The following is a 55680-nucleotide window of genomic DNA, read 5'->3' on the forward strand; positions in this document are numbered from 1 at the left end:
TCGCGTTGAATTTGTCCATCGACCACGAGCGGGAGAGGCAGAGTGATTCTCGAATGTCCTTCGTCCTTTTCAGTCACCGACAGCTCTCCTGACGGCTCAAGGATGGCTAATTCAACGTCAGCAAACGTAGCAATATTTTTCTGTCTTAGCTGCGCAAGCAAATCGTCAACGCTGTAACGGCACTTTTTTAGCTCGTGTTTATTCACTTTCCCTTTTTCGATCAGTGTCGAAGGCTTGTCGTCGATGAGCTGTCGTCGATTCTCCCTTTTTAATGTTATGTAAGCAAAACCAATTTGGATTCCACATAGAACCATAATCGGCAAAAGTGTTGGTAGCATCGCGTTTTGATGGTTCTCAATTGTCACCACTGCTAATTCAGCAACCATAATGGTGACAACGAAATCCAGAACAGACAGCAGACCCACCTTTCGCTTTCCCATCAAGCGCAAAAGAACAAGAACCACACCATATACAATGATTGTTCGAAAAATAATCGTTTCAAGTCCCATAGCGACGCTCCCCTTTACACCTACTTTGCCCCAAGAGTTCAGGTTCATGATCTGAAGCTTTTCCCAGTTCATACGTCTTTTTCTGCGTAAGGCGAATAGACATGTACAAACAAGCTCTAATCCATTAAGGAGGGATTTTGTCATGACAAACGGAAAATTTATGCCTGCTGTGGCGCTTGGACTCGCTGTCACCGTCGGCATCGCCATTGGTAGTAGCGTTTTAGTCGCCACCGTTCTCTCACTTAGTTCACTTACCGAACATTCAGTTGGTTGGGTAATGACCTTCTTCGCTTTCCTTGCGCTTTTTATCGGTGGCTTTTTTTCAGGGGCCAAGGCGAAAACGAAGGGCTGGCTCGCTGGCGGATTGACTGCGCTTCTTTTTTCACTTCTCGTCCTCATGGTCTCTTATTTAGGATTCAATGAAGCGTTTACGCTAAGCCAGGGGCTCACCCACCTCGGCTACCTCGTCTGTGCGTCGATTGGCGGTATGATTGGCGTCAACTTACTTAGTGCTTCTAAATCAACTTTCTGAGTTTAAAAACATAGTTGACCTTCTCGTCTGGTCTGGATTATCACTGCTCTCATCCGGATTAACACCCTTGTGTGGGTTCCTCCGACAGGGTCAGCGACCTTCACTCCTTTGTATCAGGGAATGAGTTGTTTTTTACGTGTTCGAAAATTGAGTTCTAATTGGAGTTGAAAAATATAGCGGAATTCCTATTGCTTGTTGGCAGGAGAGAACCCTGGGGATTGGTGTGTCTCCTGTCGGTATGAACGCTCCTCTTGTCCGATTGAGGCTCGCTTCTGTCGGTATGAACGCTCCTGTCGAGAGTAGCTGCACCTAATTCCCTTATACCAGTGGGTGAGGTGCGCTTTTCGTGTCCGAAAGTTGAATAATTAAAAAAGAAAAGCGCAGGCGGGTGGCTAGAAGCGCGGATTTTGGAAGGCCTGCACTCGAAACCCTGATCTTGAGTTTCAGGGCAGGACTGAAAAATCCCGAGCTTCTACCCGCCGGAGCTAGACAATACCGAAAAGCTCCGGCGAGTTGCCTAGACCCACCGGAGCTAGACAAAGAAAAGGACCCGAGCTTAGCATCGGGTCCTTTTGCATTCCACCTATTAGTCAGACTGCACAACTTCGCGCACTGCCGAACGATCAAACGTTAGCTTGCGGTTATCGTTAACGAGTAAGACAACAGCACTTTCATCGATCGAATCAATCACACCATGCATGCCACCGATCGTGATGATCTTATCTCCACGCTGAAGCGCCGCATGCATTTCACGAACGCGCTTTTGCTGCTTCTGCTGCGGACGAATAAGAAAGAAATAGAACACCACAATTAACAAAACCAGTGGTAAAAACGTAACCAAACCTTCCATTGACTAGGTCCCTCCCTTCACACGTACAGAAAATCATCCCTTGCTTCTTTTTAGAGGATGTTCAAAAAGTCCGGGAAAATTAGCTGTCGAATTTCTGCGTCAGCTTGCTTTTCCGCTTCACGTATTAGAAACATACGCTCTGATGCTCAAAGCGGCGCTTCCTTGAACTTCTCGGCTCTTTATGCCCTCGTTTTTGAACATACATTTTTTAGAAATTCCGGGCATTCTCCTGATTAAAACCATACTCTTCGAAGAACTGTTCGCGAAAATCAAGCAGTCGATCATCTGTAATTGCCTGTCGCACATCTTTCATTAAGTTCAGCAAGAAGTAAAGATTATGATACGTCGTTAGACGAAAACCAAATGTTTCTTCGCACTTAATAAGATGACGGATGTATGCTCGTGAGTACGTGCGGCACACATGGCAATCACAGTTCTCATCAAGGGGCCTGAAGTCTCTCGCAAACTTGGCGTTGCGAACAACAAGTCTGCCGACGCTTGTCATGCATGTCCCGTTACGGGCAATACGTGTTGGCAATACACAGTCAAACATGTCAATGCCACGAATCGCACCGTCAATGAGAGAATCCGGAGAACCCACGCCCATCAAATAACGCGGCTTGTTCGCCGGCAGGAGCGGGGTTGTAAACTCAAGCACCTGATTCATGACATCTTTTGGCTCGCCTACAGACAATCCACCTATAGCGTACCCGGGGAAATCAAGGGATGTCAAGTCTTTCGCGCTCTGCTTGCGCAAATCTTCATATTCTCCCCCTTGAACAATCCCAAACAGACCTTGAAGCTCCTCTTTCTCCGCCTGATGATGTTCCGTTAGGCAACGCTCTGCCCATCGGCTTGTGCGCTCTACAGAGTTTTTCATGTAGTGCTTCTCTGCTGGATAAGGCGGGCATTCATCGAAAGCCATCATGATGTCTGAGCCAAGCGCATGTTGAATCTGCATCGCTCTCTCCGGGGAAAGAAAGAGCTTCTCTCCACTTAAGTGGTTGCGGAAATTCACGCCTTCTTCTGTAATCTTACGCAAGTCACTTAAACTAAATACCTGAAATCCTCCAGAATCGGTTAAAATCGGCTTATTCCAATTCATGAAGGAGTGCAAACCCCCGGCTTCTCTCACAATGCCTTCTCCAGGCCGAAGCCACAGATGATAGGTGTTGCTCAAAATGATTTGCGCGCCCATGCTCTCTAAGTCTTCAGGGCTCATCGTTTTAACCGTTGCAAGCGTCCCAACCGGCATAAACATCGGCGTCTCAATCGTTCCGTGTGGGGTGTGAACACGTCCGAGCCTCGCCCCTGACTGCTTGCATGTTTTGATATGTTCGTACGTAATTGCCGCCATTCTCTTTTCTCCCTTCATCCGCTTAAGGACGGACCAGCATCGCATCTCCAAAACTAAAGAAGCGATACTCTTCTTCGATCGCGTGTGCGTACGCCCCGAGGAGCTTTTCTCTTCCTACCAGAGCGCTCACGAGCATCACAAGCGTTGATTTTGGCAGGTGGAAGTTTGTGAGCAACCCGTCAATCGCCTGGTAGGTATAGCCTGGGTAGATAAAGATTGATGTCCACCCCGACGCCTGCACATAATCGCCATGATCGGCATAAATGGTCTCAAGCGTGCGCGCAGAGGTCGTGCCAACCGCTACCACACGGCCTCCTCTTTCACGCGTTTTTCTAAGTGTTGCCGCTGTCTCTTCGCTCATTTCATAAAACTCGGCATGCATGTCGTGCTCCTCCACGGTCTCAACGCTGACAGGACGAAACGTCCCGAGACCGACATGCAAGGTGATATAGGCGATCTGCACACCTTTTTTTTCCAGTTTATCGAGCAGCTCGCTTGTAAAGTGTAGACCAGCCGTTGGGGCAGCTGCAGACCCTTGGTGCTTGGCATAGACGGTTTGATAGCGCTCTGCATCATCGAGTCTTTCCTTTATATAAGGAGGTAACGGCATGGAGCCGAGCGCTTCTAGCACTTCATAAAATACGCCCTCATAGCTGAATTCCAGGCTTCTTCCACCATGGGCTGAAACACCGCAACAGGTAGCACGAAGCTTGCCATCTCCAAAAGAGAGGACGGTCCCTTCCCTCACTCTTTTCGCCGGTTTCACAAGCGTTTCCCAAACGTCGCCCTCCCGTTGCTTTAACAGCAGTACTTCTATATGGCCACCGGTTTCTTCCTTACGGCCAAATAAGCGTGCCGGTAGCACGCGAGTGTCATTTAAGACAAGGCAATCTCCACTATGGAGCTCAGAGACAATGTCCTCGAACTGCTTATCGGAGCACCGGCCGCTCTGCTTGTCAAGCACAAGCAGGCGCGAAGAAGCGCGATCAGTCAGCGGCGTCTGCGCAATCAGCTGCTCCGGTAACGTAAAATCAAAATCTTCTACTCTCATCGTTTCACCTTATTTATCAAATTCTACAAACTTCCCCTAGCATACAGAACAATCAACGAGGAAGCAAGCACTACCTTCGAAAGAGCCCAAAGAGAAGCGAAAGCACAATGCTTAGAATGATGCAAGTGACAATAGGAAAATAAAAAGTGGTATTCTCGCCTCGAAAAAAGATGTCGCCAGGGAGTTTTCCTAGCGGCAAAAAGCGACCGACCACCTGCCACAGCAGCCCGATCACAACTAAGACAACGCCAGCAATAATGAGAAACTTTGGAACCTCATTCATTTCAACGGCTCCATTCCAAAATGCTCATAGCAAAGCGGCGTTACCACTCGCCCTCTCGGTGTTCGTTGCAGAAAGCCGATTTGCAAAAGGTACGGCTCATAGACATCCTCAATCGTATCTGCCTCTTCCCCAATCGTTGCCGCAATCGTCTCTACTCCGACAGGACCACCGCGAAACTTCTCCACCATCCCTCGCAGAAGCTTGCTATCAATATGGTCGAGACCAAGAGGGTCAACATGCAGTTTCTCCAAAGCATCGGCAGCGAGATCCTCTGTGATCACTCCATCAGCTTGAACCTGCGCAAAATCGCGCACCCGGCGCAACAGGCGATTGGCAATCCGCGGGGTCCCTCTCGAACGCCTGGCCAGTTCAAGAGCCGCCTGCTCCTCAAGCGCCGCCTCAAACACATCGGCCGAACGCTTGACAATAAGTGTGAGTTCCTCGGGCGTATAATACTCAAGCCGTGAGAGGACGCCAAAACGGTCACGTAGCGGCGCAGAAACCATCCCCGCTCGCGTCGTCGCCCCAACAAGGGTAAATGGAGGCAAATCGACGCGCACCGAGCGCGCGGTTGGCCCTTTGCCGATGACGATGTCGAGGCAAAAGTCCTCCATTGCTGGGTAAAGCACCTCTTCAACGACACGATTGAGGCGATGAATCTCATCAATAAAAAGCACATCCCCTGGCTCCAGTGCTGTTAAAACAGCAGCCAGATCTCCCGCACGCTCAATCGCCGGCCCCGACGTCGTTCGAAGCTCGCCGCCCATTTCCTCGGCAATAATTGCTGCAAGCGTTGTTTTCCCGAGCCCAGGAGGCCCGTAAAGCAACACATGGTCAAGCGCTTCCTCGCGCATTTTTGCTGCTTTTATAAAGACCGCTAAGTTCTTTTTGACGCTCTCTTGCCCAATATAATCACCAAGCGTTCTTGGGCGTATGCTTTGCTCAAACGTCTCCTCCACACCTTGCGTTTCCGCTGACACAATTCGCTCTTCCATTCACTATCCCTTCTTTCTCCACTAGCGCTTCAACAGAAGCTGGAGTGCTCGCTTAACATACGCATCCGTGTCCATCGTTTCCAACTCAAGTGTGGGCTTTACTTTCTTCAGTTCTTTCTCAACATAGCCTAGGGCACGAAGCGCTTCTAGGGCGTCTTCTAGAGAGTGATTGCTCTTCTTGACTTCGCTTGACGCCGTACCACTTGATTCGCCTTCGACGTTCGGCGCGAGCTCCAATTTGCCTTTAAGATCAAGAATAATCTGCCTCGCCGTCTTCTTTCCAACACCGGGGAAGCGCACAAGGAGCGCTTCATCTTCCTCTTCAATCGCTTGGATCACATCTTCCGGTTGCCCGGAAGCCAGAATCGCAAGTGCGCCCTTTGGCCCGATCCCCGAAACGCCCAATAACTTCTCAAAAAGCGTTCGTTCAGCAAAACTGGCAAACCCATACAGTCGTTGGGTATCTTCCCGCACATAATGATGGGTTTGGATCTGCACATCCTTCTCTTGCTCTGCTGTAAAGCGGTAAGGATTGGCACAATAGACTTGATAGCCAACGCCACCCACGTCAATGACGATAAAATCAGACTCAATTCTCTTCAGGGTTCCCCTCACGTAATCAATCAATACGACCTTCTCCTCTTTAACAGACCTCACCTAAAGGCGAACATTTATTTCTATGTTACCATACGAAGAAAAAACCGTCATCCTGAAAACAAATCACACGATTTTTAAAAACGCAACCATCTTTCATGTATAAAATTCTTTTAAATGGAGAGAACGACGACTAAGGAGTGTGATAAGATGAAGAAACTATTGACTGCATTAATGCCTTTACTGGTTCTAGCCCTTGTGGCCTGTGGTGGCGAGAATGATGTTGAGGAGGAGTCGGCCCCTGTTTCTGCAGAAACAAACGGAGAGACTGTTAACATTAAGGCGATGAATTGGGGATTCGATCAGGAAGAGTACAGTGTTCCTGCCGGTGATGTTACGATTACCCTTGAAAGCATCGAAGGAAACCATGGCATTACCATTGAAAACACCGACGTAGCGATCAACGGCGATGGCTCCTTTGACGCAACCCTCGAACCAGGGGAATACCAAATTCTCTGTAACGTCCATGGCAACGGTCACAACGAGATGAGCGCAACCCTTGTCGTGACTTAGTTTTTCAGAAAGTAGGCTGGAACTCAATCCGGCCTTTTTCTGATGAAAAAACCCCCTATTCCCTTGTGCTCTTCCACAAAAGAATGCATCCCCCACTACATCCCTTTAGTTTTCGTAGTGCTCTTCCATTAGCTCAAAGTTGTGGTAGACGTTTTGAACGTCATCGTTGTCCTCTAGCATGTCGATGAGCTTAATCATGTTTTCCGCATCTGCGCGAGCGAGTTCAGCATACGTTTGCGGCATCTGCGTCACTTCTGCATTCAAGAATGTGAACCCTTGCTCCTCAAGAGCGCTTTTTACGGATTCAAACTCATCCGGCGCTGTCATGACCTCAAATTCATTCTCGCTTGATTCAAGTTCGTCGGCTCCCGCTTCAATGACCGCAAGCATCAGTTCATCCTCGCTAATTCCTGCTTTTTCCCTGTCGAGGATCAAGAACCCTTTCCGCTCAAACAAAAAGGAAACGCAGCCATTCTCCCCTAAGTTGCCACCGTTTTTGTTAAACGCGAGCCTTACTTCCGCTGCCGAACGATTTTTATTATCGGTTAAGACTTCAACCATTACAGCAGCCCCGCCCGGTCCATATCCTTCATAGGTTAGTTCTTCGTAGGAAACGCCTTCCGTGTCTCCGCTTGCTTTTTTTATGGTACGATCTATATTATCATTTGGCATATTGGCGTCTTTCGCTTTGGCTATTGCTAACCGAAGCCTTGTGTTGGTGGTTGGATCATCGCCAGCGCTTCTCACTGCAGCAAAAATCTCTTTTGACAGTTTCGTGAAGATTTTTCCTTTTGCTGCGTCCTGACGTCCTTTTCGATGTTGAATGTTTTTCCACTTGGAATGTCCTGCCATACTTTTTCAGCCTCCTTATTTCCCACTATAGCATAGGAAGCGCTGTCCAGTTAATCGAAAACACAGTGGCTTACAACTAACACCAAAAGAACCCACCTGGGCAGGTGGGTTCCTAAAGAGCTTAGCGCGAACGCTCAAACGGACGCGAAGCGGCATCTCCTAAATCTTGCATCATTTCGGTGTAACTGGATTCTACTTCATCAAAATCCGCGCCAGAACGAAGGCTGTCGTCCATTTCCCTCATATAAGAGAACGTATCTTCATCTCCAGAGACTCTTACATGCTTGTCGTCGCCAGCAATCTCTTTCGCTTTCGCCTCAACTTTTTCCTGTACATCGTTGTTGTCGTTCTCCGACTGATACCCGACAGAGATGTCTTCATCGTGAATCAGGACACGCGCCTCTTCAACACCGTCTATTTTTTCAATTTCTTGTGTCATTTGTTGCACGCGCTCCCCGTCATAATTACGGTTATAATTCATGCCAGCACGGCCTGCAACATCCGAACGCTCGGCACCGTGGTTCCCGTCACGATCTGAACGGTTGACATTATTGCTGTTAAAGTTCATACCACCACGGTTGTCACGATTTTCGGAACGATTGGCAATTCCGTTCTTGTCGACCATCCCTGGACGGTTGTTTCCTGTTACTCCCCGTTCAGTCATCCCCCGGTTTTCTTGTTGCGCCCCAAATTTTTGACGACCTTTATAATCTTGGGCTCGGTTGCCATTCATCATGTTATCGTTGTTTGTATGGCCGCTGTTTTGATGATTCATCCCGTTGAAACGATTTGAATGACGATCCCCGTACATGTTGTTGCCATCCGGTGTCATCATGTCAGTGGCTGCACCTTGGCCATTTCTATACGATTGGTTCACATTTTCACCACGTGAATTGGCGTTCATATCCGTTGCGTCGTTGTTTCCGCAACCAGTCAAACCACCAAGCATAACTGTTGCACAAATGAGTGATAAAGCTGTTTTTTTCATTTGAATCCCCCTTTCGGTCATAGTTTGCACCGCAAAAAGGGGTTTAACCTGTTAGTTCTTGGCTCGCAGCCCAGTAGCAAAAAGCGAAAAGCGCAGGCGCCCTGCTTACGAGCGACAAGTTCTGGAGCGACGTCAGCATCAAACCCGGTTTTGGCTTGATCTGGCGGCGTGAAGAAACCTCGAGCGAGTGGGCGCCGCAGCTAGACAATCCGAAAAGTGCAGGCGGTTTGGTGAGAAGCGCGAATTTTGGAAGGCCTGGACTAGAAATCCCGGGTTTGAATGTCGTTGTCAGGTCGAAAAATCTCGACGCTTCTTCCCGCCGGAACAGAAATGCGGATAGACCGCTGTGTCTATCCGCCAATTAACGTGCTAATCGTTGTAGTCGTCGTCTTCTTTGTACGCATTTAAGTGCTCCAAGCCTTCATATTCCTGGGGAGCCTCCCTGAACATGCCATCTAAGTGTGGCACGGCAACAGAAGGGCGCTGTGTATTGCCCGGATTCACTCTGTTCGGTTCAATTTGCTGATTTCGTTGCCAGTTCTCAGGGTAGAACTGCGGATTGTATTGACCAGACTGCGTTTGCGTATAATAATTTGGCTGTGACATCTGGGTTGGCTCTGGTTGTGCGTAATGGTTTTGATGGGACATCTGCGTTGGCATCGGTTCTGCATAATGGTTTTGATGGGGCATCTGCGTTGGCATCGGTTGCGCATAGTGGTTTTGATGAGACATCTGCGTTGGCATAGGTTGTGCATAGTGGTTTTGATGGGACATCTGTGTTGGCATCGGTTGGCTATGAAGATTTTGCTGGGGCATGTTCATTGATCCTGGTTGCCCATAGAGGTTTTGCTGGTTCAGTTGTGTTTGCCCCGGTTGATCGTATAAATGTTGCTGGGGCATTTGTGTGTAAGAGTTTTCATACGGCTGCTGCATGGGGCTTGAATGCCCATAAACATTTTTTTTGGTTTCCTGCATGGACGGATTCGGAGGTGGCTGCGTCCATCCCTTTTGAGCATTCGTGTTGTTTGGCGGCTGTGTATACATTGAATGATAGCCAAAGGATTCCTGTTCATTGGTTTGAGGCCATGTGTGCGCTGCTTGAGACATCTGCTTCATCTGTTCTTCATACATTCCATAAAAGTCTTGATTGTCACCGTGAGAATCGTTTTTCTTTGGTTGAGACGTATGCTGCCACAGCTGCGTATATTGCTGATTTGGTTGATTGTACATAGGATTTGACTGATTCATATACGACGGAGCCGGAGAACTTGCGTGCAACGGTGCTGAAGACATTTGGTGTTTGCTTTGCTGATTGGTTTGCCCGCAGGGAGCGCACGGTGGTTTAGGTGGCAACGGCATCTTTGGTGGCGGCTCCGGCGCCATTTTCCCACTTTTTTGTTTTCCGCTATAGGGTTGATTAAGGTCTTTGCTTGGTTCGTGTTTTATAAAAGGCTTTGCTGGAGGTTTTGGTTCTGCTTTCTTTTTAGGTTCTGGTTTCTTTAGTTCTGGCTTTTTAGGCTCTGGCTTTTTGATTTCCTTTTTCTTTTCTTGTTTCGGCTTGTGCTCCTCCTTCTTTTTCTTCATTTCTGCTCGCACAGGGACGCCACCAGTTGGGACCTTCACCTTCATTCCCGGCATGAGCATCTCAGGACTGGACACCGCTGGATTTGAGGATTGAAGCTGGTCATAATCCACCTCGTATTTCTTAGCCAGCTTCCAAAGAGTATCTCCTTTTTGCACAATATGAATTTTCACGGGCATAACCCCTCCTTTATTGACACTTCTATTCGTATGCAACTCCTGGGCGTATTGACACCAAGTCGCAGAAATCGCTCCTTGTTTCACATTATGAGGTCAGGACTTGGCCTATACCGGTCGAACGCAAAAAAGGCCGTCCCTCATTATCGACATACGGAACAGCCCCTTTGTATTTAGACGTGTGTTAGCATACGCTCGAGTGCCAAACGAGCCTCAACTGCCACCTCTTCTTTTACTTTAATTTCGTACTGGTACTCTCCCTCGCGCAAAAGGTCCAGTGTCCAAGTCAAATGTTCCAGATCGATTCGGTTCATCGTTAAGCATGGACACATATTTTCATTTAATGAAACTATTCGTTTATCGCTATGCGTAAGTGCTAAGCGCTTGACCAGATTCATCTCCGTCCCAACCGCCCAGGAAGTTCCCGGAGGAGCTGCCTTGATGGTTTCAATGATGTGATGCGTGCTTCCCGCTTCATCCGCTGCTTGCACCACGTCATACGGACATTCAGGGTGAACAATCACCTGCGTCTGCGGTTCTTTCTCACGCAGCTCTTGGATTTGTCCTACCGTAAACTTCTCATGCACTGAGCAGTGTCCCTTCCACAAGATCACTCTTATATGATCAGGACTGGTCCCCTCCTCAAGCTCCAGACGATGACTAATTGGGTCCCAAACCGCCATTTCCCTCAGGGAGATCCCTAACTTCGCCGCCGTATTTCTCCCCAGATGCTGATCCGGCAAAAATAACAGCCGCTCTTTCTGAGTCAGAGCCCATTGAATCATTTGAGCGGCGTTGGACGAAGTCACGCACGCTCCTCCATGCCGACCACAGAATGCTTTGATCGCAGCCGTGCTGTTGACATATGTTAACGGTAGAATCGTATCCCCAAATAAGTCCGTAAGCTCCTCCCACGCTCGGTTCGTCTGAGAGATACTCGCCATATCCGCCATCGAGCACCCCGCCTGCAAATCCGGCAGCATCACTCGTTGAGAAGATGTCGTCAGCATATCCGCCGTTTCGGCCATAAAATGGACTCCGCAAAACACGATAAAGGAAGCTGTGTTTTGCTCGCACATCTGCGCAAGCTGCAAGGAATCCCCGGTAAAGTCGGCAAATTGAATCACGTCCTCCCGTTGGTAATGATGACCAGGAATGAGGAGGTCCGAACCAAAATGCGCTTTCGTTTTCTGAATGCGCGCCATTTTTTCGTTAGACGTCATTTGTCGGTATTCTTTTGGCAAACGGTTTAACTGCGCGGTTACCATGAGATCGCCTCCTTTTGTACGAGCATGCTAAAATCAAGCGCCTTTGTGGAGTGTGTGAGAAACCCAAGCGAGATATAATCGACACTCGTTCCTGCGTAGTCTGGTAATGTTGCCATAGTCATTCCACCTGATGCCTCCGTGACAATAGGAGAGGGGACAAGCGACCGGTATTGTTTCACCTCATCGGGAGAAGCGTTGTCGAACATAATGACATCCACCCCGACTTCTACCGCCTCTATGACTTCCGCTTCGTTTGTCGTCTCCACTTCGATTTTCATCATAGGGCCAAGCCCTGCCTTAATTCTCCTAACGGCCTCTGTAATCGACCCACAAGCGGCAATGTGATTTTCCTTAAGCATGATGGCATCATCAAGCCCCCTTCTATGGTTGAAGCCTCCTCCAGCGCGTACCGCTTCTTTTTCAAACATGCGCAACCCAGGCGTTGTTTTTCGCGTATCACAAAGACGGATTGCTTCATCAGCCAATGCTTCCACCGCTGAATTCGTCATCGTTGCGATTCCACTCATGCGCTGCAGCAGGTTCAACAATACGCGTTCTCCCGAAAGAATGGAATGGGCTGGGCCGGTTATCGTGGCGATTCGTTCTTTCGGAAAAACTTTCTGCCCATCGTCTATTAGTGCATTCACCTCAACACGAGGATCAAGCAGGGAATACAGACGCTCCAAGACCACGCGTCCTGCAAACACGCCAGGCTGCTTGGCAATAATACTTGCAGTGACTTCTTCCCCCTGAAAGATCGCCTCCCCCGTGGCATCGCCACTGCCTATATCTTCTGACAAAAATGCCTTCAGCTGCTCATTAAGCAAGATGCCATTCATTACACGCTCTCCTTTACTTTTTCATAAGTTACATACGGTTGATCGTTTTTTTGAAAACAAACAAACGCCTGCTTCCAGCTTTCATCGCTTGCCGGGGAATCCGACCGGTAATGCCCCCCTCGAGACTCCGAACGCAGAGCGGCTGCCCTCGTCACTAAACGGGCCAGTGTGTATAGATGTTCATTTTCTTTTCGTTTGCGTGTGATTGAAGGTCCTTTCAATAACGGCCACTTTTGAAAAGAAGACAACCATTCCTCCATCATTGCAAGCCCCTGCCTGCTCCTTTCAATTCCGACAAACGTTGTCATTCTGGTTCTTATCTCCCTTGGCGAAGGAAGTTCATGTGAAAGAAAAGACGGGAGGCCGCTTGAAACTAAAGGGAGAGCGGAACGCCCTGGCCTACAAGCAATATGCTCAGCTGCTTTCTGAGCAAAAGTAAGACCTTCGAGGAGCGAGTTGCTCGCCAGCCGATTGGCCCCATGTACACCTGTACAAGCAGTCTCGCCGATGGCATATAATCCGTCTACACTTGTCCGTCCACAGGCATCCGTCCAAACCCCGCCACAAAAGAAATGCGCCCCAGGTACTACAGGAATGAGCGTTGTCTTTGGGTTAATGGATGCTCTCAAGCAGAAAGCCGCGAGCGTGGGAAAGCGTTCCGAAAACTGCCGCAAATGGCGCACATCTAAATAAGGCTGCTCCCCTGACAACAGCGTTTGATGCAAAACGCGAGCAACTACATCACGCCCTTCCAGCTCTCCTTTAGGAAAGTCTTGAAGCAGACGCTCCCCGGCTTCATTAACGAGCCACGCCCCCTCCCCACGCACAGCTTCACTAATGAGTGAACCCGACTGATCTCCGAGAAGAGTTGGATGAAACTGAACAAATTCCAAATCCCTTAGCTCTGCACCGGCCTGCCATGCAAGCACGATTCCGTCCCCCGTTGCTTCCTTTACATTCGATGTTTCTTGATAAAGCTGTCCTGCTCCACCCGTAGCAAGCACTACCTCCCGGGCCGCGATGAAGCGTCTATCGGTTAAGACGCCCGCGATCCCTTGTGTGTCCCTTATCAACTCGATGACAAATTCGTTTTCGGCGATTTGCACATGATCGGAAAGCGAATGAAACAATGCGTCGACAATCGCTTTCCCTGTTTGGTCTTTATTCGCATGCAAAATGCGTCTCTCCCCATGAGCGCCTTCTTGGCCAAAGGCAAAGCCCTGCCCCTTTCTATCAAAAGGAACACCAAGCCTGGCGAGTTCCGTCATTAAATCTGGTGCCGCATCTGTCATCGTCTTCACACGGTCCAAAACATTGTGACCATGACCCGCCTGGATGGTGTCTAGTGCATGCTTCATAGGTGTATCCTTTTCCTGTATTGCCGCAGCTACCCCGCCTTGGGCGAGTGACGAGTTGCTTTCATTTGCATCTGACTTTGTGAGTAATATCACATGTCGGTATTCAGAGATGTGCAGCGCGGCCATCAAACCAGCCACACCCGTTCCAACAATGACAACCGGAAGCTCTCCTTCGGTATTTTCCATCGTCCCACCTACTTTACAGTTGTCTTGTCACCTAGTTTTACATAAAATAAAGAAAAAGACAACCGATTTTTGGAGGAGACTATTTTGATTTATATGGATTATAGCGCCACCACACCGCTGTCTGAGGAATGCCTTCACGTATATGGAGAAACCGCAAAGCTGGCCTTTGCCAATTCAAGCAGTGTCCATACAATGGGCCTTGAAGCTCAGACTGTTTTAGAAAAAACACGGAGCAACATGGCCGACCTGCTTGGGCGAAGCTCAGATGAACTTTACTTTACAGGTTCGGGCTCTGAAGCCAACTTTCTATCACTGGTTACACTTGCGAATGCTCATGCCAGGAAAGGCCTTCATATTCTTTCTACAAAAACGGAACACCCCTCAGTGCATGAGGCTCTGGACTATTTAAAAAATGAAAACTTTGAGGTCACCTATGTACCCGTCACTAAGGATGGTATCATTAGCAAGGAGGCTTTACTTGAAGCGATTCGACCAGATACCATTCTCGCAAGTTTCGCCCACGCATCAAGTGAGGTTGGCACCATTCAAGACTTGCACGTCCTTGGCAAGCTTTTGCAGGCCCGTGGTATACTACTTCATAGCGATTGCGTTCAAACCATAGGTAAAGTGCCAGTACCACTTGATATGTTATCGGCCGCAAGTTTCTCGGCCCACAAGCTGTATGCGCCTAAAGGACTCGGAGCTGCCTATATTTCAAATCGTGTGCACTGGTTTCCTTTTTACGCACATGCAAGCCATGAGTCACAGTTCCGTCCTGGAACGGTCGACGTCCCCGGGATTGCCGCTTTTGGGAAAGGCCTTTCAGATGCGCTTAAGACAGAGAAGGAGCAGATGAACACCCTTTGTACTTGGCGTAACAACGCTCTACACAGACTCTTGGGAAGTGGAAAATTTGCCCTTATTGGGCATCCCACCCGTCGTTTGCCGTTTCACATGGGCTTAAGGGTACTGAGGGGGAGTGGTCAACAGTTCATGCTAGAGTGTGATCGCCAAGGTCTTGCGATTGCTACAGGCTCTGCTTGCCGTGTCGGACAAACCGCCCCTTCGGAAGCATTGCTTGCACTTGGGCTCACATCAGAAGAGATTGACCAATATGTACGTATTACTTTCGGCACGCCCACGAGTGAGGCAGAAGTGATGGAAATGGTCGACATCTGTTTAAAAATTGTTAATGAATGAGGGATAGCAATGAACAAACCAAGCAAACTCCTAGCCGGGGAACGACGCGAGGCGATGGTCTCCTGGCTACGAGCATCGAATACCCCCATAACTGGAGGTGAGCTTGCCAAACGTGCAGGGGTGAGTCGTCAGGTCATCGTTCAAGACATGTCCATCTTAAAAGCAAAAGATGAACCAATCTTTGCGACGGCTCAAGGCTATATGTATTTACAGGCGCCTAAACGAGAGCGTATCTCACGCATTGTTGCCGTTAAACACCTACCGGCGGATACTCAAAGAGAGCTCTACCTTCTTGTTGATCATGGGGTTACGGTGAAGGACGTCATTGTTGAACACGCAATCTACGGTGAAATTACCGCCTCCCTGCATGTGTCCAACCGGCAAGAAGTAGATGCCTTTTGCGAAAGCGTAGCACGTACAAAAGCAAACCTGCTTTCTGAGTTGACGGAAGGGGTGCACCTCCACACGATCGAAGGAGACACAAGGGAACAGATTGAAGCAGCCCTCCTCGCCCTCAAAGAGGAACAAATTTTACTTGAAGACAACGAATAAGCGACGAGGAGTCGAACTCCCCGTCGCTTATTTTGGGATTAGACTGAATGATGATCAGTCACAATAGCCTGTCATCTATGTTCGGCGTTTCTATTTCCTTAAAGTCCTCCGCCTCTACCGAAGTGATAGGCGGAGGAGGTCACGCGGACCCGAACCGCTCATATTCAGCCATTGACACTCGTTTCCGTTTCCACGACCGACTGGCTGCTATAGCTGCTGTAGCTTCCAAGTACCTCCACTTGGCAACCAAGAGCCTTGAGTTCTGCCATCGCCCCGGGAACGAGCACATCATCCATACGCTGTTCGATATCGATTACAAAAAAGTAGTTTCCTAGTCCTGTTTTGGTTGGCCTTGATTCAATTTTTGACAAATTTAGCTTGCGCCAAGCAAAAGCCGAAAGCACTTGGTGCAAGGCCCCCGTGAAATCCGAAGGAAGGGTGATCATCAGCGTTGTTTTATCGCCGACATGGTAAGGGCCGGTGATATGCTCAGCGGCTTTGCTGTTGTTTCCGAGTACGACAAAGCGTGTACGGTTATAGTCATAATCGTGAATGTTTTCTTTTGCCGTATGCAAATGATACGTTTCAGCCGCTTGCTGATTGGCGATAGCACAAACCTGCTCTTCTGGATGAGCCTCAACCCATGCTGCCGCTGCCCCTGTAGAGCTCACGTATTCAATCTCAATCGTCGGGTACGTTTTTTGCAAGAAATCATGACATTGAGCAACGGCCTGTGGGTGGGAAAGTACTTTTTTGGGGACAAAATCCTTAGACGCATTCTTTTCAGAAACAAGCAGATGATGAGAGATGTCAATGGTCACACTCGCAAGAATCGGCATACGACGCTTATGAATTAAGTAATCGAGCGTCAAGTTCACCGACCCTTCAATGGCATTCTCCACTGGCACCACCGCATAATCGACAACATTTGCCCAAGCTTTATCCATTGCTTGAGGAATGGTTTGGAAGGGAAGCAGTTCCTCCCCGGGAAATAACAGCCTTGTTGCTCTTTCGGTAAATGTTCCTCTAGGTCCTAAATAGCCAACTCGTTTCAACGAACTACTTCCTTCCTTATGAGCCTGATCCAACAAGTTCTACTTTTTCAACGGCCTCCACATGCTCGACTTTCTCAAGCAATTCATGCAAGTCTATTTCACTTGGAGCTGTATCGACAGAGAGAGTAATGTGGGCCCTGCCCTGGAGCGGAATGGTCTGATTGATGGTCAGTATATTTGTGCCCGTGGCAGCTACGACTGAAAGCAGTGTAGAGAGCGTACCGGACCGATCGATTAAATTAATCGAAAGTGTGACAATTCGTTCTTTCGCCATCGCATGAAATGGGAAAATCCCGTCCTTATATTTATAAAACGCACTTCGACTTAAGCCAACCTCATGAACGGCTTCATTAATTTTGCGGATTTTTCCGGATTGCAACAACGCCTTTGCTTCGAGCGTTCGTTGCATGGCATCGGTCAACATATCTTCGCGTACAAGATAAAATTGCTTCCGAGACATACGTCGCCCCCTCTCGATGGACCATCTCTCTAGTCATCATTATAGGCTTAGAAAAAACGGATGTCCACCTTGGACGTGCAAAAAGAGCGATGGACCCTAAGCGAGGGTCCATCAGAACAGGAGAGGGATCTTAAAGCCGTCTCCTCTTTTAAAGTTAGTCCAGCTCCGGCGGGGAGAAGCTCGAGATTTTTCGCCCTGACAACGAAATCCAACACCGGGATTTCTTTTGTCAGGTCTCCAAAATTCTCACTTCTGACCAACCCGCCTGCGCCTTTTAGTCCAATCTAGCTCCAGCGGGGAGAAGCTCGAGATTTTTCGCCCTGACAACGAAATCCAACACCGGGATTTCTTTTGTCAGGTCTCCAAAATTCTCACTTCTGACCGACCCGCCTGCGCCTTTTAGTCCACAAATTCAAATTCATGGTTGAGGATGCGGATGGGGTCGCCGTCTTGAGCTCCGCGTTCGCGGAGGGCGGCGTCTACGCCCATATGGCGCATTTTGCGAGCGAAGCGGCGCACGGATTCATCGCGAGCAAAGTCGGTCATTTTAAAGACGCGCTCAAGCTCTGCCCCGGCAACTTCAAAGACCCCATCGTCGGCGCGTGTAATGATAAATGGCTCCACCGGTGTCTCGTGCCGATAGATGACGCGTGCTTCTTCGTCGGTCTCCTCATCGTACAGCGGGAACTCTGGAGCCTCTTCTAATGCATCAGCAATCGTCAGTAAGAGCTCACGAACCCCGTCCTTTGTGAGAGCGGAAATAGGATAAACGTTCACAGCGTCTCCGACCTCCTCCCGAAAACGGGCAAGGTTCTCTTTCGCATCCGGCATGTCCATTTTATTTGCGACAACAATTTGCTGCCGCTCAGTGAGGCGCATATTGTAGCGGGCGAGTTCATCGTTAATTTTCTTATAATCTTCCACAGGGTCCCGGCCTTCAAGCCCAGACATGTCCACGACATGGACGATAACGCGTGTCCGTTCAATGTGACGAAGGAACTGATGGCCAAGCCCAACGCCTTCATGGGCACCCTCGATCAACCCTGGTAAGTCGGCCATCACAAAGCTGCGGTTGTCACTCGTATCGACGACCCCTAAGTTAGGCGTAATCGTCGTGAAATGATAATCGGCAATTTTCGGCTTTGCGGCTGAAACAATGGAAAGAAGTGTAGATTTTCCTACGCTTGGAAAGCCGACAAGACCAACATCAGCCAGCACTTTCAGCTCAAGAACAATGTTGCGTTCCTGTCCCGGCTCCCCGTTTTCCGCGTGGTCTGGAGCAGGATTCACCGGCGTTGCAAAGCGGACATTGCCCCTTCCCCCTCGGCCGCCCTTGGCGACAACAGCTCGCTGGCCATGTTCGGTTAAATCAGCAAGAAGGGCACCCGTTTGTTCATCCATAACGGTGGTGCCCGGTGGAACTTTCACAACTAGGTCCGGAGAATTCTTTCCATGCATATTTTTCGACATTCCTTTTTCGCCCCGGGGCGCCTTAAAATGTCGGTTGTAGCGGAAATCCATCAGCGTACGTAACCCTTCCTCTACCTCAAGGATGACGCTTGCCCCGCGCCCCCCGTCGCCACCGGCCGGTCCACCGTTTGGGACATATTTTTCACGACGGTAGGCGACCATCCCATTCCCGCCGTCACCACCCTTGGCGTATACGGTCACTTTATCGACAAACATTCGTTTTTTCACCTCATATTTTCCACTACCACAGGAGTATCTGCTCCTACTCTTTACCGGTAGTCTCGCTCACTTTAGTGTATCACAAATCGTAAGGGAGCTGAAATGAAGCTTCCTTTTGTCATTTCGAAAAAAACTCTTTACAATCATGTGAACACTGTATATACTAAATTTTAGCAAGTCAAATTTTGAAGTGAAGAAAGGAGATGAACAACATGATGATGCCTATCCATCTATCCACCGATCGTCCTTTAGCTAAATACGCATCTCATTGTTCCCTTTTTTTCGCGAACGCTTCACTTTGACTTCACCAGTCATTGAATTCACGCCGCAGGGACAAAGAGTTCCTGTGGCTATTTTTAAAACCGCAGGGGACCCCTGCGGTTTTTTGTGCTTTCATACTGGAATATTTTTCAATTCAGAAAGGAGAGCTTATGAGATGCTAAAAAACATCAGAAGAGAACACCAAATTTTAATCGAACAGGTGCCAGGCTCTACCTGAAACAGCCACTCGGTTGAAAAGGAGGGAAAGTAAATCATGACGTTTCAGTTTATCTTTTTTACCATCACGATTAAAAAGCGCGCGTATACAGCATCTGAATTAGAGCAATTTCAGCGTGAGCAGGAGTACAAAGAACAGCTTGAAACCATCCGCAGCCACTATCATCGTTTGCCTTACTAATCTGCCGCAGTGATGATGCACTCTAACGCATAGGGGTAGGCATCAACGACTAGCTTGTGGCAGGATCTCAGCTAAGGCAAACAGAACACCGGCACGTGCGTGGGACGCACATGCCGGTGTTTTCGTAAAATCACTTTTTTGCTGCGAGGATTTCGTTTGCTGTACGCTCTCCTTGGTCAATACAATCGGGAAGACCGACGCCGTCGAACGCAGCCCCGCATAAATGCAGGCCAGGCAGCGCCGCCCTCACCTCTTCCTGAAGCTTTGCCAGTCGCTCACGATGACCAACTTTATACTGCGGCATTGAACTCGGCCATCTTGTAACCTGATAAAATTCTGGCTCCCCCTCTATCTCCATCATGGACTCAAGGTCAATGAGAACCTGCGCAACCATCTTTTCATCATCCTCAAAGACGATGTCGGAGTCATCCGGGCGGCCCACATAGCAGCGCAAAAGCGTGTATCCTGGCGGTGCGGTATGAGGCCACTTTTTATTTGTCCATGTACACGCCGTAATCGCTTCATCCCCACCTCGAGCGACAACAAAACCTGTTCCCTCGCGCTCATTTTTTACCGCTTCCTCTTTAAAGGCAAGAATGACCGTCGCTACCGACGTCGCATCCATGTCTTTTAACACATCGAAAATCGAATAGGAACGCAGCATCTTCGCCGTATGATGAGGAGGTGTTGTAACAATGCAGTCACTGAAGACCGCGTGCGTCCCGTCTTGGAACGTTAGCTCAAATCCGTCCGCACGTTTTTCGATCAACTCTACGGGTGTCTTTAAGCGAAGCGCCCCTTCCGCTAGCTGATTGGCAAGCGCATTAGCAAACGACTGCAGCCCTGTATTTACAGTTAAAAACATCCCATGCTTCTTCGTGCTCGGCTTGGACTCTCGTGTCGCTTGAAGACCTTTAATCAAGCTTCCGTACGTTTCCTCTAGTGTTAAATAGCTTGGAAACGTCGCTCTCATACTAAGTTCATAAATGTTGCCACCATAGATGCCGCCAAGAAGCGGCTCAATGAGGGAGGTAACCATCTCGTCCCCAAGACGTTCTCCAAAAAAATCGCCAAGGGAAATGTCTTCGTTGCGGGGAGTGACCCTGTCCATGTCGAGATCCTCGAGTGCTCTCTGTTTGCCTTTTTCTGAAATCAGTTCCGTTTTCTCAAACTGCTCAAGATCCGTTGGCACACCCATGACAGCACCTCCCGGGATCGGAAAGAGCTGCTCGTCTTTTAAAACAAAGGCCTGACCCGTTTCATTGCGAACAAGCGTATCAGAGAGACCGACTTCCCGGGCGAGTCGCCCCATACTCTCTTTCCGTTCGAGGAAAGAGTCGGGTCCTCCCTCCATCACAAAACCGTCTTTTTCATACGTCTTGATTTTGCCACCGACACGCTCGCTGGCTTCAAACACGTGGTACTCAACCAGACGCCCCTTTTCCTGGTTGGCTTTTTCCAGTTGGTAGGCTGCGGAGAGGCCGGTGATCCCTGCGCCAATGATGGCTACACGTTGCTGCTTCATTTGGCCTCAACCTTCTTTTCGACGACATTGGCAAGTGCCTCAAGAAATTCAGGCTTTGCGTTCGGCATTGGCGGGCGTAAATACTGTACCCCTAGTTCATCGGTCACGACTTTACATTCATAATCATTGTCATAAAGCACTTCCAAGTGCTCCGCGACAAAGCCGACCGGGCAGTACATAAACGCTTTGTAGCCGTGTTCGTTATATAAATCTCTCGTTAAGTCCTGAACGTCCGGTCCTAGCCAAGGATCGGGCGTGTTCCCCTCACTTTGCCAACCAATCGCATAATGAGGAATTTCCGCCTTTTTTGCAACCGACGCCGCCGTCTCTTTTAGCTGTTCGGGATACGGATCGCCGTTTGCAATAATTTTTTCCGGCAAACTGTGAGCCGAGAAAATAACGCATAGCTCGTCGGTCTGTTCAACTTTTTTTAACTCAGCTTGAATGCTCTTGACCCAGTATTCAATGAAGGCCGGCTCTGTGTACCAGCTTTCCACAGGGGAGATCGTCAGCCCACCTAGATTTTCTGCTTCATCAAGGGCTCGCTTGTTGTAGGACTTCACGCTGAATGTAGAGAAATGCGGCGCGAGAACAATGGAGACCGCCTCTTCAATCCCGTCTTCTTTCATTTGTTTTACCGCATCCTCAATGAACGGATCAATATGTTTAAGCCCAAGATACGGCGTAAATTCCGTGTCTGGAAAACGCTTGTTCAAAACCGATGCCAGTCCACCCGCCTGCTCCTTGGTGATTCTTGCGAGCGGGCTTATGCCGCCGATTGCTTCGTAGCGCCCGACCAAGTCGTCAAGCGCCTCCTGTGAAGGCTTGCGACCGCGGCGAATATGCGTGTAGTATGGTTCAATTTCTTCTTTCTTTCGTGGTGTGCCATACGCCATGACAAGTAATCCCATTCTTCTCTTTTGCATTGGTCTTAGTCAGTCCCTTTCTATGCTTGCTTTTTTTCACGTGAATACTCATGTATAAAAGCAGTGAGCCGTTTCAACGTCTCCGGCTTCACTTCTGGAAAAACACCGTGACCCAAATTAAAAATAAAATGGTTGGTCCTCATCCCTTGATCAAGAATTTCTTTGGCGTGCTCTTCTATCACTTGCCAAGGGGCAAGCAACACGGCAGGATCGAGATTGCCTTGAACCGTTCGTGAAATCCCAGCATCTCTAGCCTCTGAAATCGGTGTGCGCCAGTCCAGTCCAATTACATCAAGTGCCATCTCATTCCATTCCGGAAGCAAATGCCGTGTACCAACGCCATGCATAATAAGTGGGACACCTTCTGTGCGGACTTCCTCGACAATCCGAGACATCACTGGTTTAATAAACCGTCTGTAATCTTCGCGGTTCATCGTGCCGACCCAGGAATCAAAAAGCTGGATCGCTTGTGAGCCCGCTTGAATTTGTGCACGTATGTAGGCAATCGTCATATCCTCAAGCTTGTCCATTAAGAGAAACCATGCCTCTGGTTGCGCATACATGAACGCCTTTGTTTTGTGGTAGTTTTTCGATGGACCGCCTTCGATCATATAGCTGGCAAGTGTGAATGGTGCCCCGCCAAAACTGATGAGAGGAACAGAAAGCTGTGTCCTCAAAAGCTTGATCGTATCTAGTACATGGGCCACATCTTCTTCGGCGTTCAATGCTCCGAGTCGCTGTACATCCGCTTTGCTTTGAATAGGGTTATCAATCACAGGACCAACCCCTGCTTTGATTTCTACATCGACCCCAATGAAAGGAAGTGGTGTCATGATGTCCTTATACAGAATCGCCGCGTCATTGTTGTACTGATCGACTGGAAGCTTCGTTACGTATGCGCACAGTTCTGGATCGTGAGTGATTTCAAACAACGAATGGGTCTCCTTGATTTTTCGATACTCCGGCTGAGAACGCCCAGCCTGGCGCATGTACCAGACCGGCACATGGCTTTGTTCCTCTCCCCGACACGCTTTTAGGAACGTGTCATTAAATGCTTGACTCACGCTTACCCCGCCTTTCATTCTCTACGTACTCTCTACACCTGATCCGTTCTAAAAATATCCTTTACTATTTTACTTGATTCCACACATGAATTCATGAATTCTGCTTGCTTTCTCTTTTACTATAGTAACCGACCTCCTCCTTGTATACACCCCTCCTCTGATTGTCACGAAATCGATCGATCTTCAAAACGGTGAGTAGGATGTGGTTACAGAAAGGCTGAGGGAGAATTTGATAAGTCTTAATGTTTCAAGGAGTTAGGGTGTTCTTTCACTTGAGTGGTGTTGATGAGAAGACATCCAATTTGCATAATATCGCTCGTTTTAAGGAGCTGGAGGAGTGTTAAACGAAGAAATCCGAGAGGCTCTTACTATTGGCCCCTCGACTTATTGTTGTTTCGCTTTAGTAATCGTTCTTGCAATAGATTGCAAGATTTCTGTATCTGTAGCTTGAGCTCGCTCAAGACTGGAAAGTCGGGCGTTTGTTTCTAGCTGTGCAGTCTCTAAGTTCCCTACACGCCGGCTCATAATGGTTTGCTCTTCTCTCATGGCAGCTAGTTCTTCTCTCATAGCGCTTTGCCCTTTTTTCAAGCTGGTGATGTCTGCTTTCATCTCTGTTTGCTCTTTCTTCATCTCTGTTTGCTCTCGCTTCATTTCACGCATTTCTGTTTTGAACTCTGCTTGCTCTTTTTTTATGCCGCCGATTTCCGTTCTAAGCTCGTCAAAATTGTTCATCATCGTTTTACGCATATCTGTGACAAGTTCAAATAACTGCCTAAAATCATGATTTGCATCGCTCATACCCCATCGTTCCTCCCTTCGTTTTGTCCATTATATCATCACCATTTTAGATCTGCATACGTTTTTTGCTCTCGTTCCAGGGTGATTCTGAACGGGAGAGGAAGCGAATAGAAGTACGGCTGTCCATTAACTACGGATGAAACACTGAATTCCCAGCGCAGCAACTACTTACCAGCTGGACGATACCGTCGAGGCACGCACCCTATAAAACATGTGCTTCCACTCGCGAATACCGAAAAGCGCAGGCAGGTTGCCGAGAAGCGAGGATTTTGGAAAGGCCTGCACTAGAAACCCTGATCTTGGGTTTCGGGGCAGGACTGAGAAATCCCGAGCTTCTACTCGCTGCAGCTAGACAAAAAAAGCCCCGGAGCAAAGCTGGGGCTTAAAATGAAAAGGAGAAGGAAGGATCTAGCGCAGCCGACGCTTCGCCCTCTATTTTCGCTACCGGGTCGTAAGGAACCACCTCGTAACTAGGGATGGAGAAGGGATTGATTCTTCCTTGTGAGAAATGAGGCTCAGTTAAGTTGGAAGCAACTAGCTCACGCTCCCCGTCTTCTTCGACTTCATAGACGTGATATTCAATTCGCTCATCCTCAAAACCTTTCCATGTTAATTCAACGCTGAGCAGGCCTTGTCCTCCTATGGAGTACGTTGCTTCAAAATCCTCAATCTCCTCCATGGCAATTGGCGGAGCGAGATCCTGAGTCCCTTCTGGCTGACTGAAGGCCACTTGCTGCATCTCGCTCGGCAATGTGTTAACCATCGACTTAAACAACGCCGTCGGGTAGGCACTTCCGCCGTGCAAATACTGGTCCTGCGTCGTTTGGTCATAGCCCATCCAGACCGTACCAATTACATCAGGGGTGTAGCCGACGAACCAAGCATCACTGTTGGCACCTTCAACTTGATCGTAATTTTGCGTTCCTGTTTTTCCGGCGATGACTGAAGAGGTTGCAGGACCGCCGCTCCCCGTTCCTTCTTTGACTGCCGACTCAAGCATACGTGTCATCGACCAAGCGGTTTGCTTTGAGAGCACCTCGGTCTGGATCGGGGAGGCCCCGCCAATTCGTCTATCGTTGCGATCATAAATGTCCTGAATCACATAAGGCTCGACCATTCGCCCTTCCTCGGCAAAGGCGCGATACGATTTCGTCATCTCATAAGGCGTTACACCTTCACTCAATCCGCCCAAGGCAAGCGACAAACCTCGATCCGGAAGCTCGAAGCCAAATTCCGAAAGCTGGGCAAGGGATTGTTCCACGCCCATTTCATTGAGCAACCACACGGCAGGAGCATTAGCGGACACTTCTATCGCATCATATAAAGTCATTTCTCCCGCGTATTCGCCTGTTACGTTTTTAGGGATCCAGTCCTCCCCGTACTGCAAAAGCTCATCTCGTAGCATCGAATACGGCTGATACTGGCCATCTTCCAGTGCTGGGGCATAGACAGACAGCGGTTTAAACGTAGAACCGGGCGAGCGCTTTACATTGACACGGTTCAACCCACGACGCACATAGTCCCGCCCGCCTTGAGCGGCGATAATGCCCCCGCTCTCGGCATTCATGAACATCATCGAAGCCTGGGCGTCCTTGCTGCCTTCTGGAAAGTAGTCCTCATTTTGTAGCGCCTCATAGGTACTGCGCTGCATCTCCCTGTTGATCGGCACAACGATGCGATACCCCCCGGTCAACAGCTCTTCTTGGCTAATATTGTAGCGCTCCTCTGCTTCATCCATCACCATGTCAATATAGGTATAAAGCGACTCGTCTTCGGTCATTTCCTGCCGATCGGTCGCGATCACTCTTCCCTTATATGAAGAGGATTCGTCCGCGCTAATGAACCCTTGCTGCTCCATAACGGTTAAGATTAAGTCACGTCGTTCCTTGCTCCGCTCTTTGTCTTCAAAAGGCGAATAATAACTTGGCGCATTGACAACACCCGCCAACACTGCCCCTTCGTCAACGGTTAATTCACTAGCAGATTTATTAAAATATAGTTTCGATGCAGCCTCAATGCCGTACGCACCGTGACCGAAATAGACTTGATTTAAGTACATTTGTAAGATTTCATCTTTGCTATAACGACGCTCTAAGTTCATCGCAATTAACACTTCGTTCGTTTTTCTGAGCCAGGCTTTTTCATTCGATAAGAAAACGTTCTTGGCTAGCTGCTGTGTGATTGTGCTTCCGCCCTCGACCTTGGCTCCTGCTAAAATATCGCGGTACAGCGCCCGACCAATCGCGCGAAAATCAATGCCCTGATGCTCATAAAAGCGTGAATCCTCAATCGCTACAAAGGCGTTCTGCACATGCTCTGGCACCTCACTTATGGGGATGACCTGACGATTTTCCATGTATAAGTCGGTGATGACCTCGCCTTCTTGATCCACAAGAACGCTCGAATTGTTCATGACGAGCTTTTCCTCATCTATTTGATAATGACCCGCTAAAATGACAACCGCAAAAATAAGAAAAGCACTCACAAGCAAGCCACAAGCCACACCGCCAGCAATCGCTATTTTCTTAATCATCGCACCACCTCCTTATGTACAGAACAGCTTTAACAGATACTTACCAGCCCAACGCAAGTTCTAGAGCCGTTGTTGCGCCTCCGTCCATTGCCATTCGTTATTCAGACACATCCCAGATATACGGTGCTTTCACGATCCTACTAATCAACGAGCCCCTTCCGATGCGCATAGATCGCAATTTGCGTTCGATCTTCCAGGTCTAACTTCTGTAAGATGTTGCTGACATGTGTTTTCACTGTCTTAATGCCAATGTATAGCGTCTCGCCGATCTCTGAGTTGCTTTTACCGTCTCCGATAAGCTGAAGAACATCAAGCTCACGGGGCGTTAAACGGTCATGCAAAACAGGATCCTTTGTTTGTCGCATGCGAGCCATCATTTTATTCGTGACCTTGGATTCGAGTACTGCTTCTCCACTGTTCGCTGCTCGAATGGCTTCAACAATCACATGAGCAGGCGAGGTTTTGAGCAAATAGCTAAACGCCCCTGCCTCAATCACGGGGTAGACCTTCTCGTCCTCAATGTAGCTTGTGAGCACAATGATTTTTGTTTTCGGCAAAACTTCCATGATCGCAGCAGTGGCGGCGATGCCGTCCATTTTTTCCATCACGAGGTCCATTAAAATCACGTTAGGTTTAAGCTCTTTCGCTCGTTGAATGCCTTCTTCCCCATTCGCAGCCTGTCCCACCACCTCTAAATCTGACTGCGTGGACAAGTAGGCGCTTAATCCTAGTCTTACCATTTCATGGTCATCTATGAGCAGCACTCGAATCAACATCGTTCCCCTCCCATGCCACCGGAATTTTCGCTTCAATTTGCGTGCCTTTCGTCGGTGCGGAATTAATTTGTACCGTCCCCCCAAACTCATGAATCCGTTCACGCATCGTTTGCAAACCATAAGAACCCGCCTCCACTTTTTTCAATTCAAAGCCTGTTCCATCATCGACAATGCGAAGACGCCACTGCTGATGAAGCTGTAGCAGCTGAAATTCTACGGTGGAAGCTTTGGCATGGCGGAGGATGTTCGAGAATGCCTCCTGAATAAAGCGAAAAAGCTGGTCTTCTAGAGCTGGGGGCAAGGAGATCGACCCTTCAATATCTTGAATGATTTGGATCGTTTGCTTTTGCTCAAGCTCGTTAAATAGCTGCTCCAACCCTTGCTCCAGGCTTTTGCCTTCAAGTTGGGCAGGACGAAGATGGAGCAAAAGGGCCCGCATTTCCGCTTGGGCGTCGCCTGCCATTTTCTCAACGAGCATCATTTGACGATACGACTCTGTGCCTGTGAGTGTTTCCTTCATTGCCGCGGCCATCATCGAGATTGCGAACAGCTGCTGACTAACGGCATCATGTAAGTCGCGGGCGAGCCGCTGACGTTCTTCGGTGACAGCTGCTTTTTTTACGCTTTGTTCCATCGAGGCATTCTTCACAGACAGGCGTTGCAAGGAAGCGACTTTTTCTTCCATCTGTGCGCTCATCGCATTAAGACGCTCGGCCAGCTCTGTAAGCTCATCGTCTCCCTCCACCTCTATGCGGTGGTTGAACGAACCACGTTCGTAAAGCATGACGCCGTGAACGAGCGTCTCAATGCGACGCTTGAGAGGATCGGCGAGTAGAAACCCGCCCACTGCTCCGCTTAAAAGGACAGCGATCAACAGCCAGACGAGAACTGGCAAACCGCCTAACCTGATTTGAATGAGCAGGAGCAATCCTTGCTCGTGATTGTACGTCAAAAGGATCGAGAGCACAATGGCGATGATAAAGCAAAGCAACATCGAATAGCGGACAAACTGCCACTGAAGTCTGGCAAGCTGCTTCTTCATAGCTCTTTCACCTTTACATCGCCGGCTAGCGTAGCCATAACAACCTTGACGCGACGGCGCTTTTCTTTGAAGCCTCTTGTCTCAATGCTCACTTGCTGGTTAAAGCCAGTCTGCTTTTCCTTGAATAAGGTTACATCCCCAAGGACACTGCCCGCTTGAACCGACACAGGGAGGTCCGCTGGTACATAGAGAGTAATCGAACCGATCCCTACCTGAAACACAATGACCGTCTCTCCTTCTGGGACAATCGCCTTCGATAAATCCATTCGTACTTCGCCAATGCCGTTCCAGACGGTCATGTCATGCAAATCAAACGTTCCACTTGTGTAACGGACATCGCCAATAAACTGCCTTCTCATTGAAAGAGACGTTCGAATCCGTGTTGACTCAGATCGATTCCGGGTCTTTTCCTCTCTATATGTTGTGCGGGGAGTTTCGGTTCCATCTTCACCTCGTGCTCGTTTCTTCCGCCGCTTCCAACGCTCTTCTTTTGGATTTCTCTCGTCCTTTTGGCGAACAAGGCGAAGCCCGAAATAGATACAAAGGACTGCAAAAAGTACGCCAAGAAAATTCACATGTAAGATATGATCAAAGAGAATCACGACCCCGACACCAGCAAAGACCAGCGCCAAAAAGCGCCTTCCTCCCCGGTAGAAGTAGAGACCCAATCCTAAAAAGAGCAGGGGAGCAACAACGAACCCTGCAACGCCGACAAAGACCGAAAGAAAAATTGATAGCCCGATCACAAGGACGATCATTCCAAGGAAAGATTTAATGTTCACGATGCTGCCCCTCCCTTTTGCTTACTTGATGATGACATCGCCGGAGATCGTCTGAATATCGACCATTTCGTCCCCCGAAAACGCTTCGCGATTTACAACAAGTACATCTCCCGAGGTCGAACTGGTCCGTAAATCTCCATAAGGTTTCGGAATTGTCACCATAACATCCCCTGACGTTGTATTCACTCTCAGTTGCTCGTTCTCTTCTGCATAGGAGACGTAGCCATCCCCTGAAACCGTGGAGAGAGTTAGAGCTCCTGAGAATCTCTCCAACGCAATATCCCCAGAGGTTGACTCTGCCCTCGTCTCTCCTCCTTCGTGCCCAGTGAGAAGAAGATCCCCGGACACACTTGTGACCTCTGCTAGCTCGCTCTGGACCCTATCAACGGCGATATCACCAGACGTTGAATGTATCCCTAGCTGACGAAGGCTCAGACCACTGATACTTATATCACCTGAATCCGTTTCTACACGCAGTTCCTCAGTGTATTCCTCCGGCACATAAACGTCGAGCGTTTCCTGCTCCCAATTAAAAAGAAACAGTCCAAACGAGTGCTCACTCTGCACCTCTAGCTCGAGCGTATCGCCGTTCAGCCGTGAAGTGATGGCTCCACGATCATGATTGACGAGCTCCGCAGATAGATTTGCTCCTGGTGAAGACAGAAGTCTGACATCAATATTTGTGCTTGCAACAATTACTTTATCAACGCCCTCTAGCTGACTCTCCGCCTTCGCGAGGCCTGCGGGATCCTCACGAAAGAATGACATCGATGCAAGGATGAGTAACACAAGAACCCCAAGGGCGATCAGCCCCACTCCCCCTACTTTCCTCAAGCGGTCCGCACTTCCTTTCTACTAGAAAATATATAGAAAATCCCCTTTGGTTACAAGCGTGGAACCGAGTGAAAAACCAGACCCGTGGCTTAGGCCTGATTCAACGCTTAAGCTAGGCGTTTCTCTTTTGCTTAAGCTGCTTATATTCTTCTTCAATGTCAGCATCCATTAACCTGGCATCGTCCCGGGCGTGTACCGGATAATCTCGTTCTTGAATGCGTGCGCACACTTCAGGAAAATGATCTTCAATTTCAAATGACGATTTGACACCTTCAGCTGGTTTAGCTTCCGACTTGCTTCATTGACCTGTACTCTTAGCTCTATATCGAGCTTCTTATCCCGCAATTCGCGATATTTTACATCTAAAAGAGCCTGCTCTTCTTTTTCCACCTGCAAACACGTTGTGTTACACTCACTATGATTCCTCCTCAAAAATACTCTTTATTTTCTCATCATTCGGTCGTACTCTTCATCAATTACGTCGTAACGTCTCGACGGCTTGTGAGGCGTCGTTCGCTCGTATGAATGATTGTACGGGCCGTCTTCTGTGCTCTTTTTCTTAATGAGCGAATACCCAGCATAGATCATCAAGCCACCGATGAGCAGCGTGATCATTGCGCCAAAGCCACCAAAAGCGATCAATCCTCCGAGAACAAAGAGGACAACCGCAGAAAGAGTGAATGTCCCTTCCCGTTGGTACATCGTAAAGCTCCAGTAAACGAGAGCAGCGCCTGCGACAAGGCCAAGCAGTCCACCAAGATGGATGCCCATGAATCCAAGAACAATGCTTAGCCCTAGAACGAGAACCATCGCGCCGATGACAATGCTAAACGCTTTTTTCATATTCATATCTCCTTCCGTTGTTCATACTCTTAGTATAGGGAAAGGACAGGCGATGCGCACCGCTCCAGGGAACGGTCTTCTCTCAGACCGGAGACGGAGACGGACTTCCGTCTTTAGAAATGACAAAAGATTGAACGCGTCCCTCACGTGAACAAAGATTTTCTCAGCTGCCCTTCGCCTAAAGAGTGAGACATGCTAAAATGAATAGGAGTTTTGCTCTTTGTCTATGAATGATTAAAGAAACCATTCATTGCGCATTAGAAAAGCGCTTACATAAATTGCGTTAGGAGGGGTCCCTATGGAAGAGCTTTCATACGGCCTGGCATTTGCGGCGGGTCTGGTCTCATTCTTTTCTCCTTGTATCTTTCCACTTATGCCCGCTTATTTATCACAATTAACGGGGACGTCAGTCTCAGCGGGAGCTGTTCTCGCCTCTAGAGGTGTGATTGTTTCTCGCAGTCTAGGCTTTGTTGCTGGATTCACCGTCATCTTTGTGTTACTCGGTGCGTCCTCCACCTTCATCGGTCAGCTTTTTTGGGAGTATCGACGATTATTTGAGCAAATCGGAGGCATCATCATCGTTCTTTTTGGCTTGCAAATGGCAAGGGTGATTTCCATTCGCGCACTGCTCAGTGAAAAGCGCTTCAAAGAGCCTAAGCCAAGCCAGTCCGCCAGCTTCTCTCGTTCTCTCCTCCTTGGCTTCTTGTTTGGAACAGGCTGGTCTCCGTGCATCGGTCTCGTTCTTTCTTCCATCCTTTTCCTAGCTAGTCAAAGCGGGCAAATGTGGAACGGGATGTTTATGTTGTTTGTTTACTCCATAGGACTGGGGATTCCTTTCTTACTCGTCGCTTTGCTTTGGAGCAAGTCGCTACATAAGATTAGGCGTATCCATCGCTGGCTACCTCTGATTCAACAAGTAAGCGGCATTCTCATGATCATCCTCGGCGTGATGCTGTTTACAGGTGCCTTTAGCACACTTGCTGCTTATTTCGCCCGTTTTGCTCCAATGAGCTTTTGACAATGGAAAAGCGCAGGCGGGTTGGTCAGGAGCGAGAATTTTGGAAGGCCTGACAAAAGAAATCCGACCTTCGATTTCGTTGTCAGGCCTGAAAAATCTCGGCGCTTCTACCCGCCGGAGCTAGACAAGAAAGAGCCAGGCTCAAAGCCGGCTCTTTCTTTTACTCACCCCGCGTCTATTGAAGTTTTTCGTGAGGCTTCTTGCTTCCACTCCAAAGTATCCATCCAACATTGCCACCGTCTGCGAATAGGATTCTCAACGTTTCTCGTGCTCTCAACCTAAGCTCGTTCCTTTTAAGCAGGCAAGGCCGCAAGCCAGCGCATCCTGTAAGCGTTCATTGCCGTTTCTTCTAACAATTCGAGCAGGCGATGATTGGCTGCTGCACCAAAGATCGCGCCAAAGCCAGGAATGAGCTGTAAAATCTTGGCCAAATCGAGAAAGTCGCGGTAGTTAATTTGAAGGGAGCGCCAGTCAAGCTCTAGCGCGGCACTTTGCTCCTCAGGCAGTGCGGCTCGCTCGACCTCCCACTGGTCGATGCGGGCAAGAACGCGGTCTCTATGCTCTCCTTCTGAGAAAGCAAGTTGAAACACAAGGAGAATGAAGAGGCGTTCGCGGTAATCGCTGACGTCGTAGCCGTAGGCCGTTGCCGTCTCAAACAAAGCTTTCATCTTGATCGAGATGAGCAGCGGAAAATCGGTCATCCCGATAAGAACACCCCCCGCCCCCGTGCCGATACCTTCCGCAACAGCCGTATGGTGATAGAGGCGAAAAATTCTGCGTACCTCTTCCTCCCTTTCTTTTAAGGAGCGGCCCTCTTCCGGCAGCTTCCTCGCTGTATACACAGACCCTGTGATGGTTGCCTCTATCATCTTTTTGATTGTTTCCGTCACAAGCGCATGCCATTTTTCTGGAAGCATGCCGTTCCATTTCTTTTGCCAGCGTTTGGCTGTCCTTGTCGTCAGTGACGGCCGCTTTGTGAGCCGCCTGCGCCAGCGACGTACGTCCTCCGCCACTTCATGCTCATACACCATCATAACCGCCTCCTTCGTTACACTGTATTAACGAACGCGGCTATACTTGCCTTTTTTCCGATGAATGAGCGAGGTGCTGCCACTAAAGGCAAGCAGCCCGGTGAACACGAGCGTGACGACCGCGTACAACACAGGAGCAGTGAACACAACGATCACGCTAAAGACAAGCGCCAGCACAAACAGAAGTCGTAAGGCAATGAATGTTAGGGCCTGCTTTTGCCCAAGTGGCTCGATTGGGTAGAGATCCACCCACATGCTCGTTCGATAGTGGTACGACAGTGTCGACAGCTGCATCATCGTCATATGCGTGAACAAGACAGCAATCGCCACCTGCATCCAGCCAGCGGGTAAGAAATACAACAGAACCCCCCCAACAAGCATTAGTCGGAAATAAACGCCTAAATAATCATTGGCCCTGATGAATGAGCGAGCAAACAAATGGTGATACACCGTGCGCTTGTTGCCGCCAAGCACCGGAATCAACCACTGCAAATACCGGCGCTCACGCACTTTGTGACGGAGTGCAGGGACATCCGCAAAGACGTTGGCAATCCGGTAGAAAAACATCACCATGCTATTCTCAACCTCAATCAGACGTTCCCACTTTAACGAATGGCGCTTTGAAAACATACGCCAGTAGAACACATAGAGAAGGCCCATGCCAATAAGCATCAGCAAAAGAAGCCAAAATGGGCTATTTGAGAAAAGCAAATAAGCAAAAACAGCGTTTACTAGAAGACGCAACAGGATGTGAGAGATTCGGTCTCCGCTACCTGTTAAGCGCTGCTCCTCCCAGACGCAGTAGAGATTCCACGCTTTGACGATAAGAAGAAGAACGAGCGCCAGCCAAAACGTTGCCCCCTCTCCAATTCGCGCGGTGAACATTGGACCGGCCGAAAGCATAATTAAGACGATAAACCCACATTGCCAGATAAGCGAGTAGCGAATCGATTTCTGGAAATACTCGCCAAGATGGGCTTCATAAGGCAAGAGAAAGACAACATCCGCCTGCTTCACGAAGGTGCGCACTTTTCCCTGTGTTAAGCGCCAGGCAAACAGAGCCGTCAGCAGCTCGGCTACAGGAAAATTCGCAGGCATGTCCGCGATAAATTGCTGGTAGTAGACCGTTAAAAAGATAAAAAGAAAATAGACCGAGGCCACGAATCCACTATTTAAGATGAGTTTCAAATAGCCACGGGCCTCCTGCCAATAGCTTGAGCGACGTTCTGACCAAAGCGAAGCCCCGTTCATCATTGGAGCCCGCCCTTAGTCATCTCAATATAGATGTCATCAAGTGTGGCATTTGGCTGCTTAATTTGTGTGCGCATCTCTTCAAGCGTCCCTGTGAGCACAACCTTCCCTTGGTGCAGAATGACAAAGCGGTCACAGTACCGTTCCGCCGTTGCCAAAATATGCGTCGACATCAATACGGCCGCCCCACCTGCCTTCATGTCTGAGATTAAGTTCAAAAAGGATTGAATTCCGACAGGATCAAGCCCGACAATCGGCTCGTCGACTACATAGAGGGACGGTCTTGCGAGAAAGGCACTCATGATCATCACCTTTTGTCGCATTCCTTTGGAAAAGTGACTCGGGAACCACTTTTTCATTTTCACCATATTAAACTCTTTTAACAGTTCTTCTGCTCTCTCTTCAAAGACATCAGGCTCAATTCCATAGGCTACGCTTGTCAGCTCCAAGTGCTCCCACAGCGTCAGCTCATCATAGAGCACAGGGGTTTCCGGTATGTAGGCAAACGAACGCCGGTAGCTGTTGGCATCCTCGCTAAAAGAACGATCATTGATCGTCACTTGGCCTTTTTGCGCATCCATTAAACCGAGCACATGTTTGATCGTCGTACTCTTTCCCGCTCCATTCAAACCGATGAGTCCAACAATTTCTTTTTTCTTTACCGTAAATGAAACATTATGCAAAACGGGTTTCTTAGGCGAATACCCCCCCGTCAACTCCTTAATCGTTAATAAATCACTCATCAGCGATTCCTCCTCTCTGGACAGTTTATCAAAATGTCACCTGGTTTACACTTTTTACGGGCAACGTTCGTGCGACAATTTTCTCTCTGTCGTTGCATGCAACGAAAATAACGGGTAAGCTAGAACCATCAAGGAAAAGAGGTGACTCAAGTGGCCGAAGACTGTATTTTTTGTAAAATCGTAAGTGGAGATATCCCTTCCACGAAGATGTTTGAAAACGACCATGTGCTTGCCTTTTTTGACATTTCGCAAGTAACCAAAGGGCATACGCTTGTCATCCCAAAGGAGCACCATCGCGACTTATATGCACTTCCAAAGGATACGGCAAGTCAGTTGTTTGAAGTGGTTCCGGAGATTGCGTCAGCCTTAAAAGACGCATTTGAACCAGAGGGGATGAACATCCTGAACAATAATGGAGAGATTGCCGGGCAATCGGTCTTCCACTATCATCTGCATTTGCTTCCCCGTTACGGAGAGGGCGACGGGTACGGCGGCGTTTGGAAGGAGCATGGCTCCGAGTACTCTCAACAAGACTTTGACGGGATGGCAAGCCTTGTAAAAAGCAAGTTATAAGCTAATCGATTCGATTAGCTTATTATTTTTTAAAAATACTGGCACATTGCCCTCAGGTTTATGGTATGATTCTATATATAGAAACGCATTTTGTTTAAAGTGCTAAAGGATTGAGGAGAGAATCAACGATGAAGACGGTCTATAATTTTAACGCAGGTCCTGCCGCTCTTCCTACATACGCCCTAGAAAGAGCGCAAGAAGAAATGCTTAATTACAAAGAAAGCGGCATGTCCGTCATGGAGCTTAGTCACCGGAGCAGCACATACGAAGCTGTCCACAACCATGCAAAAGCACAGCTGCGTACGTTAATGGCGGTTCCCGACGATTATGAAATTCTGTTTTTGCAAGGCGGCGCGAGCCTGCAGTTCGCGATGCTCCCGCTGAACTTTCTAAGCGAAGAAAAGACGGCGAGTTATATATTGACGGGTTCTTGGTCGGAAAAAGCCTTGAAGGAAGCGAAGCTCATCGGTTCCACACATGTTGCGGCTAGTGGAAAAGAAAAGAATTATACGCGTATTCCTTCGACTAGTGAATTAACCTTTGCTGCCAACGAGGCGTACGTGCACCTCACATCCAACAACACGATTTTCGGTACTCAGTGGAAGGAGTTCCCAGACACGAGTTCCCCGCTGATCGCGGATATGTCGAGCGACATCCTTTCAAGAAAGGTTAACGTTCGTCAGTTTGCGATGATTTACGCGGGAGCGCAGAAGAATCTAGGTCCATCAGGCCTTACCGTTTCTATAATTCGTCACGATTTACTGGAACAAACGAGGTCCAATGTCCCTTCGATCCTTTCATATAACACGCATTCTGAGAGTAACTCCCTGTACAACACGCCCCCAACCTTTGCGATTTATATGCTCGGGCATGTGCTTGATTGGATGGCAAGCGTTGGCGGAATGGACGAGATTGAGCGTCGAAATGAAGAAAAAGCAGCGCTTATCTACAAAGCGATGGATGAGTCTAGCGGCTTCTATCACGGGCATGCACGCCCAGATTCCCGCTCTCGTATGAACATTACCTTCACACTGCCTACGAAGGAATTGACGGAGATGTTTCTTCACGAGGCGAGTGAAGCTGGGTTTGTTGGTCTTAACGGCCATCGTTCTGTTGGCGGTTGTCGCGCTTCTGCGTATAATGCCGTTCCTTACGAAGCCTGCGCGGCGCTACAAGCCTTTATGACAGATTTTCGAAAACGCAACTCTAACTGAAAGGAGTCCTAAAAATGGGGATAAAAGCTATATTCACTGGACTGGCAGCTGGAACGATCATTGCCGGAACTGCCGTGCTTCTGACCACTCCTCACTCCGGCAAATATGTGCGCCAGGCAAGCGTTACTACATACCAAACTAGCCGCCAAACGCTCAAGCAACTGTCCGCAGATGTGAAAGAGATTGGCAAGGAAGCAAAGAAAACGATTGAACTTAGCAAAAGCGTCGGCACGCAAACAGCCAAGGAACTAAAAACGAGCGTTGAAACCTGGAAAAACGAAGCCCAACCAAGTATTGAGGCGCTCAGCGGACACGTCAAATCCGCTCAAGATCAGGTCCATCATTTGAATGAATCACTAAAGAACTAACAGCATAAGAAGCCATAGGCTATGGCTTCTTCGAAAAACGAAAATTTAATTGAAAATTTCTTCTTTATTTTTAGTCAGAAAAAAGGCATAATGGAGAAGTAAAGTATTTAACGATAGTATTTGGGGAGACCTTAATGGGATGGAGGACAAAAAGATGGATCACTCGTTAAAAGAAACGCTTATCTTCAGCCAGAAGATGGCCCACCTAAGCAAGGCTTTGTGGAAATCCGTTGAGAAAGACTGGCAGCTTTGGATCAAACCTTTCAACCTCAACTTGAATGAGCATCATATCCTATGGATTGCCTTTCAACAGGATGGAGCTTCCGTATCCGACATTGCCAATTACGGCGTCATGCATGTGTCAACGGCCTTTAACTTTTCCAAGAAGCTGGCAGCCCGTGGTTTGTTAACCTTCTCCAAGAAAACGCACGACAAACGTAACACGTACGTTTGTTTAACAGAAGAAGGAGAGGAGCTGCTTTTAAAAACCTTTGAAACATTTAACGAGCAAACATTCAGCGTGTATGAGGCCGGACTTCCAATCCGTGATTTGTATGGAAGGTTCCCGGAATTCTCCGAACTGACCACCATGATTCGCCACATCTACGGAAATGAGTTTGTTGAGGGGTTCGAAACGCGGCTGCATGATTTTGAAGAGGGCATCACCGTGGAAGATGGGGAGCTCGTTTTCGAACCAAAAACGAAAATGCCCACACTTTTCTAGAAAGGCAAAAAGGCCTAGCAACAAAAATTCAGAGCAAGAAAAGGAGCACAGGTTCACTCCGTCTGTGCTTCGTTCTCTTGTCTTATTAAACTAAGTTCAATTTGATCCTCTAACAAGTCCATCGTTTCGACGCGAATGCCGTAGGGTTCCATCTCCTCAATATCTGTTACGCGTAAATCGACCATTTCCTCCCCGGGGTAGACATGGAGCCACCCTGGCAGTTCCCCGTAGTCTTGATACCACTGCAGTGCCCGGGAGGCCGATAATTGAAGAAAGCCAGCTCTTAAATCGTTTGCGTGAAGGCGTAAGTTGCCGTCTGCTAACACTTCTGGGTCAAAGGACATCCCTATTGAAATGGAACTTCCGAATACTTCCATTTTGCCCTCAAGAACGACTTCCTCCCCTTCTAGCTGTAGAGTAAAGAGATTGTCCTCTTCCTCATTTAAAACTTCTCGAAGCAGTGTATTCGCCTGAGCAGGAGTTACACTAAGCGCAAGCAATGCATCTTGCTCTGCCACTTCCTCATGCTCCGGTGCTCTCGTGTCATCAACGGCTCCAAAAAGGCGAAACCCTAGCACCACGAGTGTTGTTACCAGCACAAGCAAAAGTGCGAGCACGAGATAAAACCCTCTTTTATAGACCCCAGCGTTGGCACTAGTTCGCGTCTCTTTCACGTTTCTCACTCCCATCTTCTCCTCCATTTCATTCTACTCTTTCCTCGATTTCCTGTAAATTTATTTTATGCTCGCCTATCTTTTTAGAGGTTTTTTTGATAGAGTAAGGGAAAAGAATGGCGGATTGGAGGCGACTTCCTGTGATTATATTCATTATGATTTTCGGCATTTTCATTCTCTTTATTATAAATTCGATGATTGATTCCCTTTGCGTTAAGCGAGACATTCCTTCTGAAAAGCAACCTACCCTTTTTCGTTTTATGAACATCTGTACAACGTTGCTGTTGACCACCTCCTATGTCAACTATGTTCATTTTTAATTTGTCCACGTTCCCCCTCTAAAAAAACGCTACGCTCGCCAGAACCTAGCGAGCGTAGCGTTTATGTTTTTCGATTAGCACATCCAAGAGGCACCAATGATTACAAGCAAAATAAACAAAACAACGATCAGTGCAAATCCGCTTCCAGATCCTCCTGCAGCATAACTCATTTTCAAGTCCTCCTTCATCATTTTACATAGTTTTACGAACGTAACTACTTAGAGATGTCTGCCACCTACAACCAGGCTGCACCCACAATGACAAGTAGAATGAACAAAACAACAATTAGTGCAAAGTCCCCCTGGTATCCGTAAATACGAACACCTCCTCTGCGCTTTGTTACGATATCCTATGCATGAAATAAAATTGGGGGTACTAGGCAATTGCCCTAATTTGCCCACTTATCCACGTGATTGTTGCCCCTCTGCTTTTATGGTATAGTAGGTTTTATGTTACGGTAAATTGGGTAATCAACCCAATTGACCTAAAATCGTCAAGCATGAGTAGTGAGCTCAGTTTAACTATAGGAGTGTGCATATGAAAAAATATTTGCTGACAACCGTTACTTTGGCAAGCCTTACCGTCATTGCTGCATGCAACGGTGATGAAGGCTCTACCGATGATGCCTTGATTACAGTTGGCGACAACACAGAGATTACGCAACAAGAGCTCTTTGATGTGATGAAAACTTCAGAAAGCGGTCAACAAGAGGTAATTAGCCAGGTGTCTACAGCGCTTCTCCAGTTGGAAAGAGAAAATCATGACATTTCTGAAGAAGAGCTTGACGCAGAGTTTGAAGAATACAAAGCAAACGTACCTGGTGTAGAAAGCGATGAGGACTTGCTCAACGAGCTGGAAGATTTCCTAGCACCTATGGGGATTGAATCCGTTGAAGATTTTAAAAATGAATTAGTCGCACCGCAACTCGTGCTTGAAGAACTGCAGACCGAAGGGGTAGAAATTTCCGAAGAGGACAAGCAGGCGTACTATGAAGAAAACGAAGAAAACCTGGAACAAGTGGAAGCTCGTCATATTCTTGTAGAGGATGAAGAAACAGCGAATGAAGTTCTTGATCGCCTTAATGGTGGCGACGACTTTGCGGACCTTGTCGGCGAATATTCAATTGAAGAATCCGAAGACGGTCAACTTGGTTTCTTTGGACGCACCGGGCAAATGGACCCTGATTTTTCAGAGGCGGCCTTTGAACTTGAAGTTGGTGAAATCAGCGAACCCGTGGAATCAAGCTTCGGATGGCATATCATTGAAGTAACCGACCGCCTTGATTCGTATGAAGATTTTCAAGATCAAATCGAGCAGAACTTAATGCAGGAGCAATTACGCCCGTTCCCTGTAGTCATTGGCGAACTGATTCAGGAACACAACGTCGAATCATCGGATGAGTACTTCCAAGAAGTGATTGACGGGCTCGTCGACTCCGCAGAGCAAGCACAACAAGAGCCTGAAGAGGACGCTGAGGGGGAGACTCCAGCTGAAGAAGAAAGTGCTCCAGAAGAAGACCCCGAGGAAGAAGACGGAGCTTCTGGAGAGGACGAAGAATAGGGCACTGAAAAATCTCGAGCTTCTACCCGCCGGAGCTAGAAAAATCCTGAGGAATGCATTCCTCAGGATTTTTCTTCGCGTTTGGCACGCGCTTCCTCGATCCGCTTCATATAAACAGCGCCTTCTTGTTCGATCCACTGCTGCTCCTCCCCATTTTCTTCCTGCATTGTCCTAAGCCACATGTATCCACTGACGAAAACCCCAGCCATGACAATGTAAATCCACCAAGGGCCTGCTAAAAGCAGCGGGCCAAGCGGCGTTTGTGTAAAGAGAAAAACAACAATGAGGACAAGAAGTGCAATGACGGCAATAACGGAATTGACTTTGGTCGATTTCATTCAAAATCCCTCCTGCTAGAAATGGATAACACGGCTTGTACAGCATCTCTTGTAAAGTGTATGCCATCCACTTAGCAGGTAGAACATGTCTTATAGGTCTAATGGTCGCTCTTGAAAAGAAGGCTTATAAAAGCTGCGATTTTCAAGGGGCATGACACGCTCGGAAAATTCACCTGGCTCGACACGCTCAAGCGCGCGGTCCATCATATTGATTTTGGCGTCGACATTGTCAATTAAATGGAGCACTTCCGCCTCACGAATAACAGGAGCCTTAGGGGAACCCCATTCTCCCTTCCCGTGGTGACTTAGTACAAGATGCTGGATAATCAGCACCTCTTCCCCGTCAATTTCTAACTCTTTGGCCGCATCGGCAATCTCTGAAACGACAATGGAAATATGTCCAAGTAACTTGCCCTCAAGTGTATAGGATGTATCAATTGCACCTGAAAGCTCACGAACCTTGCCAAGGTCATGGAGGATAATTCCCGCATAAAGAAGGTCAGGGTCCAGAGAAGGGTAGAGCTGAACAAAATTTTTAGCGATTCGCAGCATGGACACAACATGGAAGGCGAGACCTGCCATAAATTCGTGATGGTTTTTCGTTGCTGCGGGTGATTCAAGGAATGCTTGTTGATGCTTCTTTAAAAGAAAGCGCGTAATTCGTTGAATCTTAGGATTGCGCATATCAAAGATGTATTGGTTGATTTCTTCAAGCATATCATTTGGTGCGAGTGGGGCCGAGCGGACGAAATCTCCTACCTTCATCCCATCCATTTGCGTTGTTGGGCGAATGCTAGCGACCTTCAACTGAAGACGACCGCGGTAATCAATCACATCTCCCGCTATATGTACGATCGTCTTGTTGGTAAACGTCGCTTCGTCCTCTGGTGAAATCCCCCAGAGCTTCGCTTCAATTTCCCCTGTATGATCCCCAAGCATGAGCGTTAAAAATGCCTTCGAATTGCTCGCAATTTGCTTGGTGGCTGTTTTTATCAGAAGATACCGTTCGACTTTATCCCCCACCCGATGATGTCGGATTCCTTTCCTCATGGTTTCACCTCTCGAGACAATTTCTTGCTTTTTAGTATAGCATAGAACACGCTTCCCTTGGTCTTCCGTACACAAAAAAAGAGCAAAGAGCAAGGTTGTCTTACTCCTGCTCTTCGCCAGGCTTCTCTTTCTTTTCTCTTTTTTTTCGTGTCTTTGGTGGCTCTTTGGTTTCCACTTCTTCTTTCGGGATCGTAATCGTAAATTTCACACCCTGCTCTGTATTCTCCACCTGCGCTTGCCCGTGATGCAAGTCGGCAATTTGCTTTACAATCGCCAGACCCAAGCCAAATTTCCCCTTATTCCCTTTGTAAAACGGGTTAAAAAGCTTGGTCAAGTCCGCGTCAATCGGCTCCCCTTTGTTTTCAACAATGATGTCATAGGAGGAAGTGTAATTGACTGCTCGTATCCACAACGTTTCCTGTGCATAGCGCAGGCCGTTTTCAACAAGGTTTTCAAGCAGGACTTCGAATTGCTCGATATCGGCCTCGATCTTGACTTCCGCCCCTTCTACGACAATGGTTACATCGTCTCGCTGGTAGCGAAAGCGCTCCTCGATTTGAAAAGCAAGCTGGCCAAACGGAAATTTCGTGAGGTTCAAGTTGTCGTCCTTCATTTGATCCAGCTTCGTGTAGTACAACATATCGATCACGCGACGCTCCATGCGGTTGGCTTCCTCGGTGATGACATCCATTGTCTGATTCAGGTTCTCTTTTGGTAAAACGCCATCTTTCACAGACTGAGCGTAGCTTTTTATCACCATAATCGGTGTCTTGAGCTCATGAGAAGCGTGTTGGATAAACGTCTTCTGAGCCCGGTCATAACTATTTAAATTCTGGCGCATGCGCTCAAACTGACCAGAAAGGCGTTCAAAGTCCTCATCCCCTTCCCACTTCAATGGCTCACGCCAATTTCGGTTGCCAATTTTCTCAAGGTGGTGGCCAAGGATCGCTAGTGGCTGCCGCAAATAATGCTTCAACCAGATTGCCGGTAACAGACTTAAACCGCTCGTAAGCAAAAGCAAATAAAGCAGCCGCTCCCAGAGGTTGTTCACCATCTCATCACGATAAGTGTCCCACATGTAGGCCACATGATAGCCTTCCTGGTTGCCTGCGAATTCCCCTTTAGCTATAGAATAAAAAATGGTCTGTCCTTCATATTGAACCTCATAGCGCCCTCGATCATCCGTCTGATTAAGAGCACTTTCACTCATTTCCGTAAGAACGCTGATCGGCGGACGTGCAGATTCATCATCAACGATTAGATTCCCATTATCTACCCACATTAAAAAAGGAACGACCGCTCGTTGTTCGTTTCGCGACTCAATGAAGTCATAATTGGAAGGGGGAGGCTCCAATTCATTTAAAATCGGGTAAAGGGCTCGATTCTGTTCCCCTTCAATAATTCGATATGTCTCCTCTGTCAATGTGCCGCGAATCGAAATCGGGTAAACAATAATAATGGAAAGAACGACAAGCACAATTAACGAAACGAACGCTAGCCAGATTCGTTTCGTTAAGTTGATTTTAATCATGAGGATAGGATCCGATAGCCATAGCCATAAAGCGTTTCAAGATGGATGCGCGGCATCTTTTTGCGTACGCGGCGAACGACATCATCAACAGCACGTTCGGAGCCGAAATAATTCTCTCCCCAAACATGCTCAATGATCCGCTCTCTTGAAAAAGCTTTGCCGATATCTGCGGATAAAAGCAGAATTAAGTCCATTTCCTTTGTCGTTAAATCAACCACTTCCGAGGAATCCTCTAGATCAACGATTGTTCGTCCAACTGGATCAATGCTGTATTGGTTCAACTCGACCTTTTGCTGATCGGAGCTGTGAGTCCCGTAGACGCGGTTAAGGAGCTTTTTTGCACGTATGATTAACTCTTGAGGCAAAAATGGCTTCGAAAGATAATCATCGCTCCCCATCTCTAACCCAAGTACACGGTCCAAGTCCTGATCCCGTGCGGAGATGAAGATCACAGGAGTATCGCTTTGCTCTTTAATTGCCTTGAGTACGTGATAACCGTCCGTACCTGGCAGCATGATATCAAGAACCCACAGATGGGGCTTATCGCTCACAGCCGCCACTGCGGCATCTCCATCTGGAAAGATGGTCACTTCAAAGCCCTCTTTTTGCAAGTACGCTTTTAGAACCTCGGATAAATTTTCTTCGTCTTCAACTAAGTAGATTTGGTAAGCTTCCACCTTAAATCCTCCTTACCGATCGTTTCTACCTATTTTACATAAAAGTGGCGCCTTCCGCGACTTTTCGGGTGGTTTTACGCAAAATTCCTCAATATGAGGGGAATTGTGAAACGATGTGTAGGAGGAAGGGCCCTGGGCACGCCTCAATTGAATGCTCTTGTCACCTAAAGTAGATCGCACCTATGCTTTCAATTAAAAGATACATCCCGGTCCCGATCAACAGCACATACGTAAACCATTTAAAAACGCGTTGGTTCAAGCGTTTGAACAATAGTTGTCCCAAGAATAAACCGATAAACAGAAACGGGAGTGCGACTAGGCTTGATTGCCAAACAAATGCTTTCGTTCCCGCAAAAGCCATTTGCGTCACTAAACTAACCGTATAAATAAAAAGGAAAAAAGCTAACGTCGTTGCTCTTAACACCTCTTTTTTCATATTCGTTCCTACAAAATAAAGCAATAATGGCGGCCCTGGCATGCCGATGCTCGCTGTTAACACTCCTGACAACCCGCCGACCACAACATCCCTGAATGGCGTTTGCTTCATTGCAACATTCCCTATCAGCAATGATGTTAAGAGCAAGAGCAGTAGACCTAGCCCTAATTTTAATGCAAGTATGTTCATAAATGTAAAAACCAATAAGCCAAAAGGCACGCCAACAATACTGCCTAAGAACAATCGTTTTAGTAACGCTCGTTCAACATCTGTTCGAATCTTTGTGATTAATGATAACGAGATCAGAATAGATAGGATAATGTTTAGTTGTACAGCTTCTTCTGGCGCAAATAACAAAAGCAAGAAAGGCGTTGCCATAATGGAAAAGCCAAAGCCAGTGCTTGTCTGCAAGAGAGAGGCGGCTAGGATAATGCACACGAATAATAGTCCAGGTTCCAAAACGTATTCCTTTTTCCTCCCTTAGGGACTGGGCCATATCTTTAGTCCCGGTATGGCCCATAACCCTCTCAACGATAAAATTTATCCCTCATTATACAGGTCTGCTTCTCTATTTTAACACAAGCACTACGGTCGAACTGAAAGTAACAACAAGCTCTGTCCCATTTAAATACCCGAGTAAGCCCTTGAGCTGTATCTCTCTCAAGGACCCGCTTTTTGAATCAGCGAACGTTTACGCAAGAAGAGCTAAAGCCGTTAGCCCTGCAAGAGGCAGCGCCAAACGTCTCCAACCGTATGGCCTTGGTCGGTACGGGGGTGGATACGGATAGCCATAGCCCCCATAACCAGGATAATAACGCTTGTCGCCTCCCTCAAAAGATTCATACTCATGCTTGAGTTGCGTGAGTGACATTGGCTGCTCCTGCATATCTACAGGGATGAGTAGATACACGTTTTCTTGGTCGACATATTCAATGATTCCTTCCCAATGGTGTCCTTCGTGGGTATCAAGCTTCACTGGATAATTCGTATACTGCTGGCACTGTTCAAACATGGAACCGTTTCTTTGGTAGTTATACACAAAACCGCCTCCCAATCTTCTTTGGAGCATTGTATTCAAACAGAAGAAAATGGGTGATTGCACAGGGAAATATGCTATACTAAAAGAAAACGCTATCAAGGAGTGGGTGCGATGACCTCTTATTTTCTAACGGCCTTTGAAAAAGACAGCCAGGTGGCGCTGAATGAGCGCATTGACGCAGAAACGGACGAAGAAGCGATTGAAGCAGCGAAGCAAAAGCTGGAAGAAAGCAAAGCGATGAAAAAAACACACCGACTTACAAAAAATGGAAAACTCTTGCTTTTCGCGAGGTGAACTGAAAAGCGCAGGCGGGTTGCCTAGAAGCGCGAATTTTGGAAGGCCTGGACTAGAAATCCCGGGTTTGGATTTCGGGCCAGGCCTGAAAAATCTCGACGCTTCTACCCGCCGGAGCTACAAGAAGCTCATGAGGCCTTCGGTCTCATGAGCTTCTATGAATTTATCTAAAGAAACATTTGTTCCCTTTCGAATTGACGGTGGCCCTATACAGGCCTCCCATTCTGCCAGAAGCTAGCTCTCTCATTCATGAGTACTGTATTTCACCTGCGTACGTAGCTGCTTACGAAAGACCTCATGAATCATATAAGCAAACCCTTCTTGTTCCATCGAACGTGTCACCCAATTGGCGTTTTGGCGCACGTCTCCCCAGGCATCTCCCATAGCTACACCAAGCCCAGCGATTTCGACCATTTCAAGGTCATCCTCAGCGACGCCTATAGCGACGACTTCATTCATCTCCACTTTTACTTTTTGCGCTAGCCACTGCAAAGCCCTCGCTTTTGCCGCCCCCATGCCTACGACCACTGTGTTTTCTTCCGCTGTCCCTGCCACTTCAATCTCTGACACCTCTTCTTTTACCGTTTCACAGACATGCCGCCTGTCTGCTTCACTTTCAAACGTGAGCGTCACATTTAGTGGCCCCGTTCCCTCCTTCAAGACTTGCTCATAGAGGGAATCAACAAAGGAGACCGGATAGACCAGCTGCTCGCCACTAGAGCCTAAAGACATTTTTGCAAGCAGTGTTTGCTTTTGCTGCGGCCTGCTTGCCACAGAATGATCGCTATACATCAAGCGCGCTTCACAATCAAAGCGCTCAAGCACATGGCAAAGATCAAGAGCGGTTTCTAAATCCAATGAACGGTTGAACAGTTCGTTTCGATCCGTGTCGCTTATAAACGCGCCCCCGTGAGCCACAATCATCCCTTCTAGCTTGAGTGCTTTTGCCACTTTTCTAGCGAACGAGTACGGGCGAGAAGTCATCAGGACCACCATAACCCCTTTTCGTTTCAAGTAATTGATCGCATCCTTCGTTCGCTTACTCATTTTCGTTTGCGGTCGCAAAAGGACCCCGTCAATGTTCACTGCAAGCATTTTATAAGCTGTCACGTTTCTTCCTCCTTTTTTGCATCGCTAAGCTGCAAATATACTTGACCTATTTCTTTCTACTTCTATGTAGAGGAACGTGAAAGTAGAACTGGCTCAAGATCACGAAAAGCACAGGCGGGTTGGTCAGGAGAGAATTTTGGAAACCTGACAAAAGAAACCCCAAACTTCTACCCACCCGAGCTGGGTACGCAAAAACACCGACCAGCATTTGCCTTTGCTGGTCGGTGTTTGGCTCATTACTGCTCTTCGGTGGAAGGATCGCCGTAAATTTGTTCAAGCGGTTCTGTAATAATTTTGTTGAGATCCGTGATAATCACACTTAGTTGCTGCTCAGCTTCCATTAGCTTGGAGATTAGTTCATGCTGCTGCACAAGCTCGAACTGCTGCTGGGCTTGCTGCGCTTCCTCCTCTGAAATCTGCTCTCCTTGCATCTGCTTTTGCTGTAGCTCAAGCTGAAGCTTGCGGAAGTTCTCAAGCATTTTCTTCGCAATGTCATCCGCCTCTATTTCCTGATGCAAATCATTCAGCGCCTTAAACTCAGGGCTCTCCGCTAACGCGCTCTTCAATTCATAGGCTTTATCGTACGTATTCGACATGACCTTATCATTCCTCTCTTTGCGTTGTCCAACCGACTATAACACGTACGGGTACTCCTGGTCACCCGATAAGGGATGGATCTTAGTAGAAACTCAATACGACTAAAGCTTGAATAAGACCAACAAGTCCTCCAATAACGCCACCTAGAAACGTAATCATTTTCAACTCACGTTTGGTAATCGCCATAATCAGCTCCTCCAAATGCTGCATTGAAAAGGATTCGACCTGCTCTTTGATCACATCTTCAAGTTTCAGTTTTTCTAGAAAAGCCGCTACATGCTTTTGGATATACTCTCCCGCCGTAGCAGCAAACGTAGGGACCCATTCCTGAACAATCCTCGCTTCGTAAGGTCCAGTCCATGTGTGGAGCGGTGCATCAATCCAGTTCAGCATCGTTACACGCTCATCCAGCAAAGCGGTCAAACGATCAACCAAAAGGTCAATATCAAGCACCGTATCAAACGAGCCCAACTCGCGCTCAAGTAATTTTTCCCACTCTTGGTTGAGTAGCGATTCTACCGTTTGCCTTGTGTTTTCTTGATCGAGAAGTTTCAAAAGTTCTGGCTGCAACAGCTCCACAAGTTTATCCTTGGAGAAAAACATCGAGACCATGCTGCCAAGCCGCCCCTTTTTGGATAGAAAATGCTCCACAGTCTTTCCTATACGTTGGGACCCTTCGCGACTCGCAACATAGTCACGCCCCTTTTGCAAAAGCTTTTCTGTGGCAAGCGAAAGGGAGGCTTCGACATTTTCCTGAAACTGACGTGGAAGAACGTTTTTGAGCGGTTGATTGCGGTTCTCTTGAAGAAAACCTTCCACTTCTCGTTTCATCACTGCTTTCGTTTTCCCGATGAGCTGTCTACGTGCGCTTACCTCTTGAACGTTTGAGCCAAGATACGACTGCAAGGTTCGCTCGCTTTTCAACCAGTCCCGTACTCGAGTTTGAAGCCAGCTATTCATTTCCCTCCTAAAAAGATCGCTGCCAAGCTTTTTAGCTAACCCTTCTGCGGTGAGTAAGTGCTTGGCAACGATGTTCCCAAGCTGGACCGCGATTTCTTTCTGTCTTTTCGGCAACAATCCCGGGGTGAAGGGGAGATGCCAGCTACCAATATAAAGGGCACGGTACGGGCGAAACAGCATTCGTATCGCAAGAGCATTTGTCACTGCCCCCACCACTGCTCCGACTACCGCCATAAAAAGTATCAATGCTAATCCTTGCACCTAATTGCCTACTGGCTGTCTGCGCCTTGGTCCTAGTCGATCTGCAGTAGGCTGCCTCCTTTTGCATACATTAGGACAATGTAATGATGCCTTTATTATAACGGATTCATCCGCTCAAGAAAAATGGGAACAAGTATGGTAAACTGAAAGCAAACCCTTACATACTAAGAATCAGGAGGCGTTTGTTCGTGATTGCTCATTTTCAATATAAACCCTTGACAGTGCATGGACGCAAACAGCGCTGGGCATTCACATGTTACTACGAGGGTCAATACGTCTCGGGCACGTACCATTATAACGGCGATATCGTCTGGGAAGAGGCGCCTCACGAGTCGGAGAAACAAAAGGTGCTACAAGCAAGCATTCATGACCTCATGCTGTATCATGTCTACGAATCAGAGCATCGCCCATAGGATAACCGCTTGCTCCTGTACTCATACTAAGAGCAGGAGGGGTTAAAGTGAGGAAAGAACAAAAAGAACAGCATACCGAAGGGCGAGACGACTATTTCATGGATGTCGAGCGTATGATCGATGAAGGTCTAAATGGCGGCACTGTCCACCCGCATGAGGGCGGAAAAATTGAGACAGCAAGACCGCTCGAGAAAGAGGACCCTCCCCATCATTCGTAAAGAAATCAGGCTGTCCACCTCGGGCAGCTTGATTTCTTTCTGCCAACCACGAAATGAGTGAGAAAGGATTGATGACCATGCTCAAAAAACTAGAAACTCAGTTCAGTCACGCCCTCTTAGAAAGCAACCCTTCTTCAAACGAGAGGGCTCTTTGGCTTGAAACGGATTCCAAAGAAGTCATTGGCTTTGATAGCGCCAAGCTAACAGATAATGAAGTCACTCTTTTAAAATTGCTGCTTACGGAATGTCAAGCTGTCCCACCTCCGCAAACTGAGAGGGAACACGCTTGGAAACAGTGCTTGCTTCACGGAGAGGGATCTCCTTTTAGTGAGGGCAACGTCTCCTTTATTCACTTTCAGATGGAAGTCCGTCTCGATGATTATGAGTCGTTCCGTGAGGCACTGCTAAGCTTTTTCCACGAACAGGTCCATATCGTCTGGCAAACGGCCACAAATGGCGTTATTATCTACGAGACCTCGCTGACCGAGGAATATCCCGATCTTCATGAGGTAGCAGAAGCCATTATAACGGATTTTTATGTGGACATTCACTTTTTAAAGGGGCGCACAATCTCCTTAGACAACGCGCAGACGATCTATAGCTGGGAAAAAGAAATCTTTTTCACTGCCCTTAAAAGCTACTCAAACCAAACCGTCTTTCATGAACTCGAGGCTGCCACTTTTTTCTTACTCTCGCTTCTTCCACAGGCAGAAATGGAGCGCCTCCGTTCGCTGTTTTTCCCGAAAGAGATTATCAGTGACCACGAGCTCATGCGCAGCATACAGATCTATTTCCAAAACAACATGAATGTCACTCAGGCCGCAAAAGCCCAGCATATGCACCGCAACAGCATGCAATACCGGATCGACAAGTTCACAGCAAAAACAGAACTGGATCTCAAACATTTTCCAAACGCAGTCATCACTTATTTGATGCTCTTGCTCACACAACCGAAAAAAGCGTTGTCATAGTGCACGGAAAACTCCCCGTTTTTTGTGCACTCGTCCTATAGAATCTCTGGAATGAAAAGGGTTACAATGCAAGTAACAAAGTGACTAGGGGGCGTAAGCATGGCATCCATTGAACTGAACAATGTAGCTAAAGTTTATGACGGAAACGTGACCGCGGTTTCAGATTTTAATTTAAATATTGAGGACAAAGAATTCATCGTCTTCGTAGGCCCGTCCGGGTGTGGGAAATCGACGACGCTTCGTATGATCGCAGGGCTTGAGGAAATTTCCGATGGAGACCTCATCATTGGCGACAAGCGAATGAATGATGTAGCGCCAAAAGACCGTGACATCGCAATGGTTTTCCAAAACTATGCACTTTATCCACATATGAACGTCTATGACAACATGGCCTTTGGCTTAAAATTACGTAAGTTTAAAAAGGATGAAATCAAAGCACGTGTAGACAACGCAGCGAAAATCCTCGGCCTTGAGGAAATGCTTGACCGTAAGCCAAAAGCCATGTCCGGTGGTCAGCGCCAGCGTGTCGCTCTCGGACGCGCGATTGTCCGTGACCCGCAAGTGTTCCTCATGGACGAGCCGCTTTCGAACCTTGATGCGAAGTTACGTGTACAAATGCGCGCAGAAATTACCAAGCTCCATAAGCGTTTGCAAACAACAACGATTTACGTTACGCATGACCAAACTGAAGCAATGACGATGGCTACAAGAATTGTTATTATGAAAGATGGCTTTATTCAACAAATTGGCACTCCAAAGGATGTCTACGACAACCCAGAAAACGTTTTTGTTGGTGGATTTATTGGATCTCCTTCGATGAACTTCTTATCTGGGCGCTTGGATGGCAGTGACTTTGTTATGAACGATGTTCGCGTCGAAGTGCCAGGAGGAAAGCTTTCTGCGCTCCGTGAACAAGGCTTTGCTGACAAAGAGCTCATTCTTGGCATTCGACCGGAAGACATTCATGATGAGCCGCTCTTTATTGAATCCTCTCCTACGACGAAAGTGGAAGCAACCATTGATGTTGCCGAGCTTACCGGCGCTGAAACGGTTCTTTATTCCGCTCTCGACAATCAGGAATTTATTGCACGGGTCGATTCTCGAACAGATGTTAAAAGCGGAGATACCATCGAAGTAGCGCTTAACCTGAACAAAGCGCATTTCTTTAATCCAGAAAACGAACAGCGCATCCGTTAATATCGAAAAGCGTAGGGGGGTTGGTCAGGAGCGAGAATTTTGGAGACCCGATAAAAGAAATCCCGGTCTTGGATTTCGTTATCTGGGCGAAAAATCTCGAAGCTCCTACCCGCCGCAGCTAGACAATATCGAAAAGCACAGGCGGGTTGGTCAAAAGCGAGAATTTTGGAAGGCCTGGACTAGAAATCCCGGGTTTGGATTTCGGGCCAGGCCTGAAAAATCTCGAGCTTTTACCCGCCGGAGCTAGACATGAAAAGCGCAGGCGTCCTGCTCACGAGCGACAAGTTCTGGAGCGACGGCAGTATCAAGCCCGGTTTTGGCTTGATCTGGCGGCGTGAAGAAACCTCGAGCGAGTGGTCGCCGGAGCTAGACAATACCGAAAAGCGCAGGCGCAGAAGCGAGGGTTTAGACAAAGTAAAGAGGCGACGCAATGTCGCCTCTTTTTGAGCCATAATATGCAATTATTGTTGGCCACCCATTTGTTGTTCAGCCATTTGAACAAGACGCTTCGTGATTTCTCCACCTACAGAACCGTTTGAACGGGACGTAGAGTCAGCGCCAAGATTCACTCCAAATTCAGAAGCGATCTCATATTTCATTTGGTCTAGTGCTTGCTGTACGCCAGGTACAACAAGTTGGTTTGAGTTGTTGTTGTTTGCCATGTTGTTTCACCTCCCTGTCTACCTATAGAATGTCTCGGAAGCTGTCCACTTATGACAAGCAAAATCAATTTTTCATTGTCCAAATGCTGGAACTATACACATTCAAAAATTGCAGGCAGGTTGACCATAGCTTTTACACCGGAGCTAGAAAAAAGCCAGAATGCGAAATTCTGGCTTCTTCCTATGCTTTTCGTCGCTGAAACTGCTTTAAGCTTTGAGGGTTTTCTAGGGCTGATAAATCGCCACAGTCCTCCCCTAAATAGGCCGCTCGTATCGCCCGCCTGATCACCTTGGCGTTTCTCGTCTTCGGCAGCTCATCTACAAAAAACATCTCCGCAGGACGAAGAGCTTTGCCTACCTTTCGCCCAACGTGCTCCTGTAACTCCAAAAGAAGCTGATCGTCCGCGTTAGTTTCCTTGCTGGTGACTACAAAGGCAACCGCCGCCTCTCCTTTAATGGCATCGGGCACACCTACGACCGCTGCCTCTGAAACCCTTTCATCATCAACAAGCAATGTTTCAAGCTCCGCTGGTCCAATACGCTTTCCGGCAATGTTTAACACATCGTCTGAGCGACCGGTAATTTGCCAAAGGCCTTCGTTTACAATCGCCCAGTCACCGTGGACCCAGACCTCTTTGATTCGACGCCAATACGTATTGAGATAGCGCTCTCGCTCCTTCCAAAACCCAGCAGTCATACCTACCCATGGCTTTGTGATCACAAGCTCTCCTACCTCGCCACGTTTCTTCTCCGCGTCTTCACTATAGACATCTGCCGCCATCCCCGGAAGCGCACCGTTAAAGGTGGAAGTCCCAATCGGCTTTATAAGTAGATTTCCAAGAATCCCGCCGCCGATTTCCGTCCCGCCCGTATAATTAAAAATCGGGATCTCTTGCCGTCCGACCTCGTTAAATAACCATTGCCACGGTTCATCGTTCCACGGCTCTCCTGTGGAGGCGAAAACTCGAAGAGCCTTAAGTTTCCTCTCTGGAATCGCGGCGTCTCCGTGCTGCATCAGAGAGCGCACCAGCGTTGGCGAAACACCGAGATGAGTGGCGTTATGTAGCTCTGCCACTTCCCACAGGCGTTTTGGCGACGGATAATCGGGAGTGCCCTCAAATAACACGGTCGTCGCCCCATTTATAAGTCCGCCGTACACAAGAAACGGTCCCATCATCCAGCCCATATCGGTATACCAAAAAAGCGAATCTCCTGTGCCCACATCCATACACAGGCCTGCATCAAAAGCTGCTTTTAAAGGAAAACCGCTGTGTGTGTGGACAACTGCCTTTGGTTTTCCCGTCGTCCCTGATGTGTAAAGAAGCATTAGCTCATCGCTTGAGGACATGGAAACGGTCTCCGGCCTTGAGCTCGACTCGCGCAAACGCTCATAATCGAGATCGCGAGGGTTCCAGCTTTCGTTAACCTTTGTTCGACGTACGACTACGCAGTGTTCAACGCTTGGGGAGAGATGGAGCGCCTCATCAGCTTGTGTTTTCATCGGAATTCTCTTTCCCCTCCGATAAAACCCATCTGCGGTTACAAGCACACGAGCATTTGAGGCGTTGAGCCTAGAAGCAATCGCTTCAGGGCCATATCCAGAAAAAATCGGGGTGATGATCACACCAAGCTTCGCACAGGCCAACATGACAATGACCGTTTCCGGCAGCATCGGCAAATACAAAGCAAGGACGTCCCCTTTCTTGAGCGATAACTGCCGCTGAAGTCCTCCCGCTACGCGGTTCACTTCTTCGCGTAGCTCAAAAAAAGTGAAGCACCGAGTTTCACCGTTCTCGCCTTCCCAGCTGATCGCTTTCATATGCTTTGTCGCATCGTCACTTGCCCATTTTTCAACGGCACTCTCAACAATATTCAATTCCCCGTCCACAAACCATGTCGGAAACGCCACGCCGTTTTCAAGGGACAGCGCTTCACGATAAGGACGCCTCCACTGAATGTCCAGCGCTTTCTCTGCCTCTGCCCAGAACCAAGCGATATCCTTAATCGACGCTTGATGAAACGTGTCGTACTCATCAAAGCCTAGCGTCTGCATCCACTTGTAAAGACGTGTTCTTTCAATCTGCTCTTTTGATGGTATCCATTGCCGTCGGCTCATTGCGACACTTCCTTTCCCTATACTGGATAGACAGGATGTTTGCGATGAGAAAACGTCATTTCCTTAGAAGCGTAGAGTGTAAACCGTGACGTAAGCTCTTCGCGCAAATCATTACCGTTGACAACACCGTCAATGACAAGCTCTGAAGCCAGTCGGTAAACATCAATGTTTTCTTTGTATTCTTTTCGTTTCTCTTCAATAAATGCCTGCCGCTCTTCTTCAGGAAGCTCGGCGATCTTGTTTGCATAAACGGCATTTACTGCCGCTTCCGGCCCCATCACCGCGATTTGCGCTTGTGGGAGCGCCAGGCAGCAGTCAGGTTCAAATGCCGGTCCAGCCATGGCATACAGTCCTGCGCCGTACGCCTTCCGTACAATCACAGAAATCTTAGGCACCGTCGCTTCCGCCATTGCCGAAATCATTTTCGCGCCGTGACGGATGATGCCGGCTCGCTCCACTTTCGTTCCAATCATGAAGCCTGGAATATCCGCAAGAAAAAGGAGCGGAATATGATACGCATCGCAGAGCGTGATAAAACGAGCCGCTTTGTCAGCAGAATCATGGAACAATACGCCCCCTTTGGCCTTTGGCTGATTGGCGACAATGCCGATCACGCGTCCATCAAGACGGGCAAATCCTGTAATCAGCTCAGGCGCAAACTTCTTCTTGATTTCGAAAAACGAATCCTTATCTACAAGCGCTTCAAGTAGATCATACATATTAAAAGGCGCATTCTGATTTGCTGGAATCAAGTCTTCAATCGTCTTTTCCTGTACAAGGGGCGCCCGGCTTTCCTCCGCCTTTGGAGCCTGTAAATAGCTTGCTGGCATATAGGAGAGATAAGTTCTTGCCGCCGTGATGGCTTCTTCTTCATCCTTCGCTAAAATGTCGCCGCAGCCTGATACCGAGCAATGCATCGCCGCTCCGCCCATCTCCTCAAGGCTGACGTTCTCCCCGATAACCATTTGCGCCATTCGCGGCGAACCGAGGTACATTGAAGCATTGCCATCCACCATAATAACCACATCGCAAAACGCTGGGATATAGGCGCCACCGGCAGCTGACGGGCCGAACAACAAGCAGATTTGTGGAACACGCCCTGAGAGCTTGACCTGATTATAAAAAATTCTGCCAGCCCCTCTGCGGCCAGGAAACATTTCAACTTGATCGGTAATGCGTGCTCCGGCTGAGTCGACGAGATACAAAAGGGGGACATTGAGCTTTTCCGCCGTTTCCTGAATGCGAATAATCTTTTCAACGGTGCGTGCTCCCCACGAGCCCGCCTTCACTGTGGAGTCATTGGCCATCACACAAACTGTTTGGCCATGAATCTTGCCCATTCCGCATACAACACCATCCGCAGGCAGCCCTTCCGCTTCACTGTTGGCGAACAGACCGTCTTCCAGCTCAATGCCTGCATCAAATAGCTGTTCCAAACGCTCACGGACAAACAGTTTGCCTTTAGACGCATTTTGTTCATGGTATTTCGGTTTCCCGCCGGAATGAATCTGTTTCTCTTTTTCCTTAAGATGGGTTTCTAGTGTCATCTCGCGTCCTCCTACTCTCCGCTATACTTTGGCTGT

General features: G+C 48.1%; 62 protein-coding genes (2 of these 62 running past the window's edge). 17 read left to right on the top strand and 45 right to left on the bottom strand.

Going from position 1 to position 55680, the window contains the following annotated elements; translation table 11 throughout:
- Window positions 1-509, bottom strand: partial view of a DUF421 domain-containing protein gene (locus AVZ68_RS01575; protein WP_059102776.1) — the 5' portion only. 145 nt of this gene lie to the left of the window's left edge; only the first 509 of its 654 coding nucleotides appear in the window; its start codon is at window positions 507-509; the stop codon falls past the left edge of the window.
- A gap of 142 nt (window positions 510-651) precedes the next feature.
- Between AVZ68_RS01575 and AVZ68_RS01580 the strand changes: the two genes are divergently transcribed.
- A complete protein-coding gene (locus AVZ68_RS01580) occupies window positions 652-1041 on the top strand; it encodes a TIGR04086 family membrane protein (RefSeq protein WP_059102777.1) in 390 nt (129 codons plus the stop codon).
- A 586-nt stretch (window positions 1042-1627) separates the two neighbouring features.
- Here AVZ68_RS01580 and yajC read toward each other — a convergent pair.
- The 6 genes from yajC to ruvA all read right to left on the bottom strand — a co-directional run bounded on the left by yajC (window position 1628) and on the right by ruvA (window position 6204).
- Window positions 1628-1891 carry a preprotein translocase subunit YajC gene (yajC, locus tag AVZ68_RS01585; protein WP_059102778.1) on the bottom strand — a complete coding sequence of 88 codons (264 nt, stop codon included), beginning with the start codon at window positions 1889-1891 and terminating at the stop codon, window positions 1628-1630.
- 208 nt (window positions 1892-2099) lie between these two features.
- Entirely contained in the window at window positions 2100-3248 is a 1149-nt protein-coding gene (gene tgt, locus AVZ68_RS01590; protein ID WP_059102779.1) for a tRNA guanosine(34) transglycosylase Tgt, read from the bottom strand.
- A 22-nt stretch (window positions 3249-3270) separates the two neighbouring features.
- Entirely contained in the window at window positions 3271-4299 is a 1029-nt protein-coding gene (gene queA / locus AVZ68_RS01595; RefSeq protein WP_059102780.1) for a tRNA preQ1(34) S-adenosylmethionine ribosyltransferase-isomerase QueA, read from the bottom strand.
- Window positions 4300-4369: 70 nt separating this feature from the next.
- The gene (locus tag AVZ68_RS01600) at window positions 4370-4582 is read right to left on the bottom strand and encodes a DUF2905 domain-containing protein (protein ID WP_059102781.1); all 213 of its coding nucleotides are present in this window, start codon (window positions 4580-4582) and stop codon (window positions 4370-4372) included.
- Window positions 4579-5577, bottom strand: a complete 999-nt coding sequence (ruvB, locus tag AVZ68_RS01605; RefSeq protein WP_059102782.1) for a Holliday junction branch migration DNA helicase RuvB — start codon at window positions 5575-5577, stop codon at window positions 4579-4581. The genes AVZ68_RS01600 and ruvB overlap by 4 nt, the downstream gene beginning before the upstream one ends.
- Window positions 5578-5598: 21 nt before the next feature.
- Window positions 5599-6204 carry a Holliday junction branch migration protein RuvA gene (gene ruvA / locus AVZ68_RS01610; protein WP_059102783.1) on the bottom strand — a complete coding sequence of 202 codons (606 nt, stop codon included), beginning with the start codon at window positions 6202-6204 and terminating at the stop codon, window positions 5599-5601.
- Between the two features lie 177 nt (window positions 6205-6381).
- Between ruvA and AVZ68_RS01615 the strand changes: the two genes are divergently transcribed.
- Window positions 6382-6744, top strand: a complete 363-nt coding sequence (locus tag AVZ68_RS01615; protein ID WP_059102784.1) for a cupredoxin domain-containing protein — start codon at window positions 6382-6384, stop codon at window positions 6742-6744.
- Between the two features lie 105 nt (window positions 6745-6849).
- Here the strand turns inward: AVZ68_RS01615 and AVZ68_RS01620 are convergent, their stop codons facing one another.
- From AVZ68_RS01620 to nadB, 6 genes are all read right to left on the bottom strand, one after another.
- Complete coding sequence (locus AVZ68_RS01620; RefSeq protein WP_059102785.1) at window positions 6850-7596, bottom strand: YebC/PmpR family DNA-binding transcriptional regulator; 747 nt, start codon at window positions 7594-7596, stop codon at window positions 6850-6852.
- A gap of 121 nt (window positions 7597-7717) precedes the next feature.
- Complete coding sequence (locus tag AVZ68_RS01625) at window positions 7718-8584, bottom strand: YhcN/YlaJ family sporulation lipoprotein (RefSeq protein ID WP_059102786.1); 867 nt, start codon at window positions 8582-8584, stop codon at window positions 7718-7720.
- Window positions 8585-8953: 369 nt separating this feature from the next.
- Window positions 8954-10339, bottom strand: coding sequence for a SafA/ExsA family spore coat assembly protein (safA, locus tag AVZ68_RS01630; RefSeq protein ID WP_157404548.1), 1386 nt, complete (start codon window positions 10337-10339; stop codon window positions 8954-8956).
- Window positions 10340-10515: 176 nt separating this feature from the next.
- On the bottom strand, window positions 10516-11610 hold the full coding sequence (gene nadA, locus AVZ68_RS01635) for a quinolinate synthase NadA (RefSeq protein ID WP_059102788.1): 1095 nt from the start codon (window positions 11608-11610) through the stop codon (window positions 10516-10518).
- Window positions 11604-12449, bottom strand: coding sequence for a carboxylating nicotinate-nucleotide diphosphorylase (gene nadC / locus AVZ68_RS01640; protein ID WP_059102789.1), 846 nt, complete (start codon window positions 12447-12449; stop codon window positions 11604-11606). Before nadC ends, nadA begins: the two co-directional genes overlap by 7 nt.
- Entirely contained in the window at window positions 12449-13993 is a 1545-nt protein-coding gene (nadB, locus tag AVZ68_RS01645) for an L-aspartate oxidase (protein WP_059102790.1), read from the bottom strand. The genes nadC and nadB overlap by 1 nt, the downstream gene beginning before the upstream one ends.
- A 93-nt stretch (window positions 13994-14086) precedes the next feature.
- Here nadB and AVZ68_RS01650 point away from each other — a divergent pair, with 93 nt between their 5' ends.
- Together AVZ68_RS01650 and AVZ68_RS01655 are read left to right on the top strand one after the other, a co-directional pair.
- Window positions 14087-15193: an IscS subfamily cysteine desulfurase gene (locus AVZ68_RS01650; RefSeq protein WP_245628040.1), complete on the top strand. Its 1107-nt coding sequence runs from the start codon at window positions 14087-14089 to the stop codon at window positions 15191-15193.
- A gap of 9 nt (window positions 15194-15202) precedes the next feature.
- The gene (locus tag AVZ68_RS01655) at window positions 15203-15745 is read left to right on the top strand and encodes a transcription repressor NadR (protein ID WP_059102792.1); all 543 of its coding nucleotides are present in this window, start codon (window positions 15203-15205) and stop codon (window positions 15743-15745) included.
- 164 nt (window positions 15746-15909) lie between these two features.
- Here the strand turns inward: AVZ68_RS01655 and pheA are convergent, their stop codons facing one another.
- The 3 genes from pheA to obgE all read right to left on the bottom strand — a co-directional run bounded on the left by pheA (window position 15910) and on the right by obgE (window position 18946).
- Window positions 15910-16800 (bottom strand): prephenate dehydratase, encoded by an 891-nt coding sequence (pheA, locus tag AVZ68_RS01660; protein WP_059102793.1) that lies wholly within the window; start codon window positions 16798-16800, stop codon window positions 15910-15912.
- A 16-nt stretch (window positions 16801-16816) separates the two neighbouring features.
- Window positions 16817-17260 carry an ACT domain-containing protein gene (locus AVZ68_RS01665; RefSeq protein WP_059102794.1) on the bottom strand — a complete coding sequence of 148 codons (444 nt, stop codon included), beginning with the start codon at window positions 17258-17260 and terminating at the stop codon, window positions 16817-16819.
- 399 nt (window positions 17261-17659) lie between these two features.
- Window positions 17660-18946 (bottom strand): GTPase ObgE, encoded by a 1287-nt coding sequence (gene obgE / locus AVZ68_RS01670; protein ID WP_059102795.1) that lies wholly within the window; start codon window positions 18944-18946, stop codon window positions 17660-17662.
- 538 nt (window positions 18947-19484) lie between these two features.
- On the opposite strand from obgE, the gene AVZ68_RS19570 reads away from it, so the two are divergent.
- Window positions 19485-19628, top strand: coding sequence for a YrzI family small protein (locus AVZ68_RS19570; protein ID WP_082676238.1), 144 nt, complete (start codon window positions 19485-19487; stop codon window positions 19626-19628).
- A gap of 130 nt (window positions 19629-19758) precedes the next feature.
- On the opposite strand, the gene hemY is transcribed toward AVZ68_RS19570, so the two are convergent.
- The 10 genes from hemY to AVZ68_RS01725 form a co-directional block, all read right to left on the bottom strand.
- Window positions 19759-21153 (bottom strand): protoporphyrinogen oxidase, encoded by a 1395-nt coding sequence (gene hemY / locus AVZ68_RS01675; RefSeq protein WP_059102796.1) that lies wholly within the window; start codon window positions 21151-21153, stop codon window positions 19759-19761.
- Window positions 21150-22079, bottom strand: a complete 930-nt coding sequence (gene hemH / locus AVZ68_RS01680; protein WP_059102797.1) for a ferrochelatase — start codon at window positions 22077-22079, stop codon at window positions 21150-21152. The genes hemY and hemH overlap by 4 nt, the downstream gene beginning before the upstream one ends.
- A 20-nt stretch (window positions 22080-22099) precedes the next feature.
- Window positions 22100-23143 carry a uroporphyrinogen decarboxylase gene (gene hemE, locus AVZ68_RS01685; protein ID WP_059102922.1) on the bottom strand — a complete coding sequence of 348 codons (1044 nt, stop codon included), beginning with the start codon at window positions 23141-23143 and terminating at the stop codon, window positions 22100-22102.
- A 384-nt stretch (window positions 23144-23527) separates the two neighbouring features.
- Window positions 23528-23941, bottom strand: a complete 414-nt coding sequence (locus AVZ68_RS01690) for a coiled-coil domain-containing protein (protein WP_059102798.1) — start codon at window positions 23939-23941, stop codon at window positions 23528-23530.
- A gap of 382 nt (window positions 23942-24323) precedes the next feature.
- On the bottom strand, window positions 24324-26474 hold the full coding sequence (locus AVZ68_RS01695; protein WP_059102799.1) for a transglycosylase domain-containing protein: 2151 nt from the start codon (window positions 26472-26474) through the stop codon (window positions 24324-24326).
- Window positions 26475-26614: 140 nt separating this feature from the next.
- Window positions 26615-27247, bottom strand: a complete 633-nt coding sequence (locus tag AVZ68_RS01700) for a response regulator transcription factor (protein WP_059102923.1) — start codon at window positions 27245-27247, stop codon at window positions 26615-26617.
- A complete protein-coding gene (locus AVZ68_RS01705; protein WP_059102800.1) occupies window positions 27222-28292 on the bottom strand; it encodes a sensor histidine kinase in 1071 nt (356 codons plus the stop codon). Before AVZ68_RS01705 ends, AVZ68_RS01700 begins: the two co-directional genes overlap by 26 nt.
- Window positions 28289-29074: a cell wall-active antibiotics response protein LiaF gene (gene liaF, locus AVZ68_RS01710; protein WP_059102801.1), complete on the bottom strand. Its 786-nt coding sequence runs from the start codon at window positions 29072-29074 to the stop codon at window positions 28289-28291. Before liaF ends, AVZ68_RS01705 begins: the two co-directional genes overlap by 4 nt.
- A 21-nt stretch (window positions 29075-29095) precedes the next feature.
- The gene (locus AVZ68_RS01715; protein WP_157404549.1) at window positions 29096-29908 is read right to left on the bottom strand and encodes a DUF4097 family beta strand repeat-containing protein; all 813 of its coding nucleotides are present in this window, start codon (window positions 29906-29908) and stop codon (window positions 29096-29098) included.
- A 441-nt stretch (window positions 29909-30349) separates the two neighbouring features.
- Window positions 30350-30751, bottom strand: a complete 402-nt coding sequence (locus tag AVZ68_RS01725; RefSeq protein ID WP_059102804.1) for a hypothetical protein — start codon at window positions 30749-30751, stop codon at window positions 30350-30352.
- Window positions 30752-31049: 298 nt separating this feature from the next.
- On the opposite strand from AVZ68_RS01725, the gene AVZ68_RS01730 reads away from it, so the two are divergent.
- The gene (locus tag AVZ68_RS01730) at window positions 31050-31769 is read left to right on the top strand and encodes a cytochrome c biogenesis CcdA family protein (RefSeq protein ID WP_059102805.1); all 720 of its coding nucleotides are present in this window, start codon (window positions 31050-31052) and stop codon (window positions 31767-31769) included.
- A gap of 293 nt (window positions 31770-32062) precedes the next feature.
- Here the strand turns inward: AVZ68_RS01730 and AVZ68_RS01735 are convergent, their stop codons facing one another.
- Genes AVZ68_RS01735 through AVZ68_RS01745 form a run of 3 tightly spaced genes read right to left on the bottom strand, consistent with a single transcriptional unit; the run spans window position 32063 to window position 34794 of the window.
- A complete protein-coding gene (locus AVZ68_RS01735; protein ID WP_367576320.1) occupies window positions 32063-32800 on the bottom strand; it encodes an EcsC family protein in 738 nt (245 codons plus the stop codon).
- Between the two features lie 27 nt (window positions 32801-32827).
- Complete coding sequence (locus AVZ68_RS01740; protein WP_059102807.1) at window positions 32828-34054, bottom strand: ABC transporter permease; 1227 nt, start codon at window positions 34052-34054, stop codon at window positions 32828-32830.
- Window positions 34051-34794: an ABC transporter ATP-binding protein gene (locus AVZ68_RS01745; RefSeq protein WP_059102808.1), complete on the bottom strand. Its 744-nt coding sequence runs from the start codon at window positions 34792-34794 to the stop codon at window positions 34051-34053. Before AVZ68_RS01745 ends, AVZ68_RS01740 begins: the two co-directional genes overlap by 4 nt.
- Window positions 34795-34944: 150 nt before the next feature.
- Here AVZ68_RS01745 and AVZ68_RS01750 point away from each other — a divergent pair, with 150 nt between their 5' ends.
- From AVZ68_RS01750 to AVZ68_RS01765, 4 genes are all read left to right on the top strand, one after another.
- The gene (locus AVZ68_RS01750; protein ID WP_082676239.1) at window positions 34945-35367 is read left to right on the top strand and encodes an HIT family protein; all 423 of its coding nucleotides are present in this window, start codon (window positions 34945-34947) and stop codon (window positions 35365-35367) included.
- A 128-nt stretch (window positions 35368-35495) separates the two neighbouring features.
- Entirely contained in the window at window positions 35496-36581 is a 1086-nt protein-coding gene (gene serC, locus AVZ68_RS01755) for a 3-phosphoserine/phosphohydroxythreonine transaminase (protein WP_059102809.1), read from the top strand.
- A gap of 14 nt (window positions 36582-36595) precedes the next feature.
- Window positions 36596-36949: a YtxH domain-containing protein gene (locus tag AVZ68_RS01760; RefSeq protein ID WP_059102810.1), complete on the top strand. Its 354-nt coding sequence runs from the start codon at window positions 36596-36598 to the stop codon at window positions 36947-36949.
- Window positions 36950-37103: 154 nt separating this feature from the next.
- Window positions 37104-37673 (top strand): HTH-type transcriptional regulator Hpr, encoded by a 570-nt coding sequence (locus tag AVZ68_RS01765; RefSeq protein ID WP_245628036.1) that lies wholly within the window; start codon window positions 37104-37106, stop codon window positions 37671-37673.
- A gap of 53 nt (window positions 37674-37726) precedes the next feature.
- Here AVZ68_RS01765 and AVZ68_RS01770 read toward each other — a convergent pair whose 3' ends face one another.
- Window positions 37727-38356, bottom strand: a complete 630-nt coding sequence (locus tag AVZ68_RS01770; RefSeq protein WP_180316654.1) for a YpmS family protein — start codon at window positions 38354-38356, stop codon at window positions 37727-37729.
- A 131-nt stretch (window positions 38357-38487) separates the two neighbouring features.
- Between AVZ68_RS01770 and AVZ68_RS19575 the strand changes: the two genes are divergently transcribed.
- On the top strand, window positions 38488-38667 hold the full coding sequence (locus AVZ68_RS19575; RefSeq protein WP_082676240.1) for a hypothetical protein: 180 nt from the start codon (window positions 38488-38490) through the stop codon (window positions 38665-38667).
- Window positions 38668-38741: 74 nt separating this feature from the next.
- Here the strand turns inward: AVZ68_RS19575 and AVZ68_RS19580 are convergent, their stop codons facing one another.
- Entirely contained in the window at window positions 38742-38837 is a 96-nt protein-coding gene (locus tag AVZ68_RS19580) for a YjcZ family sporulation protein (RefSeq protein ID WP_157404550.1), read from the bottom strand.
- Window positions 38838-38902: 65 nt separating this feature from the next.
- Entirely contained in the window at window positions 38903-38983 is an 81-nt protein-coding gene (locus tag AVZ68_RS19585; protein ID WP_157404554.1) for a YjcZ family sporulation protein, read from the bottom strand.
- Between the two features lie 221 nt (window positions 38984-39204).
- Here AVZ68_RS19585 and AVZ68_RS01780 point away from each other — a divergent pair, with 221 nt between their 5' ends.
- A complete protein-coding gene (locus AVZ68_RS01780; RefSeq protein WP_059102814.1) occupies window positions 39205-40227 on the top strand; it encodes a foldase protein PrsA in 1023 nt (340 codons plus the stop codon).
- A 62-nt stretch (window positions 40228-40289) separates the two neighbouring features.
- Here the strand turns inward: AVZ68_RS01780 and AVZ68_RS01785 are convergent, their stop codons facing one another.
- The 6 genes from AVZ68_RS01785 to AVZ68_RS01810 all read right to left on the bottom strand — a co-directional run bounded on the left by AVZ68_RS01785 (window position 40290) and on the right by AVZ68_RS01810 (window position 45298).
- On the bottom strand, window positions 40290-40565 hold the full coding sequence (locus tag AVZ68_RS01785) for a sporulation YhaL family protein (protein ID WP_059102815.1): 276 nt from the start codon (window positions 40563-40565) through the stop codon (window positions 40290-40292).
- 90 nt (window positions 40566-40655) lie between these two features.
- Entirely contained in the window at window positions 40656-41615 is a 960-nt protein-coding gene (gene yhaM / locus AVZ68_RS01790; RefSeq protein WP_059102925.1) for a 3'-5' exoribonuclease YhaM, read from the bottom strand.
- 100 nt (window positions 41616-41715) lie between these two features.
- Window positions 41716-43146: a sensor histidine kinase gene (locus AVZ68_RS01795; RefSeq protein WP_059102816.1), complete on the bottom strand. Its 1431-nt coding sequence runs from the start codon at window positions 43144-43146 to the stop codon at window positions 41716-41718.
- Window positions 43143-43823 (bottom strand): response regulator transcription factor, encoded by a 681-nt coding sequence (locus tag AVZ68_RS01800; RefSeq protein ID WP_059102817.1) that lies wholly within the window; start codon window positions 43821-43823, stop codon window positions 43143-43145. Before AVZ68_RS01800 ends, AVZ68_RS01795 begins: the two co-directional genes overlap by 4 nt.
- A gap of 160 nt (window positions 43824-43983) precedes the next feature.
- Window positions 43984-44718, bottom strand: a complete 735-nt coding sequence (locus tag AVZ68_RS01805) for a sulfite exporter TauE/SafE family protein (RefSeq protein ID WP_059102818.1) — start codon at window positions 44716-44718, stop codon at window positions 43984-43986.
- Between the two features lie 232 nt (window positions 44719-44950).
- Window positions 44951-45298, bottom strand: a complete 348-nt coding sequence (locus AVZ68_RS01810; protein WP_059102819.1) for a hypothetical protein — start codon at window positions 45296-45298, stop codon at window positions 44951-44953.
- Window positions 45299-45409: 111 nt separating this feature from the next.
- Here AVZ68_RS01810 and AVZ68_RS01815 point away from each other — a divergent pair, with 111 nt between their 5' ends.
- The gene (locus tag AVZ68_RS01815; RefSeq protein ID WP_059102820.1) at window positions 45410-45592 is read left to right on the top strand and encodes a YhzD family protein; all 183 of its coding nucleotides are present in this window, start codon (window positions 45410-45412) and stop codon (window positions 45590-45592) included.
- Between the two features lie 243 nt (window positions 45593-45835).
- Here AVZ68_RS01815 and AVZ68_RS01820 read toward each other — a convergent pair whose 3' ends face one another.
- The 3 genes from AVZ68_RS01820 to AVZ68_RS01830 all read right to left on the bottom strand — a co-directional run bounded on the left by AVZ68_RS01820 (window position 45836) and on the right by AVZ68_RS01830 (window position 48520).
- The gene (locus AVZ68_RS01820) at window positions 45836-46702 is read right to left on the bottom strand and encodes an HAD-IIB family hydrolase (RefSeq protein ID WP_059102821.1); all 867 of its coding nucleotides are present in this window, start codon (window positions 46700-46702) and stop codon (window positions 45836-45838) included.
- A gap of 236 nt (window positions 46703-46938) precedes the next feature.
- Window positions 46939-47298, bottom strand: coding sequence for a YlbF/YmcA family competence regulator (locus AVZ68_RS01825; protein ID WP_059102822.1), 360 nt, complete (start codon window positions 47296-47298; stop codon window positions 46939-46941).
- Between the two features lie 82 nt (window positions 47299-47380).
- Window positions 47381-48520, bottom strand: a complete 1140-nt coding sequence (locus AVZ68_RS01830; RefSeq protein WP_059102823.1) for a DUF445 family protein — start codon at window positions 48518-48520, stop codon at window positions 47381-47383.
- Window positions 48521-48708: 188 nt separating this feature from the next.
- Between AVZ68_RS01830 and AVZ68_RS01835 the strand changes: the two genes are divergently transcribed.
- From AVZ68_RS01835 to AVZ68_RS01845, 4 genes are all read left to right on the top strand, one after another.
- Entirely contained in the window at window positions 48709-48933 is a 225-nt protein-coding gene (locus tag AVZ68_RS01835) for a DUF5342 family protein (RefSeq protein ID WP_059102824.1), read from the top strand.
- 47 nt (window positions 48934-48980) lie between these two features.
- Entirely contained in the window at window positions 48981-49151 is a 171-nt protein-coding gene (locus tag AVZ68_RS20445) for a hypothetical protein (RefSeq protein ID WP_180316655.1), read from the top strand.
- 77 nt (window positions 49152-49228) lie between these two features.
- Window positions 49229-50122 carry a helix-turn-helix domain-containing protein gene (locus tag AVZ68_RS01840; RefSeq protein ID WP_059102825.1) on the top strand — a complete coding sequence of 298 codons (894 nt, stop codon included), beginning with the start codon at window positions 49229-49231 and terminating at the stop codon, window positions 50120-50122.
- Between the two features lie 99 nt (window positions 50123-50221).
- Window positions 50222-51319 (top strand): ABC transporter ATP-binding protein, encoded by a 1098-nt coding sequence (locus AVZ68_RS01845; protein WP_059102826.1) that lies wholly within the window; start codon window positions 50222-50224, stop codon window positions 51317-51319.
- A 461-nt stretch (window positions 51320-51780) separates the two neighbouring features.
- Here AVZ68_RS01845 and AVZ68_RS01850 read toward each other — a convergent pair whose 3' ends face one another.
- From AVZ68_RS01850 to AVZ68_RS01865, 4 genes are all read right to left on the bottom strand, one after another.
- Window positions 51781-51981: an alpha/beta-type small acid-soluble spore protein gene (locus AVZ68_RS01850; protein WP_059102827.1), complete on the bottom strand. Its 201-nt coding sequence runs from the start codon at window positions 51979-51981 to the stop codon at window positions 51781-51783.
- A 181-nt stretch (window positions 51982-52162) separates the two neighbouring features.
- Window positions 52163-54097 carry an AMP-binding protein gene (locus AVZ68_RS01855; RefSeq protein ID WP_059102828.1) on the bottom strand — a complete coding sequence of 645 codons (1935 nt, stop codon included), beginning with the start codon at window positions 54095-54097 and terminating at the stop codon, window positions 52163-52165.
- A 17-nt stretch (window positions 54098-54114) separates the two neighbouring features.
- Window positions 54115-55644: an acyl-CoA carboxylase subunit beta gene (locus AVZ68_RS01860; protein ID WP_059102829.1), complete on the bottom strand. Its 1530-nt coding sequence runs from the start codon at window positions 55642-55644 to the stop codon at window positions 54115-54117.
- A gap of 11 nt (window positions 55645-55655) precedes the next feature.
- On the bottom strand, window positions 55656-55680 hold the 3' end of the coding sequence (locus tag AVZ68_RS01865) for an enoyl-CoA hydratase-related protein (protein WP_059102830.1). 758 nt of this gene lie beyond the right edge of the window; the window shows 25 of its 783 coding nt (coding positions 759-783); the start codon falls outside the window, past its right edge; its stop codon occupies window positions 55656-55658.

The organism is Shouchella shacheensis (assembly GCF_001484965.1).
Classification (GTDB): Bacteria; Bacillota; Bacilli; order Bacillales; family Bacillaceae_D; genus Shouchella; species Shouchella shacheensis.

What these genes read in the sequence shown, in the direction of transcription:
- AVZ68_RS01620 (WP_059102785.1), bottom strand. Translation starts at nt 7,596, where the DNA reads ATGGCAGGACATTCCAAGTGGAAAAACATTCAACATCGAAAAGGACGT.
- yhaM (WP_059102925.1), bottom strand. Translation starts at nt 41,615, where the DNA reads ATGAGGAAAGGAATCCGACATCATCGGGTGGGGGATAAAGTCGAACGG.
- nadA (WP_059102788.1), bottom strand. Translation starts at nt 11,610, where the DNA reads ATGGTAACCGCGCAGTTAAACCGTTTGCCAAAAGAATACCGACAAATG.
- ruvB (WP_059102782.1), bottom strand. Translation starts at nt 5,577, where the DNA reads ATGGAAGAGCGAATTGTGTCAGCGGAAACGCAAGGTGTGGAGGAGACG.
- AVZ68_RS01730 (WP_059102805.1), top strand. Translation starts at nt 31,050, where the DNA reads ATGGAAGAGCTTTCATACGGCCTGGCATTTGCGGCGGGTCTGGTCTCA.
- obgE (WP_059102795.1), bottom strand. Translation starts at nt 18,946, where the DNA reads ATGTTTGTCGATAAAGTGACCGTATACGCCAAGGGTGGTGACGGCGGG.
- AVZ68_RS01855 (WP_059102828.1), bottom strand. Translation starts at nt 54,097, where the DNA reads ATGAGCCGACGGCAATGGATACCATCAAAAGAGCAGATTGAAAGAACA.
- queA (WP_059102780.1), bottom strand. Translation starts at nt 4,299, where the DNA reads ATGAGAGTAGAAGATTTTGATTTTACGTTACCGGAGCAGCTGATTGCG.
- AVZ68_RS01825 (WP_059102822.1), bottom strand. Translation starts at nt 47,298, where the DNA reads ATGTCGAATACGTACGATAAAGCCTATGAATTGAAGAGCGCGTTAGCG.
- AVZ68_RS19570 (WP_082676238.1), top strand. Translation starts at nt 19,485, where the DNA reads ATGACGTTTCAGTTTATCTTTTTTACCATCACGATTAAAAAGCGCGCG.
- AVZ68_RS01615 (WP_059102784.1), top strand. Translation starts at nt 6,382, where the DNA reads ATGAAGAAACTATTGACTGCATTAATGCCTTTACTGGTTCTAGCCCTT.
- AVZ68_RS19580 (WP_157404550.1), bottom strand. Translation starts at nt 38,837, where the DNA reads ATGAGTTATGCTGCAGGAGGATCTGGAAGCGGATTTGCACTGATCGTT.
- AVZ68_RS01845 (WP_059102826.1), top strand. Translation starts at nt 50,222, where the DNA reads ATGGCATCCATTGAACTGAACAATGTAGCTAAAGTTTATGACGGAAAC.
- AVZ68_RS01655 (WP_059102792.1), top strand. Translation starts at nt 15,203, where the DNA reads ATGAACAAACCAAGCAAACTCCTAGCCGGGGAACGACGCGAGGCGATG.
- tgt (WP_059102779.1), bottom strand. Translation starts at nt 3,248, where the DNA reads ATGGCGGCAATTACGTACGAACATATCAAAACATGCAAGCAGTCAGGG.
- serC (WP_059102809.1), top strand. Translation starts at nt 35,496, where the DNA reads ATGAAGACGGTCTATAATTTTAACGCAGGTCCTGCCGCTCTTCCTACA.
- AVZ68_RS01725 (WP_059102804.1), bottom strand. Translation starts at nt 30,751, where the DNA reads ATGAAAAAAGCGTTTAGCATTGTCATCGGCGCGATGGTTCTCGTTCTA.
- AVZ68_RS01600 (WP_059102781.1), bottom strand. Translation starts at nt 4,582, where the DNA reads ATGAATGAGGTTCCAAAGTTTCTCATTATTGCTGGCGTTGTCTTAGTT.
- AVZ68_RS01740 (WP_059102807.1), bottom strand. Translation starts at nt 34,054, where the DNA reads ATGATGAACGGGGCTTCGCTTTGGTCAGAACGTCGCTCAAGCTATTGG.
- AVZ68_RS01785 (WP_059102815.1), bottom strand. Translation starts at nt 40,565, where the DNA reads ATGAAATCGACCAAAGTCAATTCCGTTATTGCCGTCATTGCACTTCTT.
- hemH (WP_059102797.1), bottom strand. Translation starts at nt 22,079, where the DNA reads ATGCAAAAGAGAAGAATGGGATTACTTGTCATGGCGTATGGCACACCA.
- AVZ68_RS01580 (WP_059102777.1), top strand. Translation starts at nt 652, where the DNA reads ATGACAAACGGAAAATTTATGCCTGCTGTGGCGCTTGGACTCGCTGTC.
- AVZ68_RS01860 (WP_059102829.1), bottom strand. Translation starts at nt 55,644, where the DNA reads ATGACACTAGAAACCCATCTTAAGGAAAAAGAGAAACAGATTCATTCC.
- AVZ68_RS01745 (WP_059102808.1), bottom strand. Translation starts at nt 34,794, where the DNA reads ATGAGTGATTTATTAACGATTAAGGAGTTGACGGGGGGGTATTCGCCT.
- AVZ68_RS01665 (WP_059102794.1), bottom strand. Translation starts at nt 17,260, where the DNA reads ATGTCTCGGAAGCAATTTTATCTTGTACGCGAAGATATGTTGACCGAT.
- AVZ68_RS01815 (WP_059102820.1), top strand. Translation starts at nt 45,410, where the DNA reads ATGACCTCTTATTTTCTAACGGCCTTTGAAAAAGACAGCCAGGTGGCG.
- AVZ68_RS01840 (WP_059102825.1), top strand. Translation starts at nt 49,229, where the DNA reads ATGCTCAAAAAACTAGAAACTCAGTTCAGTCACGCCCTCTTAGAAAGC.
- AVZ68_RS01625 (WP_059102786.1), bottom strand. Translation starts at nt 8,584, where the DNA reads ATGAAAAAAACAGCTTTATCACTCATTTGTGCAACAGTTATGCTTGGT.
- nadB (WP_059102790.1), bottom strand. Translation starts at nt 13,993, where the DNA reads ATGGAAAATACCGAAGGAGAGCTTCCGGTTGTCATTGTTGGAACGGGT.
- AVZ68_RS01780 (WP_059102814.1), top strand. Translation starts at nt 39,205, where the DNA reads ATGAAAAAATATTTGCTGACAACCGTTACTTTGGCAAGCCTTACCGTC.
- AVZ68_RS01795 (WP_059102816.1), bottom strand. Translation starts at nt 43,146, where the DNA reads ATGATTAAAATCAACTTAACGAAACGAATCTGGCTAGCGTTCGTTTCG.
- nadC (WP_059102789.1), bottom strand. Translation starts at nt 12,449, where the DNA reads ATGAATGGCATCTTGCTTAATGAGCAGCTGAAGGCATTTTTGTCAGAA.
- yajC (WP_059102778.1), bottom strand. Translation starts at nt 1,891, where the DNA reads ATGGAAGGTTTGGTTACGTTTTTACCACTGGTTTTGTTAATTGTGGTG.
- AVZ68_RS01650 (WP_245628040.1), top strand. Translation starts at nt 14,087, where the DNA reads ATGGATTATAGCGCCACCACACCGCTGTCTGAGGAATGCCTTCACGTA.
- AVZ68_RS01850 (WP_059102827.1), bottom strand. Translation starts at nt 51,981, where the DNA reads ATGGCAAACAACAACAACTCAAACCAACTTGTTGTACCTGGCGTACAG.
- AVZ68_RS01735 (WP_367576320.1), bottom strand. Translation starts at nt 32,800, where the DNA reads ATGGTGTATGAGCATGAAGTGGCGGAGGACGTACGTCGCTGGCGCAGG.
- AVZ68_RS01695 (WP_059102799.1), bottom strand. Translation starts at nt 26,474, where the DNA reads ATGATTAAGAAAATAGCGATTGCTGGCGGTGTGGCTTGTGGCTTGCTT.
- AVZ68_RS01705 (WP_059102800.1), bottom strand. Translation starts at nt 28,292, where the DNA reads ATGAAGAAGCAGCTTGCCAGACTTCAGTGGCAGTTTGTCCGCTATTCG.
- AVZ68_RS01765 (WP_245628036.1), top strand. Translation starts at nt 37,104, where the DNA reads ATGGATCACTCGTTAAAAGAAACGCTTATCTTCAGCCAGAAGATGGCC.
- hemY (WP_059102796.1), bottom strand. Translation starts at nt 21,153, where the DNA reads ATGAAGCAGCAACGTGTAGCCATCATTGGCGCAGGGATCACCGGCCTC.
- AVZ68_RS01690 (WP_059102798.1), bottom strand. Translation starts at nt 23,941, where the DNA reads ATGAGCGATGCAAATCATGATTTTAGGCAGTTATTTGAACTTGTCACA.
- AVZ68_RS01760 (WP_059102810.1), top strand. Translation starts at nt 36,596, where the DNA reads ATGGGGATAAAAGCTATATTCACTGGACTGGCAGCTGGAACGATCATT.